The sequence below is a fragment of the Nocardia sp. CDC153 genome, from assembly GCF_035818515.1.
In the GTDB taxonomy this organism is placed as follows: domain Bacteria; phylum Actinomycetota; class Actinomycetes; order Mycobacteriales; family Mycobacteriaceae; genus Nocardia.
On sequence record NZ_JAYKYU010000006.1, the window covers coordinates 169,720 to 225,983 of the forward strand.

Sequence of the window (56,264 nt, forward strand, 5' to 3'; positions counted from 1 at the left end):
CGGTGGAAACGACTGTCTTCCTTCGCATGATGATTCCCCTTCGATCAATTCTGGTGGCGCAAGGCCAGATAGCCGCATCCGGCGGCGAGCAGTAGTTCCCCGACACCGCAGAGCGCGGCCTGCAGGAATGCCGCGCCCGTGGCGGCGGTGGTCAGGTCGAACCAACCGTCGAGCGTGGCGATGGAACCCGTCGCGGCGGCGGCGATCCGCGTCTGCTCGGCGCGCCGGCGGGCCAGCAGCGCGGTGGCGGCGCATCCGAGCGCCAGCAGGAGGTCGAGGCCGATCCAGGCCAGGGCCCAGTTCCGCACCCGCGTCTCATCGGGCAGGGTCCGCGCGAGCAGGACCATCCACGGGATCAGGCCCACGGTGATCGCGCCGAAGGCCCACGAAACCCATTCGGCCAGTGTCCGTTTCGTTCGCATGCCGCCACGCTACAACCGCAAAGAAATCTCTGCAAAGAAAATTTTGCAGAGAACATTCTGCTACCGTGTGGACATGCAGAAACGCGCCGTCGAGCCCGCAACGAGTGCCGAACGCACCGCCCTCTACCGGACCCTCGCCCACCCCCTGCGCGGCCGCATCCTGCAGCACCTGGGCACCACCGCCGAGGCGAACTCCACGACGCTGGCCGAAATCCTTGGCGAGAGCACCGGGACCACCAGCTACCACCTGCGGAAACTCGCCGAATCCGGGCTGATCGCGGAGATCCCGGAAAAATCTCGAGGCCGCGAAAGATGGTGGCGCGCGCTCCCGTTCAGCCACACCATGCCGGACCCGGCCACCATGGCCCCCGACGAACGCGCGGCCGCCGAGCAGTTGGCGACCCTGAAGATCAACGCCGATATCGACCGGTATGTGCGCGCCAACAAGGAGTGGACGGGCCCCGACGGTTGGGCGCAGGTGCAACGCCACAGCGCCTACATGACCCACGTGGAGTTGCAGGCGTTCATGGACGACTACATGGAGCTACTGCGCAAGCACGGGCATCCGCTGCCCGCCGACGCGCCCGCCGACGCGCAGTTGATGTCCATACGATTCTTCGCGGTCCCGGAACAGGACTGACCGCTACCGCGCGATATCCGCCAGCCAGTTGTGCAGCCACGCGGTGGCGGTGGTGCCGTTGGCGTCGACCACATACTGCGGATACGACTGGTGCACACCGGAAGCCAGGAACTGCTGAACCTGACGACTCCACTGCTCGCTGGACGGATCATCCTGCGGCGCGGACAGAATCGACAGCCACCCCGGAACGAGGGCTTCGCTCAGAATGGAGTTCAGCGTCGCGGCGTAATTGGGAATCTGCAGCGGGTCGGGCGCGGACAACTGGGTCGCGAAACCCGCGAACCGCCCCGCGAGATCATCATTGGGCACCGAGCAGTACAAATCCCCCACCGCGCAGATGGTCCGCACCACCGGACTCACCCACCCGAACCCGCCGGGCCGGGCCCCCGCCGCCCCGGCCCCGTCCACCGGCGGCCCGATCAACAGATCGGTGGGGGAGCGCCGAGGATCCGACAGCAACCCCACGGCGACCAGCCTGTCGGGCGGAATCACCCCGATTCCGCTCCCGATCTCCGCAGCCACATCCCCCGCGACATTCGCCCCCTGGCTGTATCCCACCAAAGCGAAACGCGTTGCCCCACACCGCCCCGCCAGATCCGCGATCATCCCCCGAGTGTTATTGACCCCCTCCCGCTCCGACCGCCCATAAACCTCCCCCTCCCAGGGCAACGCCGTAGCCGGATAACTCACATACTCCGTCCGCACCGACGCAGGCAACCCCCGCGTCACCAACGACAACATCCCCTGCCGAGGATCGGTATCCGACGTCTCCCAGGTCCCAGGCACCGCGATCACAGCGAACGCCGGACAATCAGCAGGAGCCGCCACGGCCCGCGGAGCCCCAACACCCCACGCCCCCACCGCAGCAACCTCCGCGACCAGCGCCGCCACCACGCCCGCCACCCGTGCCCACCGCATACCCCGAAGCCCCAAGGGCCCACTCCTAGCTCTCGGATCGAACCATTCGCGACCGGCTCACCACACCGCCCGAAGATCAACCCAAAACTACCAAAGAAACCATCCGGTCCGAATCACCCTTCAGCGCTTCCCCCATCTGCATACAGATACAAAAAAGCCGGTCCGAAGACCGGCTCCATTGTCGGGCTGACAGGATTTGAACCTGCGACCACTTGACCCCCAGGTTCGCATCCGGACTATCTGCGCACGTTACGCACGACGAGCAGGTTTGTCGAGCCCCGATCGACCAGGCGTTGTTCACCACCACGCACGCCGTGTGGCCACCGAATGGCCACCATGATCGGCCGTTGTGGTCGACCGGGTACAGGTGGAGGTGGATCGAGCAGATCTAAGCGCAAAGTGCAGTCAAACAACGATTTTTTTTGAGGTTCACCTTCCTGATGTTTGATGATTCGGCGGAAGCCGGCGATGCCCTAGTCGAGGCTCTGACCAGCAGGCTGGTTTCTTGGGCCTCTTGGAGGATGCTGAAGGCGGCTGGTGGTGCTGTTGCGTACTGGTCAGGTACCGCGTCGAAGGGCGCTAGCTCTGGTGCCCCGGACGTTTGAGCCCGTGCTGGTCATTCGCGACTTACCTGTTTCACCAGGGCTGCTCTGTCGAGTTGGCCCACCGCCTCGTAGGCCTGGGCGAGGCTGTTTCGGGTGGTGAGGGTGGCGGGGTGGTCGGAGCCGAGGATCCGCTTGCGGTCGGCGAGGGTGGCCTCGTAGAGGGTGATGGCGTCGTCGAGTCGTCCCGCTGATGTGTAGGCATAGGCAAGGTTGGTGCGGGAGGCGAGAGTGTCGATGTGGTCGGAGCCGAGGATCCGCTTGCGGTCGGCGAGGGTGGCCTCGTAGAGGGTGATGGCGTCGTCGAGTCGTCCCGCTGATGCGTAGGCGGTGGCGAGGTTGTTGCGGGAGGTGAGGGTATTGCGGTGGTCGGACCCGAGGATCCGCTCGATGTCGGCGAGGGTGGCCTCGTAGAGGATGATTGCGTCGTCGAGTCGTCCCGCTGATGCGTAGGTATAGGCGAGGTTGTTGCGGGTGGTAAGGGTGTCGGGGTGGTCGGAGCCAAGGATCCGCTTGCGGTCGGTGAGGGTGGCCTCGAACAGGGTGATGGCGTCGTCGAATCGTCCCGCTGATTCATAAGCGGTGGCGAGGTTGTTGCGGGTGGTAAGGGTGACAGGGTTGTCGGACCCGAGGATGCGCCCAAAGTCTGCGAGGTTGGCCTCGCAGAGGGTGATGGCGTCGTCGAGTCGTCCCGCCGATCTGTAGGCCTGGGCGAGGTTGTTGCGGGAGGTGAGGGTGGCGGGGTTGTCGGACCCGAGGATCCGCTCGAAGTCGGTGAGGGTGGCCTCGAACAGGGTGATGGCGTCGTCGAATCGTCCCGCTGATTCATAAGCGGTGGCGAGGTTGTTGCGGGTGGTAAGGGTGGCGGGGTGGTCGGACCCGAGGTTCCGCTTGCGGTCGGTGAGGGTGGCCTCGAACAGGGTGATGGCGTCGTCGAATCGTCCCGCTGATGTGTAGGCGCTGGCGAGATTGTTGCGGGAGGTGAGGGTGTTGCGGTGGTCGGACCCGAGGATCCGCCCAAAATCAGCGAGGTTGACCTCGTAGAGGGTGATGGCGTCGTCGAATCGTCCCGCTGATTCATAAGCGGTGGCGAGGTTGTTGCGGGTCGCAAGGGTGTCGATGTGGTTGGGCTCCAAGACCCGCTCAAGGTCGGCGAGGGTGGCCTCAAGCAGGGTGATGGCGTCGCCGAGTCGTCCTGCTGATTCATAGGCGCTGGCGAGGTTGTTGCGGGTGGCAAGGGTGTCGATGTGGTTGGGTCCCAAAACCTGCTTGCGGTCGGCGAGGGTGGCCTCGTAGAGGGGGATCGCGTCGTCGAATCGTCCTGCTGATGCGTAGGCATGGGCGAGGTTGTTGCGGGTGGCAAGGGTGTCGATGTGGTTGGGTCCCAGAACCCGCTCACAGTCGGCGAGAGACTCTGCTCCGGCACTCATGGCTCGCGCGAGATCTGCAGAGAAATCTAGTTGAACGATGCTCCACGAACGCAGTTGCAATACTCGTTTGCGCAGCGCATCACAGCTCTTCTCAGGTAGCCGGGTGTTCCAGATCGCATCGATCTGGTCGACCAAATCGGTACCTTCCTCTCGTTGTGCCCACGCGAGCTCCCGATCGAAAAGTAGTGGTTCGATCACGTCGATAGCGTGCGCGACGAGATCGTTACTCGTGCCTGCAGGATGAATGCGGTTAGGTAGGAGCCGCAGGAGAAAAGGACGTCTCTTGGTCTGCCCTGTGGATTGGGCTCGTTCGCGCAGGACACGGCTTATCAGCCGATGCATGATCACCGCGTCACCGTTGGATGACCATGTCAGCAATGATCCGGTCACACAACGCTCCAGCGCCTGGCTCAGAAGGCCGGTTTCGTCGGGCAGGATTGCTCGGCGCACGCCCGCGGGTGACAGCATTGCCACCACTCCTAGTAGCCACACCACGACTTTGTCGAGGTCACGATTGACGGTGCGCGTCTCGACGGTGTTGATTGAGAGGAGGATCGCTTGCACCACTGATCGCGGATAATCGTGACCGGTTTTGCGCGCCAACGCCTCGGGCAACTCTTGTGAGTTCAGCAGCGTCTGATAGTTCGCGTAGTCGAGGCGGCGTCCGGTTATTGTGGCCGCGGCTGCCGCCAAGGCCAGAGGTAGGTCCCCGATCGAGTCGGCGACCTTCTCGGCGCCGACCTCGTCGTCCAGGCCGGTGGCGGCGTTGAGGTAGGCCACAGACTCTGCGCGGGTGTATCCGCCGAGATCGACCAGTTCACCCAATGCGGCGAAGTCGCGGTTGGTGGTGGTGATCACTACCCGAGTACCGCCTGCCGACGGCAGTAATGGGCGGATTTGTTCGGGATCGGAAGCGTTGTCCAAGATCAGTAGCCCTGGCTCGGCATGGCCGGAGAGATGATCGCGCAACCGATGGGCCGACGCGGCCGAATCACCTTCGGGATCAGCGACTCCCAACCGTTCAGCGATCGCGGCCAGTCCTGCTCGGGTGATGTCGATGGTCTCGGCATCGACCCAGCCAACCAGCCCGGTCCCCGTATCGCAGTCATGGCGGGCTAGCGCGGCGGCAAGTTGGGTTTTGCCGACCCCGCGCATCCCCGTCACGATCACCGCGACCCGCGAGCGTTGCACCGCTGTTCGCAGAGTGTCGAATTCTGTTCGGGCGACGAACAGCGCTGGCTGTTGCGGGATCTGACCTATTACCCGATCCGGGCGAACCGGCGCAGGGGGGAGGTGCTGGATCGTGGTGACCGTGAGATCCCCGCCTGCGGTGACCCCGTAGAGGACGGCGCCATGTGCCGGCGCGACAGTGCCGGGGCCTACTGTCGCGCCGCGTGAGGGTCCTTCGCCTCCTGCGTTCCGGCGCGCACGTCAGTGATGGTCACGTTTTCTTGGAAGGTGCTGTCAGTGACTCGTACTCCAGTGCCGGTGGATTGGATCCGGCTGATCTCTAGCGCGCGGGCCTGGGTTCCAGCCACGTCGACGCCGATAACAGCACCGGTTTCGGGCGCCAGGGTGTGTATGGCGTCGAGGAGTTGTTGTGCAGCGGTTAGCAGTTCAGTGTCGGCGCCTGCACCAGCATCGTCGAGATCCTCCGCTAGAGATGCACGCTTGACCTCGGATGCGGGTTTATTCTCCACCGCGGTGACATCCACGTGGTAGCGGGACGTGATCAGGGTCTTCAGTCCCTTATAGGCGTCGAGGACCGCCTGTTTGGTGGTGTCGGTCAAGCCGGTCGCCGCACCCAACGCAATCGCGGTGGCAACGATCGTCGTCAACGGTTCCATCTTCACTACCTCGATCCTCGCCGCACCCCGGGCAGATACGTAGTATCCCGCAGACGAACGTCTGCGGCTCGTCGTTCCACTCAAGCAAGCATCGAGCGCCACGACAAGAGTCGACAGTCGACTGTCCCTAGCACCAATTGGCCACCGCAATCTTTCCCGAAACATCACGTCGCCTGGTCGGCCGCACTGCCTGTGAGTACCAAATACGAGTCGGCTCAACCGTTTGCACTGACGGCGATGCCTATCAGTTGGACAATCTCCCCAACGGCAGGAACTTCTGCCCGAATCTCGGCTTCAGGGTTCTCATGGGGGAGGGTTGGGATGACGGCCGCCGCAGTCGCCGCCCTGGCGGCCATTTTAGGCATTCTCGTTGGTCGGTTCTGGGACAACCGATCTGAGGCGTCCCGCTGGCGACGGGACTTGAAAACCATGAGCTATCAACGGTTTGCAGAGCAGTATCACCGTGTCTACGAAGGCATCCGAGAGCTCGCCCTAGCCGACAGAGACAAGGTCGAGCTCAATGCGCTGCACCAACGCGTACGCGGTGAGTACTTCGCGGGTTGGGACTCCGCACTGGCGGTGGTGTGGCTGCACGGTTCTGCGGATGTCCTCGCAGCCGCAACCTTGGTCGATCGGGCCAGCGTCGACCTGTACGCGAAGGCGGTGACCGATCAGATTCCAACGTGGCAGCAGTTCGAGAAGGAGCGGGTTTCACTCCGGCAGGCGTTTGAGGAATTCCTGGCTGCGGCCAGACGCGAGTTACACCTGCCCACAGCACAAATGACCTTCTTCTGGGATACGGACCTCCCCGAGCTTGGGGAACGCGATCGGAGTTCCTAGCGCGAACGCAGGACACGGGCTTAGGTGACCACCAACGAGCCACCGGGATCGTTCTCTGGCCCAGCAATATCACCGTTCACGACTCGACGGCGCAGCTGGACGCGGTGGTGTTGCGTCCTTTGTGGTCCGGCAATCGTGAGAACGCGCGTTGCGAACACCACCGTCGTCTAACATGCTCCGCATAGGGACCCGGTCTTCGGGAGGGCGGAAGTGACAGTAGGGACCGCGCAAATCGGCTTCGTTTACGCGCTGAGCAATCGAGGCATGCCCGGGCTGCTCAAGGTAGGGAAGACGGAACGAACCGCGGCCGAACGGGCGTTCGAGCTGTCGGCCTGCACAGGTGTTCCAGCGCCGTTTGAGGTTGTTGTCGAGGTTTCTGTACCGGACATCCACCGTGCTGAGCGGTATCTGCATCGGGAACTCAGTGCCGTGCGATTCACCAAGGGCAGAGAGTTCTTCCGGACTAGCACGTATGAGGTTAGTCAGCTGATGGCTCGGATGACCAAATTTTTCGAGTTGGAAGCCGAAGGGCAAGTCGGCCAGGAAATCTCGCTACACAACGAGAGCGGCATCGTCTGGCTCGACGAGCCGAGTGAGTATCCATATGTGCGGGAGGGCTGGCGTAGTTGTATTGGGATACCCAAGCGTCCCCGGTGGAATGTGGGACGGATAGTGGGCTATGCCACTCAAGGAAATTGGCGGATGCCAGGCCAGAAGGCATTCGATCAACGCGTATTCTTTGTCAAACCCTATGACCGCAGCGAGGACCCGTGCAGCGACTACTACCGGACTGAAAATCCAACGGAGGCCGTGTATCCGCTGTCCATCTCTGCGGGTGTGCGCGGTCAACGACTAGGCTGAGGTTATTTAGCTCATACAACTGCTACCTCGCCTGGCCGAGTGCAGTCCGGTCGGCTGCGATCTCCCGGCCTTGAGCAGTCAGTCGCCCCCAGCTACCGGAGGATGCATTGGCATCCGGGCCTACGAGACCATGGCTCTGAATCCAGGCAATCGCGTCTGACACACGACCGAGCAACGCGTCACGGTCTGGGATCTGCGCGAACGCATGCTTCGCGTGAACTATGAGGTTATAGAGGCTGACCTGATCCGGGTTGGCCTCCAGATCATCTATGAGGGCGACGGCGAGATCGGTCGTCGGCAGATTCCGAATTTGCTCAGCAGAGACGTACCCCGTTTGTGTTGGTCCCGCGGTGAAGTTGGTTATGCAACCACGCTAATTCGAAGGACCGACATACCGACGTCTGGCAACGGGCGTTGGGCTTCGCACGCTGGGCACACGTGAGGTTGCCGAAGGCGAAATCCGTTGCCGCTTCCGATAGTGTCGGGCCTGGTTGACAGACGATTCGGGGGCCATGAGTCCAATCTATGGCCAGTCTGAGGGCCATACCGCGGGTTTAACGTTCGAAGGCTTGAGTGCCCGATCCTCACTCCATTCGAATCTTGACAAGAATCCCCACCTCCGGACTGTCCGGAAGTCCACCGTGCCAGAGCCGAAGTTGGCTTCCGTGAAATCCGCCCCACCTTTGAATGAGGTCATTTCAAAACTAGCGTCAGAGCCGAATTTGACTCGCTCAAAGTTGCAATGTAAATCAAAATTTGCGCTATCGAACCGTGCTGAACCAGAGAATTTCGCATCTAGGAAGTCGGCCCCACCCCAGAAATTCGTGGACCAAAAACTAGAATCACTGAATGATGCTGCGGAGAAATCGGAAATCGAATCAAAATCGACTTCATCGAAGCTCGCCATCCCCTCAAATGTGGTACCCTGAAACCGAACTCCGGAGAATAGAGATCCATTGAATCCGACATCGCCTGAGAATCTGGCTCCGGAAAAGTTTGTCCAGTACGAGAACTTGGTCCGATAGAATCGGGCGTTGCCCACGAAATCCGCGCCTCCGAATCTGGCTTCACCCTTGAATGTTGCACCGGAAAAATCTATGTCTTCAAGGTACGCACCTCGGAAGTCAAAATCTGATTCAGACCACCCATGCTCGCGATTTCGGAGATGGTCAGCGAGCACGCTAAGAATTGTGAGCCTTACTTCTCGATCGTTTTGAAGGTATTCGAAATGGTCTTCTGTCTCGGTTTCGCTCAGATCGGTATTCTTCACCTTCTTGACGTGCTTTGTTTGGTAATTGGATCCACGCTCGGGTGAATACGGTAGCCTCAGATAGCCGCAGAGTACATCGATGCACTGCTGGCGTTGCTGCTCCTTTGATTCATTGGCTACACCCGCCATTGCATAGACGCCTGCTATTCGGACTGCGACTTGACTTGCGCCAAGCTGAGCGGCCGCCGCGCCGAAGCGTTCTACGAACCGGCCTTGCTCTATATCCCGCTGGCGGCGGTACGCCACAACAAGAGCGACGACTGCACCGATTCCACCGGCAATTGTGAGTGCTAGTTTTGTGATATCGATTGGATCTGGCGATTTTGTCGATGGATTTAGCAACTTGTCAAGGCTCCACCACGCTAACCATACTATTCCAGCCCCTCCTGCTGTTGCGAGAATTACCGCAGGCAAAAGCGCCATCCTGCGAAGCAGGTTTCGCATAGACGCGGCAAATCTACGCCGGACAACGATGGCAACAGCTAAGCCGATGAGTATTAGAAATGCGGAGAAGAAATTGGCATTTCGATTAGTGTAATAGGCTAATACGAGTTCGATGAATGCGGCGATAAATAGCAATGCCCCTGCCATTATCAGCCGGATGGCGACGCCTGTGTATAACGGCGTGTCCTCCTTTAGTCGACGGAGTATTTGCCTACGACGACGAGGGGTCTCAAACCACTCCATTGTTCGCGTCAGCAGCGCCAGCATTCGATCATTCTCGTCGCTCACTGTCAGCTACGCTCGGGAACGACCAACGGAACGAGCAGATGTTCGGCCCCAGACCCCTTGCCGTACAAGACCGTCGATCGCGGCCGCAGCCCCCGTCTACATTGCGTCAGCTCGGACTACGGCCTCAGATCTTTCAGCAGGTGTCCGCGCTCTTCGGCGGGAGGCCCCCTTCGTGGCTGACCCTCCAGCTGCCGGGCGTTGGGGTACCGGACTTCGGGGGCGGACAGCGGTCCGCCACACACGGTCCGCCCCTGTTTACCCCGCCGACCAGCAGTTTTCGGGGTGGTGTCTGGCTGGCTGGTGCACGGACACTAAACACCCCCTGCGGGTGCATTTAGTGTCCGTGCACCAGCCAGCCAGACAGTTGGGTGCAGGAGGCAGGTCGGTGGGGCAAACAGGAACGTGAGAAGGGCATGAGGGAACAGCTGAACGGGGGAGAGACTCGATAGGGACGAGCTAGACGAGGAGAACCGGCACGAGGGAACCGACATCGGGTGAGGCCGCGAGTTGGGGCGAGTTGGGACCGTGGCTTCCGGAGGCTGGAGGTATCCGCGGTTGTCGGTGTTGGAAGTTATTGTGCCGGTATGGGTTTAGGTGACCTCACGCGGCATGCGGTGTTGGCGGCGATTCGTGAGTACGACCGGGTCGGGCAGGATGAGTTTCTGGAACGCTACGGCTTCGAGAAGGCCCGTGCCTTTTACCTTCGATACGAAGGGAGTCGGTATGACTCGAAGGCGATTGCGGGTGCTGCTCACGGCTACCTTCCTGATCGTAAGCCGTTGCAGGCAAGCGAATTCAGCGGTGGTGAAGCGACCGTGGCCCGAAAATTGCGCGAGCTCGGGTTCGTCGTGCCGCCACGCCGCTCGCCGGACTGGACTCGTGATGAGGTAATTCTGGCGTGTGATCTGGTGATGCAAAACAATTGGCGACAGCTTGAAGACTCTGATGAGCGCGTGATCGAACTGTCCGGAGTTCTGCAGCTTCTCCCGATCCATCCGCATGATCTTCGAAGTGACACCTTCCGCAATCCGAACGGTGTCGCTCGCAAGACCGCCGACATTGCATCGCAGCATCCGGACTATCGCGGACGCCCGACCAACGGTGGCGTGACCGATCGACTGGTGCTCCAAGATTTCCGCGACTCGCCCGATCATATGCACGCCGTTGCCGCCACGCTTCGAAATGCGGCGCTGTCAGGTCAGTTCAAGCAGTTGCCGGTTCCGCAGACGGACGATGGCGTACAGGAGGAAGCGGACGACGATTACGCCGATGCTGAAGTACGTGAGGGGCGACTCCTCCGACGATGGCACTACGCCCGCGAGCGCGACCGATCGCTCAGGAGGAAGAAGATCGCAGACTTCCTAAAGCGCAATGATCACGTCTTCTGCGAGATCTGCCTGTTCGACTTCGAGAAGGTGTACGGCGAACGAGGAGCGCAATTCACGGAGTGCCACCATGTCACGCCGCTGCACGTATCCGGTGATACGACGACCACGTTGGATGACCTCGTTCTGTTGTGCGCCAACTGCCATCGGATGATCCATCGTGGTTCCTCGTGGCTCACACCCAATGAGTTGCGGTCGCTGATCGAGGCAAACCGCGCCTGAGCCTGAAGCCGCTGGCAGATCGGAGGGAGCCGATCTGTCGGGGCCCTAACGGTGACCGCTCGAGGGATCCTCGTCGTACTCCAGATGGGGAAACCGGGCGATCCATCGGCGTAGAGCTTCAGCATCCAGCAGGAGCCGTGCGGTGTCGACATCCGAGTCGAGCAGTTTGACCTCCGCAACTATCTCGTGGTCTTCCTCGCCGTCGACACTCGGGGAGAACCAGTGCGCGACGTGAACCACGGTTCCCTTCAAACCGACCGGAGCGTCGTCGAAATGGACGGATTCGCCGATCCGCGGCACCGCCAATCCACGAATCGTGAACTGGATGCTGTTGCCGACATCCGCGCCATCGAGGTTGGGGACCGGGATCCATACCTTGTAGCGCACGAGACCTGGCGAAGTAGGGAACTCCTGGCCCTGGCTGTCATCGTGGTTCACGACATCCATCTTTGCTGCCAGGTCTGACGGACCGGACCGTTTTGGGTCGGTGTTGCTGTCGTGGCCTCGTGAGAACCATCAGTGGGTATGCATTTGGGCCACTCGACCAAAGCTCAACGGGCAGAATGAAAATCATGACCGGTTTCGCCCTCTCCTCGGATCGCCGTGACGAGCTGGCCGCGTTGCTCGGCGACGAGAAGCGGTTTCAAACGTCCTACCCGAAGGTCGCCGACTACCTTGCTACCGCTCCTGGGTTACCCGGGACCGGCGATGTCGATGTCGATCAAGGCTTCGACATCAGGCTGTTGCACTACATGACCGGCGGGGAGAGCTCGAACCCCTACTGGGACATCGTTGCTCCGCTCGTCAGTGAAGGACCTGTCGAGCGGAACGGTCGGTTGGAGATCAACGGTGGTCGACCCGGTGGGAGTGCGCGGCTTGCGTATGCGCAGATGGCACTCCAGGCCGCGTACGCATACGCGGTCCCTTCTCCGAGCACGGTGCGCTGGGTCCGGGATATCTGCGACGGTAGGGGACTGTTGGAGATCGGTGCTGGACGCGGGTATTGGGCATACCTTCTCGATCAGATAGGCCTCGATGTGATGGCCTTCGACTCGGAGCCGCCCGATGCAACATCGAACGTCTCGTTTCCAGAGTCGGCTGGCCTGCAATCAGTTTGGTTCCCGGTCGGAGGGCTGGATGAGCTGCAGAAGGCGCGAGGTTCGGGGGAGGAGGCTGATCGGGTTCTCTTCCTGTGCTGGCCGCCGGGTTGGGGGGATCCGATGGCGCTGGACGCGCTGAATCACTTTGCCGACGCGGGTGGCGAGCGATTGATCTATATCGGCGAACTAAGAGGCGGCAAGACGGGAACTGATGAGTTCTTCGATGCGCTTGCCGCGGACTGGACGCTAGACGGGCAGGATGCGTCGTTCGTGTCCTGGTGGAACCTTGGCGATGTTGCTCAAACCTGGATTCGCCGGACGTGACGTTGGTGTCGCGGCGAAGGTGTGAGGGTGCTTGCGTGGATTCAGCGCGGCTGCCGGTACAGTAGTTCGGGTGCGTATACACAGATCCGTGTGATGCACGGTAGCGACCCGCGGAAGGGCCCGACGCAGATGACTGAGCCACGCTATGTCCAGATTGCAAACAAGTACGCCCGTGATATCCGGAGCGGCAAGATTCCAGCTGGTACCTGGCTGCCGAGCTACTCCGAGATTGCCAGTAGTAACTCGGTGTCGGAGATCGTTGTCCGACGGGCTGTGGATCAATTACGGCGTTGGGGACTGGTCCAGACTGTTGAGCGCCGCGGGACGCGGGTCGTGGAGCGCCCAACGCTCACTCGCCTAGCGCCTGAGCGTCAGGTCGAGAGCCCGGAGACCACTTTCGGGAACGAGACCGATGGCGTCGTAAGCGTTGATCGCGAGATCAATCGCATCGCGGCCTCGGGCAAGCTGGCGAGTCAGTTCGGCATCAGTGCGGGGGAGGAGCTTGTGCACGTCGTGACTCGGGCTGCCGAGGACGGGGAGCCCATCTCAGTCTCGGATACCTACCACCTTCCTGATCAAGAGAATCCCGATGCCGCGTATCTGGAAGAGACATTGGCTGAACGGGTGCCGTCGAGGTCGCACCTTGCATGGTTGAAGATCCCTGACGAGGAGCCGGTCATGACCGTCCGTCAGAGGTTTCTTGATGCGAACGACCGTGTGCTGATGATCTCGGATGTGTCGTATCCAAAGCATCGCTATCAGGCCTTTTCGTTCCGGATGACGTTGCCCTCGGCTGACGCATCCGGCGAGTCGGAGGGATAGGCGGGGACTCGGGCAGTCTGTCCATGTAGGGCACCGGTGGGACTTCGGTCCGCCGGTGCCTTTTCGTTGTCACATCCAGCTGTGTATACGCTTGTGCGTATTCACTGTTGCGTATACGCTAAATCTATGAGCGCGATCACAAGCTCATCACCCGAAAGACGTTGAGGGGCACCGCACCAAGTCGTTCCAGCGACGAGGACTACCCCAGATACGAAAACTCCCCAGCAGTTCCAGCTGCCGGGGAGCTAAGCACCAAAGCGGTTCCAGCCGCTTCAGCAGATTCTCTTCTTCCCAGAGACAGGACTCCCTGAGACATGTCCATCGTAGCTGGCCGCATGGCCACGCCGGAATTCCGCACGTCCAAACCGCCCCGTAAGTCGGTACGTACCCGCACCCTGGCGCGCTTCGAGCGCGCGGTCGATCCCGACAACTTGTTGTCGCCCACCGAGCGGGCGTGGCGTGCGCAGCAGCTGCGCGCCATGTCGCTGTTCTTCCGCGCGAACCGTCGGCACGGTCGGGGGATGGCGTGATGCGAGACTTCATGGGCGCGAACGTTTCCCAGGTCGACGAGTTCGGCCACCAGGTCGACGTCGATGACATCTTCGCGACTTCCCACGTCCGCGGATCCTTCAATGTCCGCTACCAACGCAACGTCGATCGGCTCATCGTCACGGTCACCTCCCGATCCTTCGATGAGATGGGGATGCAGCTGACCCTGGAGCAGGCGACGCTGCTGCTGGAACTGCTGGGCGCGGGAATCGCCGATATGTCCACTGACATTCCCTCCGCAGAACCGGTCTTGGAGTTGCCCGCCGGGGGTGCCCAGTGATGCTTCCCTTCCCGATCCTGGCGGCCTTGTTCGTGCTGGCGGTGTTGTTCTTCTTCACTGCGCCAAGCACTTTCCTGGCCGTGGTCTTTCTGATTGTGCTGTGGGCCCTGTGGCGACGCCGCACTCACCGGTGGGGGAGTCGGCGATGAACCATCCCGAGTATCACGGATATACGGTCGGCACCTACCGCCCGTCACCCGCGTATGACGCCGAAAGCGCGCTGTACGGAAAGGAATTCAACGCCTCGGGCCTGGTTCTGCGTACCGGGCTGATCGTTCCGCCGGAATACCGCTTGAAGGTCTTCATCCTGCTGTTGACCTTCGCCACCGGGCTGTATGCCGGAGTACTGCTCTTCGATCGTCCCAGCCACGAGACGGCGACAGTCGTGGTTTGCCCCGGCCCCGGCTCCGCTCCGGTCGCGGTGCTCCCCGCCGAATGCGGGACGCAGGAGGCAGGCCGATGAATCTGCCAAGGAATTGGGGTCCTGCCGAGTGGGCGCGCGCCGCTGCGCCTGCAATCCCGCGAATCAGCACCGACCACGGCGTCATGCGCTCCGACGCCACCATGCACCGGGCGGTGGACGTCGGCGACGGCAAGTGGGTGTTCACCGGCTTGCCCGGTCGCCAGTTCACCCCCGAGCAAGCCAAGGCCGGAATGCGTTTGGCCGTGGCCCCGGATCGTCTGGAGGCCGAGCGCTGGGCAAAGACCTTGGGGCTCACCGTCAACGAAGCGGTTGGCCTCATCCGAGCCACCGCCGCGCCGATCGAGAAGACCACCACCGCGATCGAGCTGGAGCGTGACTGGGGGCTGGATCGATGATCGGCCCAAAAGATATTCGCAGCCGGGACCTACCCGACACGACCGGGCAGCGTTTCGGGGTGCCCACCTTCTACTGGGGCACCGCGCCCGATGGCCTGGCGACCCGCCGCCAGCTACGGACTCAGGGAATGCGACCCAACGGTCAGGAGGTCGCGGCTCAGGTGCTCCGACCGCGCCGCGGCAACCGAGAACCCCTGGCCGCCTACCTATTCCGCATAGACCAGGCCGCACCGAAACGCGACGCCACGCCCGCGCAGCTCGTCGCACTCGCCAAGGCGACTCGCACGCACCAGCTCCGAGCGGCCGAACGCCGCGGGCTCACACCAGCGGAACTCGACCAGGTTGGTGATCCCGGACCTCAATGGGCGGCTGGCATCGGACCGACCGTGGATTCGTCCCACCTGGATCGTGATTGGGGACTGGATCGATGAGCGGAACCAATCCCTACGGCCTTCCCGACGGTTTGACCTCGGTCGGTGAGGGGCAGCGGCAATCCCGAGCTGCCTTCGAAGTCGCCTGCGAAACCCATGAGGCCTGCCGCCGTGCCGGATTTCGATGGACCGCAGCGAGCCTGGACGAACTTCGTGATCGGGTCATTCCAGCGTTCGATCGACACCGCGAACAGATCGCTGCCTTTTCGCGAACGGGACTCGTGGAAGCGCCGAACCATGATCAGCGCACCGGGATCCGAACCGAACCGCGGCGCATGTGGCTCGACGAACTACCTCATACGGCTACTGCGGGCCGACAGGGCTGGCAAGTCTCGTGGCTGCCGAACCGCAATGACCTAAGCCAGCAGCAGGCACACGACGCACTGGTGGTCGCGAAACTCGCGAACAGCTACCGGGTTGCGGAGATGGCACGACGCGATTGGCCCGAGATCCAAAAGCTTGCCCGAAGCATCGGAGTGCCGCCGCGCGAAGCAGTCACGCTGATCCGAGACGCCGAAGCCCGCGCTCGCGATCGCGCTGTGCCGACAACCGCAGCGCAAGTCCCGCATCTCGGTGTTCATGAGGCAGCACACCCGGAACTCTGGGACCGCGAGATTCGCGTCGACGCCCCGACCCCTCCGAGAGTCCACACCCCTGGCCGCGTTCCGGACGAGTGGTTGATCTCCGGTGAGCTTCTCGACCTCGACCGGGGGCCGAACCAATGACCATCCAATCCGCTTCGGAACCCGCGCATTTCGATCAGATTGTCCCGTCGGCCGAAACCGCGCGAGAGCTGACTGACCGCATCAAGACATTGGTCGAAGAGCTATGGGAATTGATCGGGCAGGCGTATGTCAGCCGTATCTGGGTGGCGCTGGACTACCGATCCTGGGACGACTATTGCGCAGCGGAGTTCGATCACGCACGGATCCGAGTCCCCCGCGAAGAGCGCACCGAAGTCGTTGCGTCTCTGCGGGAATTCGGGATGAGCACCCGCGCCATCGCGGCAGCGACCGGACTCGGGAGAGGGACGGTTCAGCGCGAGTTGGATGTCCTGAACGCAGGTGTCCCAAATGGGACACCTGACTCGGTGGTCGGTTTCGACGGCAAGAACTACCAACCAAAGTCCGCCAGCGTGGCCGAGGGAGCGGAGCCCGAGATCGGCGACCGCAGCGAGCCGACGCGTGCACCGAAGCGTCCACCGATCACGAAGTCGTTCGAGAACGCGCGGCGCAAGTTGTGTGCCGACGCCAAGTCACTGGCCCGCCTGATCGAGGACGACCGCTTCGATCGCTATGCCTTGCAGCTGGCCGAGCAGAACCTCGGCGATCTGTGGCGGGCCCGCGAAGCCCTGCAGGCGGTCCTCGACCGCCTACCCAACCCATTCCAAGAGTCCCTGGAGGGATAACCCATGCACCTGATCGACCCCGAAAACTCCGGTACCGCACCGCAGGACGACACTGCGGTGGGTACGCCGCAGATCGTCTACATGGACGCCGCCATGGCGCGGCGCGAGCTGGAACGCAACATCAACAACCGCCCGGTGCGACTGGCACGCGTGCAGCAGTACCTCGACGATATGACCGCTGGCCGTTGGCGTTTCAACGGCGAGGCGATCAAGTTCGCCTACGACGGTCGGCTCCTCGACGGACAGCACCGACTCATGGCCTTGGCCCGCACCAGCGGTTTGGTGATCCCGATGCTCGTGGTCCGCGGCCTGCCCGACGACGCCCAGGTCACCATGGACCAGGGCACCAAACGCAGCCCCGCCGACCAACTCAGCATCGCCGGGCTGGCCAGCCACAACCCCACTATGGTCGCCGCCGCGCTGCGCGTGTTCATGGTGTGGATGGAGGGCAACCTCTTCGGCGATGTCGTGCGCAACCCGACCCCGGTCTCCACGACCAAGGTGATCGAATTCGCCGACGCCTACCCCGATGTCGTCGCCCGCGCCGAACGCTTCGCCACCGTCGCCACCCGCTTGAAGTGCCGCCCCGCGGTAGCCTGCGCCGTCGCGATCCGGTTCTCCGAGATCGACGACACCGCAGCGACAGAGTTCATTCGGCTCTGGGACACCGGCGTCGGCCTCGACCTCGGCTCCCCGATCCTGGCCCTGCGGGAACGCCTCGACTCCATCCGCACCGCCCGCGTGCGCACCAGCGACCGCGACTACATCGGCATAATCGTCGCCGCCTGGAACTACTGGCGGCGCGGCAAGCAGGTCTCGAAACTGCAGCGCCCCAAGGGTGGTTGGACTCCTGAGAACTTCCCGGAGCCCAGATGACCGGTATCTCCTACGACCGCGTCATCGACGCACTGCGCCAGATCACCACCGAGGCCAACACGCAGTCCGGTGAGTGGACCAAATTCAGCTGCCCTGTCCCCAGCCACGGCAAAGGCCGCGGTGACCGCAACCCCTCCCTGGGCGTGAAATACGACCCGCGCCGCGAGAAGACCATCATCACCTGCTTCAGCGGCTGCCAGCAAGACGATGTCCTCAGCGCCGCGAACCTGCGGGTGCGGGACTTGTTCGATCACCTTCCCGACCGCACCCAGAATCCGCAACGGCCCGAACGTCGCCAGCCGCAGCGGCCATCCGTGCCGACCAATAGTGCTCGACGACAAGAACCTTCGTCGCGCACCGATCATCTCGGCGCACCGACCGGGCCGCGCCGCCGAGTGGCGACCTACACCTACACCACGGCCGCGAACGAGCCTGTCGGCCAAGTGATCCGCTACGCCGTCCCCTACGAGCACGGCACCGAGAAGACCTTCAGCCAACGCCGCTGGGATCCCCAGCAGCGGCAATGGGTGCCGGGCGGATTCGCCCCCATGCTTTACCAGGCTCCCATCGTGGCCTGGGCCATCCGGGAGGGCCACCCGATCCTGGCGTGCGAGGGCGAAAAGGACGTCGACCGTGCCATCGCCGCAGGCTACCCCGCAACCTGCAACGCGGGCGGTGCCCAGAAGTTCCGTGCCGAGCACGCCGAGCAGCTGCGCGGCGCGACACGACTGGTGATCGTCGCCGACCGGGACGCTCCCGGATTCCGGCATGCCGCACAGGTTTTCGACCATGCCCGCAGAATCGTTCCCCAGATCGATGTCGTCGCCGCCGCACACGGCAAAGACCTCTCCGACCACCTCGACGCGGGACGAAGCATCAACGATCTATGCGCCGTCAGTCCCGACCAGCTCGACCCATTCCGGTCGACACCACACGACCGCGGACCCGGTCCTGAACGTCCTCGGACAGGAGCAGTGCCGACGCCCCGACGTTCGGGATTGGGTCACCCCGACCTGGATTGGGGGCTGGAGCGATGACCACCTCGAATTCGGTGCCGATGTGCGGGTGTGGCTGCGGCGGCCCTGGCGACTTCAGCCGCGGGATGTGTGCCGTCTCCTACAAGCGGTACCGACGCCGCCAAATCGCCTACGGCCGTTGGCAACCCCGTGTCCCTGCCGATGCGGCCCGCGGCCACGTCGCTGCCCTGATCGCCGTCGGACTGCGCCCCGAACACGTCGCCGGACTGGCCGGAATCAGCCCCGCCACCGTCCATCACATCACCCACGCGACCAGCGACCGCATCTCCGCCGAGATCGAACGGGCCGTCCTCGCGGTCGAGATCCCCGACCGGCCCGGCGACGTCGCCGCCGACAACGCGTTCGTGCCGATCATCGGCGCGCGCCGCCGCATCCAAGCCCTGGTCGCCTACGGCTACCCACAAGCCCATCTGGCACGGGAACTCGGCATGAATCCCGCGCACACGACGATGGCCGCCCTCGTCGGACGCATCAACACCGCCAGCGGTGCCACCGGGCAAACCATCAACGCCAAACGCGAACGGCAGATCAAAGAACTCTTCGATCGGCTGCAGCTGGTCCCGGGACCGTCCGACCGCGCCCGCGCACACGGCCGCCGCCACGGCTGGCCGCTGCCCTTCGAATGGGACGAAGACAGCATCGACCGACCCGACGCCAAACCAACCAGGTCCCGCTGGACCTTCGCCTCCGCCCGCGCCGAACGCCGCGACCAAGTCCAACAAATGAGCCAGCGGGGCCTACCGAACTGGCAAATCGCCCACGAGCTCCGCATCACGAAACGCACCGTCGAACGCATCCGGCACGCCGCACCGACCGGCATTCCTGAACAGCCCCAAACGGATTGGGGGCTGGACCGGTGACCTCCCACGATCCGCAGCCGATCGAGTCGGTGGTGTACCTGCTGCACTTCGACAGGCCCTATCGACACGCTGCCCACTACACCGGCACCACAACAGATTTGGATGCGCGGCTGGCCGATCATGCCGCCGGACGCGGTGCCCGACTCATGGAAGTCGTCATCGGAGCCGGTATCGGCTTCCGCCGTGCCCGCACATGGGCTGGCGGCCGTGCCCGGGAGCGTCAGCTCAAACGCGAGGGTGGAGCCTCTCGTCACTGCCCCGAATGTGGTGTCGCACCACACGGATCGCAGTTCGTCGGTACCTCTCGGGCCGAGATTGCCGCCTGCCGCCGCATCGAGCTCGAAATCGCCAGGGCCGCATTTCGCCGAGAGCTGCCGACCCGGCCGGAACTGGATTGGGGGATGGATCGATGAAGCGTCCCCGCCCCGATCCGCGGCTGCGGTGGACCGACCGTGACGAGCAGCTGACCTGCTTCGCCAGCCAACAATGGTGCCTGGACTTCGCCACGTTCCAGCAGTTGACCCAGACCGAACGCAGCCGCGCCTACGAGTTGCTGGCCCGGCTGCGCGACGGATTCGGAGTGCTGCGCTCGGTGTCGATCTTCCCCGACAACGCCGACCGGGAAGTCACCGTCATCTGGCCCTGGCCCGCGGTCGCCGCCGAACGACTCGGCCACGCCGTGTCGGGCTGGAATCCCAGCCGCACCAACATCGCCCACAAACTCGCCGTTGCTCGCGCCCGCGCCGCACTCTGCGGACTCGAATCGAGTTTGTGGGTGCCGGAGCGAAAGCTGTTGCGCGAAGCGGCCATCGCGTCGGGGCAACGGCCCGGCGGACTGGCCGCCGTCGACCGCAATGGTCTACTCCCGAACCCCCTGGGCCCCTTGGCCCGTGCGCACGTCCACGACGGCCGCTACCTGTGCAACGGGACGTGGCTGTCGGTCGAGGTGGAGCTCACGCTCAAACGACCCTCGCGAAAGCGGTTGATGGACACCGTCTTCAACGCCTACCAGCGGGCCGCCGCGGTCGGGGACGGGTTGCTGTACCTATTCGAGACCGACCTCATCGGCAACGCCGTGCGACGCGCAGTGACCGCGCTCATCGAGACCCAGCGCATCCCGCGACATCCCGACATCCGATTGCGGTCGCTACCCCGCGTGCTCAAAGCCCGCTCCCTCGACCTACCCACCACGCCCCGAGAGGAGCACGCCACATGACCCACTCACCACAGCTCCCCGCCTTCTCCGACAACGACTGCCGCCCCCTCATCACACCATTCGACTGTGGCCCCACCGCGTCTGTCCCGACCCCGCCCGCCGTCGACCCGACACCAGTCGCGGGATGCCATCCCCTGATCACTGCCGCCGACTGCGGACCCACCACCGCGCCAACGTCGCCACAACATCCCCTGTTCGACCTCACCGCCCGCACCCAACAGCCGGAACCGGGCTGGCTGCACTACATGAACACCCACGATCCCAGCACCAGCCTGCCCGGCATCCACGACCTGGCCGCCGTCCTCGCCGACACCGGCGTAGCCGTCGGATTCACCGGTGCCGTATTCGCCGCCGCCGCATACGCTGCGCGGCGAAACGGTTGGGACGCAGCACGATTGCGCAACTGTACGGTCGGATCGCTCGCACTACCCGTCACCACCTCAGCGGCCACAACGTCACTGTGGACACCGCTGGAGCTCTACGCGCACGGCGCGGCACTGACCGCCGATGCCGACTGGCTCGCGGGGATCCTGCAGATGAGCGTCACCGGAATCCCGGTCGCTCTCGCCGCTGCGACCTGGTGGTGGGCGCGCCACGCCTACCGCCTGCACACCGTCGGCACCGGCGATATCCCCGCGACCGAACGCGCACAGCGCCGCGAGATCGACGCCAAGTTCGCCGCCGCCCGCACCCTGGCCACCCGTGCCACCCCGTTGACCATCGTGACCGGCCACGGTCGCGGACGCCGTCAGATCGTTCTCGGCCGCCGCGCCACCCAGATCGGCCAACACCGCAAATCCGTTGCCAAGGAGCTGGTTTCGACCACCGACACCCTGTTGTCGATCCCTTACAGCGCGGCGCGTAAGAACATCGGCGTACTCGGCGGCCCGGGCAGCGGCAAAACCACCGGACTGTGCCGGTTATCGGTGGGTTCCCACATCGCGAGCCACGAGCGCTATCTCGCCGCCGCCGCGACACCGAAGGCCGCCCGGAAAGCATTGGGCATCAAACCCAAACGCGCCCTTGGACTGTTCCTGACCTGCAAGGGCGGGATCGAAGACCTGGTCACGTGGGCCGAGCTGAAAGCCTCGCTTCTCGCCGCGGGCGTGCACCCGTCCCAGATCGCGATGGTGCCCGCCGACAAGCTCAACATCTGGCCCTTGGGCGCGGCGGCGCTGCGCCACGTCATCGAAGACCTCGCACCCACCGCGAAGGCCAGCGACTCCGCGCAGAAGTTCTATGAGGAACTACGGATCTCTCTGGTGCACTTGATCATTGACGCGCCCGACCCCGACGCCGACAAGGGTCCGGGTCAGAACGTCCCGACCAGCTCGTCCGAGTTCATGGACCGCTTCGACGAGCTGTGGCTGTGGCACTCCTGGGGCGGCGCGTTCACCGCCGAAGGGCACATGGTGATGCCCGAAAACCCCAAGTACAAGCCGGAATTGAAGGCCATCGCCGCCGCCTGCCAAGGCAAGCAGCCCGTCCTGCCCGCCGAGGCGGCCCGCTTCGACAACCTGTTCCGCGAGCTCGACGGAGTCTTCGACGGCCCCCACAACCTGCTCGACAAGTCCTACTGGTTCATCACAGTCCCCGGCACCGCACAGAAATCTGTGGCGATATCCCAGGCCAAGGCCGTGATCAAACTCGTCGAGCAGGTCGCCGCCACCGACCACGGTTGCGAAATTACCTTCACCATCGACGAATTCTCCCGCGTCTCCGACGGAGCCAGCCTCACCGACCCCTGTGAAGCCCTGCGCTCCCAGGGCGTGGCCTGCTTCGTCGGCGCGCACTCCTTCGAATCCCTCGCCGGAACCGACCGCGACGCCAAACAACTGATGAAGGCCTGGTCCGGTGGGCTGCTGTGCTTCGGGCTCGAAGGCCCCGACGACATCGTCACCGTCTACGGCACCCGCCGCGCCCTGGAACCCTCACGCCACACCCTCAAAGACCGCCACGGCGACGAAGGCCAGGTCCGCATGCAGGACGCTCTGCTGATCGACCCGAACCTTTTGCGCCGCTTGGAACCCGGCGACTGCGTCTACGTCAACCGCGGCATCGCCACCTGGGGACGCATCACCCCCTTGAACCCCGACCACATCGCCCTGCTGCCCATGGAACCCGCCGCCCGCGCCGCCGAACGCCGCCGCGGTCGCTGGATCCGCGCAGGCGCAGCCCTCATCCAGGGCAAAGGAGCGCCGGCATGAGCGACGCCGAAGGCGACTTCGGCCTACCCGACCCCGACGGCAACGACGCCGACCACCCCTACACCGACCCCGAGGAGGAACCCGACCCCATGACCCAGCCCGAACCCCACAACCAGCCCGAACCCGAACGCGCCATCGAAGGACCCAAACCCGACCGCGCCCGCTTCGATGTCGACACCCCCAGCGTGGGCGAGCTCTACCAGATGTTTCCCGACGCCCTGCCCAAAAACGCGCCCGACCGCCGCAAACGCCACCTCGCCGCCGTCCCCGACCCCCACGATCTCGACACCCTGCCCACCGACCTCGACGAGGACAGCGACGACCCGCTCATCGCCACCGCCCTGCGCTGGCGAGCAGCCCTCGCACTCTGGTGGACTCCGACCGCTACCGCTGCGGTCATCGTCGTTATCGCGATCTGCGCGTTCACCGTCGCCGGAGCCGTCGTCGGAATCGCCTGGTGCACCTACGGAATCGGCTGGATCACCTACAGCATCTGGCACGCCCACGGCCGACCCAGCCTGCGCCACATCCACCACCAGCGCCACGGAGGCAACTGGTGAACGAAAACCCCGACAAGCAACAGGACACGGCACTCACCACGCCGCCTGACTCCGCATTGCTCGACGCGCTCGCGACCATCTATCGGGCCCACGTCGCCCGCGCCGCCGCCGAACACGAAGCCCACCTACTCGGGCTCATGACCCGTGACGAACACGATCACAGCGAGGTTCTGCTGCGCGGCATGTGGCACATGTTCGCCGAGGCCGTCCTGCACGCACCCATCACCACCAAGGAGATGGGGCAGCGACTCCTCGCCGTCGACGACCGCATCCCCGACCGCTACCGGACCCTGCGTATCGACCCCGGCCCCGAGACCCCCGACACCACCGGCTGGAACGACACCGCCATCGAGATCGCCCACGAAATCGCCGACCTCATGCACCTGGTCCGCGTCGTCGACGCCTTCCAACACGCCCGCGCTCACGTCCTCGCCATCGACGAACGCACCCGCAACAACTGGCAGTTCGCCACCCAACTACTCGGATTCGACCCCAGCGACCACCCCACCCGCGACACCCACTAGGAGGCCAACCCCGTGACCGACAAATACTTCGACGAACCCCTCAACCCCACCCACAGCGACGACTCCACCGAAACCGGGCACAGCCGCGGCATCGGCGCGCAGCTCGCCGATTGCCCGGCATGCACCGATCGCAGCGAGCGTGAATTGGACTGGCTGTGGGCGTTGGACCCGGACGCACTGCGGCGGCTGCTCGAAGGCGCAGGGGCGATCGCGATCGCCGCCGTCAACGCAGAGATACCGGCCTACACCGTCGAAATGCGCAGCCTCGCACTGCATCTGATCATCGATGCCCCTACGGGACCGCCGACCTGCACACACGAGTTCATCGCCCGATGCGTGCCCGACACGTTGGCCACCGCGTGGGGGATCACCTGGGACGACGTTCGACCGGTCGATCACCCGAGCACCGTCGAGATCCAGATCGCCGCGGTCACCGAGGAACGCGCACTGATCAACCTGGTCGCCGAATTCTCGAATCTCTTCCGGCACTGGGCCGCCCACCCCGACCACGCCCGCGCCTGCGCCGACAGCGCCGTCCGCACCCTCTACTGACCCGAACAGGAGATCCACGCCTTATGTCCGACAACGCCTCCGAACTCGACCAGATCACCCACGACGCGAGCCACCTGGGCCGCACCGTGCTTCAGCTGATCAGCACCTGGCGGCTGATGAACCCGAACGCCACCAGGGTGCCGCGCAGCGTCCGTCGCGATATCAACCAGCTACTCAAGGCCGACAGGAAAGAACGCGAATTCGCCCACGGCCAGGAACGCGTCCGAGTGGAACGGTCCGTCCGCGAGTTTCAATGGAAGTTGCTGCACGACAGCGCTGTCCGGCCGTGGGACACCCAACAGAGCTGGTTCGACCGCCAGCGCGAACTCGCCATCGCCCACGAACGGCTACGCGGCCAGATTCACCTCACCACCCACCTGTCCGCCACCGAACGCGGACAAGCGGCCCGCGCCCTCACCCACGCCCGCCAAAATCCGCAATCCCCGATCGGGCGCGTCTTCGGCAAGCCCCGCGGATTGGACGCTCTGCGTGCCCGGCTCCACGACGGATTCACCCGGCTCCGTGCCGGACTAGCCAACCCGACCGAACAACAGCAGATTCACCGATGGCAGCAGCAGCGACACGACCGCTCCGCGCCGGGACGACGCGGAATCGAGTCTCTTGATCCGCTGTACAACTTCGACCCCAACCAGCCGATCGACCTCGTACCCACCGAAATGGCCGCTTCGACCGCGCAATCCGCACCCGGCCAGCCTCAGCACCAGCGCACCGGCATCGACCGAGACCCCCGCGGCAGCGCACCCGAGGTGCCCATCGACCCAGGAGAGCCGATGGAGGTGGTCCACGGCCGGGGGAATCCCGAAGCGTATGAGGTCTATGTAATCAGCGAAGCGGATGCCACCGGCACGGATCGAAAGGTCGAGAGTAGGACCGTTTCCAACCCGATTGAGGCGGTGGACTGGGCACAACAGCGTTTAGACGGACACGGCAGTGAAGTCAAAGTGCTCGTCTACCCGGCAGGACCCGGCCATGAGTACCACGCGGGCCGCCCGGTCTACTCCGTGCAGGGCCGCACCGACGTCATCGCCGCTCAGCTCCGCGACGACGTCACCAGCTGGAAGATGACTTCCCCGCAGCCCGGCAACCCCACCGGCCAGAACCCCAATCAGGCTGCACCGCAACAAGACCCCGCACGCGCCAACACCGAACAGAATCCCAGTGCCGGGCATGCCGATGTCGAACACAACCCCGGCTACCGGGTCGCGGTCGGAACGGCCGAGTTCGCGGCGAAACACCCGGACATGGTCGAGCACGCCGACGTGGCGACCCTCACCGCGGGCTACACGTGGGCTCTCGATCAGCTCGGCGACGACCACAAGGGCTGGCCCGCCGACGGCGATGTCGTCGTACGAATCCACGATCGCACCCAGAAACCGCTCCACACCCTGACGGGCCCGCGCGGCATGGCCATCGACGAGGTCATCGGCTGGCAGGAACACCACGAACACAGCCCACTCGCGCATATCGAAGCACTTCAAACCGAACTGCAGGCCGCCCGCGCCGAAGTCGATCAACTCCGAACCGAAAACACCGACCTGGTACGGAAATTCGCCGAACACTCACCCACCGAGAACGGCCCGGCAGCACCGGCCATGCCGACCGGGCCGCGTCTGGCGCAGCCGATCTTCGCGGCACCGGTCCTCAACCAGCCCATCCTGAACGGGCTCGACAGATGAACAGCACCGACCCTCGCAAGCCGGGTGAGCAACCGGTCCCCTCGACAACTGGCCCGGTGCCGGTCCACCGCTCCGAACCGCCGCAGATCGGAGGACCGGATCGGTGACCCCCGACCAGGCCCGCGCCAAGGTCGACAAGCTCCGGGCCCACGCCGCCAGCGTCGACGGCACTCCCGAAGCAGATCTGTTCTACGCCAAAGCCAACGAACTCGCCCGCGAACACGGCCTCCCGCTCACTGCCGACGCAGCCCAACCACCACGCCCAAGACGGGCGCAGCCCGCCAATACCTCGCGCCCCCAACCGGCCACCCCAACGACAAGGAGCACCCCCGTGACCAACACCGCTGCCAAGGCCACTAAGCGCCGTCCGGTCAGCGACGGCACCATGCGCCACGCCTTTACCCCACGCACCCGCGCCGCCTTCGGCCGCAACGACGAACCCGGCACCCAGATCGCCGGATACATCGTCGCCATCGATGAAGAGCCCGACCTCGACTTCCACACCAAAGCCCCCAAACTCAACGCCGACGGTACCGAACGCATGATCCCCGTCTATCTCATCCAAACCGACGGCAGCACAAAGCCTTACGGCGCAGGACTGCGAAAGCTGTGGATGCGCACCGGTGTCGCCGACGCCATCGTCGAAGCCTGCCTAGACGCAGGACACGAACAAGCCGCCCTCGGCGGCTGGCTCCAGATCCGCTACGAGGGACTCGGCGAACCACCTGCCACCAACTTCGCCGCCCCCAAGCTCTACACGGCCACCTACAAGCCGCCCAACATGCAGGAGGCCCGCCGATGACTACGCCCGACCGCATCACGTGCCTGCTCAACCAGGCTGCAGCTGCCGTACTCGCAAACGATGATGCCGCCCTCGACAGACTGATGAGCTCGCTCGACGATCACGACCTTGAAGCCCTGATCGGCTACCTCGCCAAAGGATTCGACATACAGGTCCGATTTCTCACCGCCGACGACCATCGCGAGGAGCCGCAATGAGCAACGGAGCCATCAAATTCCGTCTCGTCGGTGACCGTCCCGACATCACCGCCATGATCGAGGCCCTCGACCCGGTACTCGACATCATTCAGGACTGGCGAATCTACCCCATGCAGAGCGGTAGCGGCGTCCGCGCCTACCTGGAAGCCCGACCCCAGCCGACAGCCGCGACAGCCGATGTCGCCCCCCACCCCGAGGAGCACGAGTGACCGGCAACGACGCCGGTATCGCCGACGGGCGCACCAATGACGTTGCGCCCGTCGACCTCCCGAGCGACCCTCCCATCGACGACACGAGTGATCCCTCCGACAACGGCGACACCGCAGTGTTGCATTCGACACCTGCCCGTCGCTTCGCGCGACAGCGCCAGCGACGCCTTCCGCGGTTTACCGGTGGTAAAGCCGTCGCCTGGCTCGGCTTCGGATTCGGTGCGCTGCTGTCGGTTTTGGCCAATTGGCTATATACCTGGTTGCCTCATGCCAGCCACGCGACAGCCGAAACCCCCAGTGTCGCAGCGCAAATCGGATCCGCCGTCTGGCCGCTGGTGCTCATGCTCTCCGTGGAGGTCCTGCTCCGCGTGCGGTGGCTACCGGGTATCTGGTGGAGGCTGGCCCGCTACTTCGGCATTGGCACCGTGGCCTTCGGGTCCGCGATCATCAGCTATGGCCACGTCTATCACGTCCTCCTGTCCTGGGGATACGACTCGGTCGGCGCGCACGTCGGGCCACTTGCCATCGATGGATTCATTGTTATCTGCGGATTCGCGCTGCTGTCCGAATCGGTCCCGCAGCACCCGCGTGACGTATCGCAGAGGCCTGGAAATGGCAATGGGCACAACATATCCGATCCCAATCCGGAATCGGGTCGTGACGGCGACACGGATCGCGACACACCCGACACCGCATGCAACGCAACCGACACCCCGAAAGACGCAGCGGGCCCGGTCCGCGCCGTGGATGCGACAGCGGGCGACACCACATCGGATCTCGACCGCGACAACCGAATCAGGCAGATGGCCCGTGCCGGTATGTCGACCCGTGAGATCGGTCGCATTGTGAGCTTGCACCACTCCACCGTCGCCCGCATCGTCGCCCATGGCGACACCGAGTCCGACGCCCGCGCACCACTGCGCCTAATAGCCGAACCATGCGACGGCACCCAGCAGAGCGATCTCAATCCGTTGCTCCGGTGACCGATCACATCAACGGAATGAAAGGAGGAATACTGCAATGGACGGAATGAGCCCGGAACAGATCCTTGAAACCGGCTGGTACACAACCGAGGAGGTCGCCGCGGTCCTGAAGGTCGACCCGTCGAGCCTGCGCCGCTGGCGCACGGCACAGCCGCCGCAGGGTCCGCCGTTCGTCCAGATCTCCGGCCGGGTCACCCGGTACCGGGGCGCCGATGTGATCGCGTATCTGATGCGGCGGCGGGTGGATCCGGCGGTGGCATGATGGGCGATTCGGTGAACCTCATTCCACTCGGCGTGCAGATCCGCGGCAGCATCGAAGAGCGGAAGCGCGCCAAGCCCTTTCTGGCGCGCGTTCGCTGGACTGATCCGGTCGCCAAGAAGAGGGACAGCAAGTCCCAGGCCTTCGAAGAGCGTGCCGACGCGGAGGAGTGGATCGAGGGGATCCGGCAGGCCGCGGCGCGCGGTGTGGATCCGAAGACGGCCACTGCCACGTTGAAGGACTACGGCGAGGCCGTGTGGGGTCTCGCGATGCGTGGCGTCGAGCCCAAAACTCTCGACCCATACCTTGCGGGCTGGCGCCGACGCATCGTTCCGACCCTTGGGCATCTGCCGATCACCATGATTTCGGGAGGTGTCGCGGATCGGGCGGTCACCATGTGGATTGCCCAGGGACACGGCAAGTCCACGATCAAGAACACGCTGGCCGCGCTCGGGCGAGTTATGGACCAGGCCGTGCGCGACGAGGTGATCGATCGCAACCGGGTGGAGGTCCCCGGCTGGCAGCGTCAGTACGAGCGGCACGAGGATGAGCTGAACAACCCTCGCGCACTGGCGCTTCCGGACTGGCAATCCCTCACTGAACTCGCTGATGCGTTGGTCGCCAGATCATCGGACCACTACGAGGTCTGGGGTGAGGTCGTGATCTATGAGGCATGCACCGCCGCCCGCATCGGTGAGGTCTCTGGGGTCCGCGTCGAAGACATCGATATCGAGACATGGATGTGGAATCTGCGGCGGCAGACTACTCCTGGCCCGGGAGGGCTGAAAGACAAAGGGACGAAGGGTAAGCGCGCCCGCAAGATCCCCATCATCGTGGAGCTTCGGCCGATAGTGCTGCGAGCGATCGCGCGGGCGCATGCTCGGGTGGATGCCGATCCGGCGATGAAGAATGCGGACGAAGCCACCCGGGCGGAGGCGTATCGGAAGGCCAGACTCTTCGTCGGCCCCCGCGGAGGGCGGATCCAGATCACCGTCCTCCGCCGCGCCACCCATTGGGACGAAGTGGTCGCCGGGCTCGGCTACGAACACCTTCGCCGCCACACTCTCCGGCACACCGGGCTGACCTGGTTCGCCGACGCCGGAGTGCTACTGCATCTGCTGCAGGAGATCGCCGGGCACTCCGACCCGCGGGTCACCAAGCTGTATCTGCATCCGAACACCACGGCACTGCAGAAGGCCGGTGATCTGCTGTCGCTGCACCTTGCAGCGCCGAAACGGCCACCAATTGGCCACCATCTCCGAGTGGTCAAATGAACAGAAAATCCCCTCCGACCAGGTCGGAGGGGATTTTTCTTGGTCGGGCTGACAGGATTTGAACCTGCGACCACTTGACCCCCAGTCAAGTGCGCTACCAAGCTGCGCCACAGCCCGTTGCATTCGCTCTCGCTCGTGCTCGACGAGATTACCCCACTACCCCCCTGTACATCCAAATCGGCTGGTTGGCGGCGTGTGGTGGGGGAATCGACGGTGGTTTGGGGGAGGGCTCAGGGTTGTTCTGGCGCAGGGGAATCCGGGGTGTGGGCGGTGGGGAGGGAGATTGGGGTGAGGTGGTGGTGGGGATGCGCGCGGCGCGTCGTGGGGTGGCTGCGGGGCTGGTGGGGGGATGCGCGGCATGATTCGGGTTATGGCGATGGCGGATGATGATTACCGGCCTTGGGTGATCAAGAAGCTTCGGCTGAATTTTGGGGGGATTTGTTGGGGGTTGGTGTTCTTTGTCAGTGCGTTGTCGCCTTCGTTGTTGCCTCGGGGGTGGAAGTTCGAAGGCGTGGTTTGTGGGGTTTCGTTGATTGTGGGGTATGCGTTCGGGGTGTTGGTCAGTTGGGGAGTGCGGGCGGTTTTTCGGAAGGAGATGCCGGGGCGGGTCAAGCGTGGTGCGTGGTGGGGGCTTGGCATTGTGGGGGCGGCTGTGGTTGTCGCGGCTTTGGCGGCGGGGTCGGCATTTCAGAACCGTGTTCGGGAACTTGTTGGTGAAGCGGATCAGAATCGGTTGTGGTATGTCGCGGTGTTTCTGATTTCCCTGGTTGTGTTCGGGCTGTTGTTGGGAGTTGGGCGGGGGATTCGGTGGTGTTTTCGGCGGATCGCTCGGGTGCTCGAGCGGTGGGTTCCGGCGCGGTTGGCAGGGGTGCTTGCGCTGGTTGTGCTGGTGGTGGCGGGGTTTGTCATTCAGTTGGTGGCGCGGGACGGGCTGGTGGGGTTCGCGGACAAGACGTATCACGCGCTCAATGGCGGGACGAAGCCCAATACCGTGCAGCCGGTGAGTTCCTTTGTCTCCGGTGGGCCGGGATCTTCGCAGAGTTGGGGCTCGCTGGGGCGAGAAGGTCGGCAGTTTGTTGCCAGCGGGCCGAGTGTGGAGCAGATCGGGAAGATTTCCGGACAGCCCGCGGCCGATCCCATTCGGGTGTACGTGGGCATCGAATCCGGAAAGACCACCGAGGAACAGGCGGATATCGCGGTAGCGGAATTGGAGCGGACGGGTGCGTTCCATCGCGCGGTGCTGTGTGTGATGACGACGACCGGCAGCGGCTGGATCAATGAGCGGGCGGCGGATTCGCTCGAATATCTCTACGGCGGAAATACCGCCGAGGTCGCGATTCAGTATTCCTATTTTCCGAGCTGGATTTCCTTCGTGACCGACCGCAGCCGCGCCACCAGGGCCGGGCGGGTGCTGTTCGATCGCGTCTACGACCACTGGTCCGCGCTGCCTGCGGAGGCGCGGCCGAAGCTGCTGGTGTTCGGGGAAAGCCTGGGGTCGATGGGTGGCGAGGCCGCCTTCGCGGATCTGGACAATCTTCGGAAACGAACCGACGGGGTCATGTGGGTGGGCCCGACGCACAGCAACCGGCTGGCCCGCGAATTCATCGAGCATCGAGATCCGGGCACCCCGGAGGTCGCTCCGGTCTACGAGGGCGGTCGCACGGTTCGATTCGCCTCCAGCCCACAGGATCTGGCTAATCCGCCGGTCGAATGGACCTCACCCCGGGTGCTGTATCTGATGCACGCCAATGATCCGATCGCCTGGTGGAGCCCGCGTCTGCTGTTCGAGCAGCCCGACTGGCTAGAGGAGCCACGCGGCCGCGGCGTCGCCCCGGAGATGTTCTGGGCACCGTTCGTCACCTTCTGGCAGGTCACCTTCGACACCTTCGTCGGCATCGGCGTGCCCGAGGGGCAGGGGCATCGCTACGAGGATGCGATGCTGCCCGGGTGGGTCGATATCGCCGCACCGCCCGGTTGGACCGCCGACCGTATGGCGGCCCTGACCGGAGCACTCGAAGCGCACTGAGCCGCCTCTGATGCCTCTGGGCCCTATCCGTCCTGTGCGGTGCGTGTGAAGTCTCGACATCGAGATGGCTTCCCGCCGTATAGTTTTCACGGTTCGGGGATTCGCATCGTGGAAGAGGTCGCCATGCGTGGAACGATTGCCGCGGCAGCCTGTGCAGTCGCCGCGCTTGTCGCCGGGACTAGTGGGGCGGGGCAGGCGCAGGCCGAGAGCGGAATGGTTGTCAGTCACCCGGATTCGCCTCCGTTCGATTATCCGCCGGGAGAAGTGTGTGGGTTCGGTACACATGTTGAGTTTCCGGTTAGCGATCTGACCATGAGCGTGTGGCACGATGCGGGCGGGCGGCCTGTCTTTGGGACGGAGACAGGGGCTTTGGTGATGCGGGCCACCAATACCTCCACCGGTGCGACGATCGAACGCGATATCTCCGGTTCGGGCAGCCTGCTGTATCCGACGCTGGACCCGGCCGATTTCGTGCTCAGCGGCAACGATTGGTCGGCCGGCATACACGGCGGCGATCAGCCGGATTCGGCGCAGCATCATTGGTATCTCTCGCACGGGTTCATGTCGGTGCGCGTCACCTCCGCCAATGGGCACACGACTCGACAGTTACTGGCACTGGTCGGGCCGTACGAGGATCTGTGCGTGACGCTGAGCGGATGACGGCACCCAGGCTGATCCGCGGCGGCCAGGGCTCACAGCTGACACATAGGTTCGGTACAGCCAGGCCCCAGTGAGGTCCCCGAACCTAGACCAATGTCTGTGGTGACCTCGGGAAATGCGCCCATCGAGCGGGTGGCCATGCGGCGGGCCGACGGGGGGTCGCCCGCGGTGCTGGTCGTGGACGACGAGCCCGCGCTGGCCGAGTTGGTGGCGCTGGCGTTGCGATATGAGGGGTGGTCGGTGGAGACGGCGGGGGATGGGCGGGCCGCGCTGGCCAAGGCCCGGGAGGTGCGGCCCGATGTGGTGGTGCTCGATCTGATGCTGCCGGATATGACCGGGCTCGAGGTGCTCGAGCGGATGCGACGGGTGTGGCCGGAGCTGCCGGTGCTGCTGTTGACGGCCAGGGACGCGGTGGAGGATCGGATCGCGGGGCTGACGGCGGGCGGGGACGACTATGTCACCAAACCGTTCAGCATCGAGGAAGTGGTGCTGCGGCTGCGGGCATTGCTGCGGCGGTCGGGGGTGGCCGCCGAGGAGACCGGCTCGCGGTTCGTGGTCGGGGATCTCACACTCGACGAGGACAGTCACGAGGTGACCCGCGGTGGCGTCGAAATCGTCTTGACCTCAACGGAATTCGAGCTGCTGCGGCTGTTCGTGCACAATCCGCGACGGGTATTGAGCAAGGGGCAGATTCTCGACCGGGTGTGGGGCTACGACTTCGGGGGACGATCCAACATCGTCGAACTGTACGTCTCGTATCTACGTAAGAAGATCGACAGCGGCCGCAAGCCGATGATTCACACACTGCGAGGTGCGGGCTATGCCCTCAAACCCGCTGACTGAGATGAAGCCGAGCGAGTCGACGCCGGCAGCCGACCCGACTGTCGCATCGAACCCGCCCGAGAGGGAGTCCGTCGAGTCGACGCCCGCCCGCCGACGCTGGTCGCTGCGGGCCCGATTGCTGGTCGGCCAGGTCGTGCTGTTGGTGGTCGTGGTGGTCGGCATCGGCATCACGACCGAGCTTGCGCTGCAACAGTTCCTGGTGCACCAGGTGGACGTCACCCTGGCCGAGACGGCCAAGCGCGCCCTCATCGACTCCGGTGGCGGGCCGAGTCTGGGTCCGCGGCCAATGGATCAGCATAGCCAGCCCGGCCCGCCGCCACCGTCCGAACCGGACTACGGCCCCGGACCGGATTTTCTGAATCGCCGCAATATTCAACCGGATACGGTCGGCGCGCTGGTCGGCACCGACAAGTCGGTGAGCGCCGCCCGGGTGCGCGCCGACGGCACGCAGTCGCTGCTGTCGGCGGCCGCCCGCGAGCGGCTCGCCGCCATCGCCACGGGTAAGCCGGTGTCCCTGGATATTCCGGGCGAGGGCCACTATCGCGTGCAGGCCGCGACCACCTGGTCGGGGCAGACCGTCATCACCGGACTGCCACTCGCGTCGGTCGACGCCATTCTGATGCGGGTCCTCCTGATCCTGCTCGTCGTCACCGCCAGCGTCCTGGCGGTCGCGATCACCGTCGGCATCTGGCTGATCCGTAGCGCGCTCGCACCGCTGGGCCGCGTCGCCGCCACCGCCGCCCGGGTCGCCGACCTGCGACTGGATCGCGGCGAAGTGACTCTGCCCGTGCGGGTTCCGGCCACCGACGCCGACCAGCGCACCGAGGTCGGTCAGCTCGGCGCGGCCATCAACCGCATGCTCGATCACATCGCGGGCGCGCTCTCGGCCCGCCACGAGAGCGAGACCCGCGTGCGGCGCTTCCTGGCCGACGCCAGTCACGAACTGCGCACTCCGCTGTCGGCCATTCGCGGCTACGCGGAACTGGCTCAGCGTGAACGAGATACGTCACCCGAGGTGGTCGCGCACGCGCTGAGCCGGATCGATTCGGAATCCCGGCGCATGACCACGCTGGTGGAGGACATGCTGCTGCTGGCGCGCCTGGATGCCGGACGCGGACTCGAACGATCCCCGGTGGATCTGACCCAGCTCACCGTGGACGCGGTCGCCGACGCTCACGTCGCGGGCCCCGACCTGACCTGGAAGCTGGAGCTGCCGCCCGAACCGATCGTGGTCACCGGCGATTCGGCCCGCCTGCACCAGGTCCTGGCCAACCTGCTCGCCAACGCCCGCACCCACACCGGCCCCGGCACCACCGTCACCACCGCCCTGACCGACGACGGCCGCGGCGGCGCACGCTGGCAGGTCACCGACAACGGCCCCGGCATCCCGGCCGACCTCCAACCGGAGGTCTTCGAACGTTTCGCCCGCGGCGACTCCTCGCGCTCCCGCCGCGCGGGCAGCACCGGCTTGGGCCTGGCCATTGTCGCCGCCGTGGTCAAGGCCCACGGCGGCGACATCACCGTCGAAAGCGCCCCCGGCCGAACCGAATTCGCGGTCCACCTCCCCGCCACCCACTGACGGGCGCACCGGCCCGGTCACCAGGCCCCGGGTGACCGGGCCGAGTGCGCCGGACCATTCGACCTAGGCGGAGCCGGTCGGCGGCAGCTGGGGCAGCTGCGGCAACTGGGGCTGGTCCGGGCCTTGGTCACGGTCGCCCGGCTGGTCGCGATGGTCGCCGGGCCGGTCGCGGTGGTCACGGTCGCGGTCGTGATCGCCGTCGTGGTCGTGGTTCCAATCCGGATCGGCGATCTGGCTGACCACCGGAACGCCGCTGTCGGCCGTCGCGGCGGATGCGGGGATGGCCAGGGCGGCGAGGGGGACGGCGGCCAGGGCACCGGCCACGGCGACTCGGGCGGTCAGACGACGCAGACGCGACGGGGTCGTAGACGAGGAATTCAACGCGCGAAACCTTTCTCGGAGGGAAGGACGACCGATCGGCCGCCCCGGTCACCCATCAAAGAGGCGCAGGATCGGAACGACGTGGGTCCCGCCTATGTCCCAGCTGGGAATCGGAAAGCCTCCGGTTGCCCGCAGTAGGCTGGGCCGGGTGGGAGAAGAAGCCGAACACCCAACAGCTTTCGCCGCCCAGAGTGGCGAGCCCATGCAGTTCGTTGCCGACCTGCGCGATGTCGCCACACCCGACCCGGGGGCGCGGCGGGTGGTTGATGTGGGCTCGCTCGCCCCGCTGATCATCGAGGAGACCCGGGATCGGCTGCGGGCGGTGTTCGCGGCGATGCCGGGCGATCCGTTGCTGATGCTGTCCGGCGGCGTGGATTCGATCTTCGTGGGCGCGGTGGCCGTCGAGATGGGGTATCGACCGCGGGCGGTCACCGTGGTGACCGCCGACGGCACCGATCGTGTGAACGCGGCGGCCGCGGCGACAGCGCTCGGCCTCACCCACGAGATCATCGAACTCGACGGCCCAGCTGTGGTCGAGTTGGCCGAGGAATCCGTGCGTCGCCTGGAAGTCGCTGAGCTGTGGGAGGTTTCGTATGCCGTCCCCATGCTCGCGATGCTGCCCCTGCTCGAGCGCCTCGACACCGTGGGCCCGATCCTGACCGGACGCGGAGCGGATGCGCTCTTCGCGGGCGGCAAAACCCTTGCCAGCCCGATCGATTCACCTGCCGCCGCGGCCGAACTCGACCACGCCGTGCGCAAGGAATCCGCACTCGAATTGACCCGCACCCGCCTCGTCCCAGATTTCTATCCCCGCATTCTCGGCGACCACGCCGACCGCATAATCCACGTATTCCAAACCGTCCGCTTCTGGGAATTGTCCGAAACCTTCGCACCCCCAGCACTATTCGGCACCCACGACGGTCATTCGGTGGACAAGCTCTGCCTCCGAATCGCCTGCGAAGAGCTATTGCCCACGTCCGCGCGCCCCCTGGCCTGGGCCAAGAAGTCCGCGATCCAACACTCGGCGGGCATCATGGGCGCGCTCTCCGCCGCCGCCCGCACCGCCGCCGCCAACCTGCCCGGCGCGCAAACCTATACCGACCCCTTGACCGAACCCTTCGAGGCCGTGGCCACCCGCCTGTTCCTCGACCGCCTCGCCGACAACGCCAAAACTCCTACCCCCTGATCTCGGAAGGGTGCTTCAGGGCTGGATGAGTTCGATTGCGGCGGGCGGAGTTCCGGCGGCAGGGGAGCCCATGAGCATGTCGCGGTGGGTGTCCACCTGAGCGCGGAGGGCTTCGACGATGGCGGCCACCTCGGGGCGGCGGAGGGTTTCGGCGCGGGCCACCAGCCAATAGGTCAGGCGGACTGAGATTTCCGGGAGGACACGGACCAGGTCGGCGTGTTGGTCGGCCATGAAGCAGGGGAGTAGGCCCAGGCCCGCGGCCGCTCGCGTGGCTTCCACGTGGACGAAAACATTGGTGGAGGAGATGGATTCGCGCATCATCGGGGCGAAGGTGGGTGCCAGGTCGAGGTCGTCGACCTGGAGCATGGAGTCGATGAAGTAGACTAACGGATGGTGGGACAGGTCGTCGACCGAGCTCGGGGCGGGATGGTCGGCGAGGTACCCGTGGGAGGCGTACAGGGCGAGGGTGTAGTCGCCCAGCGGGATGGCGCGGGCGCGGCGCAGTTGCGGTTTGCCCACCACCACTTCGATATCGAAGCCGGAGCGTTGCAGGGAGGCCAGGCGGGTGGCGGTGACGATCTCGACGGCGAGTTTGGGGTGGCGGCGCTGGACGTCGGCGATGGCGGGGGCCGCGACATAGGCGCTGAACCCGTCGGTGGCCGACATGCGCACCACCCCTTCGAGTGTCGGGGTGTCCGAGGTCAGCGAGCGCACCGCGGATTCGATGGCCTCGGCGGCGGTCAGCGCCTCCCGGCCGAGGTCGGTGAGCTCCCAGCCGCCCGCGCCGCGAATCAGCACCCGCCCGCCGAGCGCCTGCTCCAGCGCCGCGATCCGCCGCGAGATCGTCGTGTGGTTGATCCCCAACTCCTCCGCCGCCGAGACGTAGCGCCCGGTTCGCCCCACCGACAGCAGCACCAGCAGGTCATCGGGGCTCGGACGGCTTGTGGCAGAGGTCACGCTCATTTCTGCATTCTTGCAGATTGTGGCTGCGGAACTGGTCATTGCTGCGTCACCCGATGTGCACGAATACTCCTTGGCATCGAAGTTTGTGGGCCGCATCACAGATGAGGGTGAGGCGGCCCGAGCGTGAAGGAGTTGCGCGATGAGCGTCCGGGAAAACGCACCGGAAGCGGGCGGCGGCCTGGCCGGATTACGGCGCGTGGTCGCCGCGTCCATGGCCGGGACCGTGGTCGAGTGGTACGAGTTCTTCCTCTACGGCACCGCCGCCACGCTGGTGTTCAGCAAGGTCTTCTTCGCCCAGGGCGGCAATGATCTGGACGCCATCCTGGCGGCGTTCATCACCTACGCGGTCGGCTTCGCGGCACGCCCGTTGGGCGGCATCGTCTTCGGCCACTACGGCGACAAGCATGGCCGCAAGAAGCTGCTGCAGCTGAGCCTGGTCCTGGTCGGCGCGGCCACCTTCCTGATGGGCTGCCTGCCCACCTACCACCAGGTCGGCTACCTGGCCCCCGTATTGCTGGTGGTGCTGCGCTTCATTCAGGGCTTCGCCATCGGCGGCGAATGGGGTGGCGCGGTTCTGCTGGTGGCAGAACACAGTCCGAGTCGCAGCCGCGCCTTCTGGGCGTCCTGGCCGCAGGCGGCGGTCCCGATCGGCAATATGCTCGCGACGGTCGTGCTGCTCGCGCTGACCTCCTGGCTGTCGAACTCGGCGTTCCTGTCGTGGGGTTGGCGAGTCGCCTTCTGGCTCTCGGCCGTCGTCGTGCTCATCGGCTATTACGTGCGCACCAAGATCGCCGACGCCCCGATTTTCGTTGCCGCGCAACAGCTCGCGGAAAAGGAGAAGGCGGCCTCGATCAGCGCCCTCGAGGTGCTCAAGCGCTACCCGCGCGGCGTCTTCACCGCCATGGGCCTGCGTTTCGGCGAGAACATCATGTACTACCTGGTGGTCACCTTCTCGATCACCTATCTCAAGGTGCACGTCGGCGCGAACACCAAGGTGATCCTGTGGTGGCTGCTGGTCGCGCACGCGGTGCACTTCCTGGTGATCCCGCAGGTCGGTCGGCTCTCGGATCGCTTCGGGCGCAAGCCGGTCTACCTGGTGGGCGCGGTGCTGGCGGGCACCTGGGGTTTCTTCGCCTTCCCCATGATGGACAGCAAGAACAATATGGTGATCCTGTCGGCCATCGTGATCGGCCTGGTCTTCCACGGCCTCATGTACTCCGCGCAGCCCGCGATCATGGCGGAGATGTTCCCCACCCGCATGCGGTATTCCGGTGTGTCCCTCGGCTATCAGGTGACCTCGCTGGTGGCGGGTTCGCTCGCGCCGATCATCGCGGTGCGGCTGTTGGAGGACTACAAGTCCTCGGTGCCGATCGCCTGGTATCTGGCGGGTGCGGCGGCCATTACCGCGATCGCGGTCCTGTTCGCCCGGGAGACCAAGGGTGTCGACCTCGAGGCGATCGACCGTGCCGATGCTGAAAGCCTGGCGACACAGCAGGATTCGAAGAACCACTCCACGCAGGACGATTCGAAGGTGACGGTGGCATGACGGGGACGACCGGACCCCTGCTCGGCGAGCTGGCCGGGCGGACGGCGCTGGTGACGGGCGGCGCGAGCGGTATCGGGGCGGCGTGCGCCCGCGAGCTGGCCGCCCGCGGGGCGGAGGTGACCGTCGCCGATATCGACGGTGAGGGCGCGGAGAAGGTGGCCGCCGAATTCGGCGGCCGGACCTGGCAGGTGGATCTGTCGGAGGTGACGGCGCTGGAGGACCTCCGGCTCGAGACCGACATTCTGGTGAACAACGCCGGGGTGCAGACAGTCAGCCCGATCACCGAGTTCGCGCCCGAACGGTTCCGCTTCATGCTGGCGCTCATGGTGGAGGCACCGTTCCTGCTCACCCGCGCCGCCCTGCCGCACATGTACAAGCAGGGGTTCGGCCGGATCATCAATCTCTCGTCGGTGCACGGACTTCGGGCCTCGGCCTTCAAGGCGGCGTATGTCACCGCCAAGCACGCGTTGGAGGGGCTGTCCAAGGTGACGGCGCTCGAGGGCGGGCCGTTCGGGGTGACCAGCAACTGCGTGAACCCGGGCTATGTGCGAACTCCGCTGGTGGACAAGCAGATCGCCGATCAGGCCTTCGCGCACGGCATTCCGGAGCAAGAGGTGGTGGAGCGAATCATGCTGACCGACAACGCGATCAAACGACTCGTGGAGCCCGACGAGGTGGCCTCGCTGGTGGCGTGGCTGGCCTCGGACGCGGCGCGCATGGTGACGGGTGCCTCGTACACCATGGACGGCGGATGGAGTGCCCGATGATCGAGCTGGCCGAGGTGGCGGGAGCACCGCAATGGGTGCCCGGCGAGGCCGACATCGAGGCGGCCCGGATCACCGATTTCGCGCGATTCGTGGAGCGGCGCTTCGGGATTCGCACCGGTGATTACTGGCAGCTGTGGCAGTGGTCGATCGACGATATCGACCGCTTCTGGTGGGCGGTGTGGGAGTACTTCGACCTGGGGGACACCCCCGCCGAGGTGCTCGCCTCCAGTGCGATGCCGGGCGCGCGCTGGTTCCCCGGGACCCGCGTCAACTACGTCGACCAGGTGTTCCGGCACACCCGCACCGACCGTCCCGCCATTATCGGGTTGAGTGAAGACACGCCGCGGCGGGATATCTCTTGGCTGGAAATGCACTCCCGCACAGCTGTTCTGGCCCGATCGCTGCGTGAGCTGGGCGTCGGCCCCGGCGACCGGGTGGTCGGCTACCTGCCGAACATCCCCGAGGCCGTGATCGCCTTCCTCGCCACCGCGAGCATCGGCGCGCTCTGGAGCGCGTGCGGCCAGGACTACACCGCCTCCGCCGCACTCGACCGCCTCGGCCAGCTCGAGCCGACGGTGCTGGTGACCGCCGACGGCTACCGCTACGGCGGCAAGTCCTACGACAAGATCGACGAAATCGCCGCCCTCCGAGCCGGTTTGCCGTCCCTGCGGGCCACCGTGCTGGTCTCGCGGCTGGGCCGCACCTTGCCCGATGTCCTCGACTGGAACGATGCCACCGAGGACCTCTTTGCCGAGGAGCCACCCCTCCTCGCCCCGGTGCCGGTCGAGTTCGACCACCCGCTGTGGGTGCTCTACTCGTCCGGCACCACGGGCAAACCGAAGGGCATCGTCCACGGCCACGGCGGCGTGCTGCTCGAACACCTCAAAGCGATTGCCCTGCAGTCGGATATCGGTCCCGAGGACACCTTCTTCTGGTACACCAGCCCCAGCTGGATGATGTGGAACTATCAGGTCTCCGGCCTGCTCGCGGGCGCGACCATCGTCTGCTACGACGGCAGCCCGGCTCATGCCACCCCGGATGCGCTGTGGGCCTTGGCCGCCCGCACCGGCACCACGGTCCTCGGCACCAGCCCCGGCTACGTGCTGGCCTGTGAGAAGGCGGGCGCGCACCCGGCGCTCGCCCACGATCTGTCGCGCCTGCGTCAGGTGGGCATCACCGGTTCGGCGTTCCCGGCGAGCTCGTCGATCTGGTTGCGCGACAATGTCGGTGACATTCCCGTCTCCTCCATCAGCGGTGGCACCGACGTCGTGTCGGCCTTCATGGGCGGCGTCCGCACCGTCGCCGTCCGGCCGGGCGAACTCTCCGCCCCGTATCTCGGTGTGGCACTGGAGGCCTGGGATTCCTCCGGCCACCCTGTGCAGGACACCGTCGGCGAACTGGTGATCACCAAGCCGATGCCCTCCATGCCGGTGGCCTTCTGGAACGATCCGGACGGCTCCCGCTACCGCGACGCCTACTTCGACATGTACCCCGGCGTCTGGCGCCACGGCGACTGGATCACCCGCACGCCCCACGGCGGCATCACCATCCACGGCCGCTCCGATTCCACCCTGAACCGCAATGGAATCCGCATGGGCAGCGCGGACATCTACCAAACCGTGGAGGCTCTGCCGGAGATCGCCGAAGCCCTGGTCCTAGGCATCGAACAACCCAACGCCGAATACTGGATGCCCCTGTTCGTAGTCCTCGCCCCCGGCCTGACCCTCACCGACGAACTGCGGCACCGAATCTGCACCGCGATCCGAACCGACCTGTCCCCCCGCCACGTCCCCGACGTCATCCTCGAGGCCCCCGGCATCCCCCACACCCGCACCGGCAAGAAACTCGAGGTCCCCGTCAAACGCCTACTCCAGGGCGCAGACCCCATGCAAGTGGTCGACCCCACCGCAATAGACGACCCCTCCCTCCTGCCCTGGTATCTGAACCAGCGTGATTTCCACGGTTAACGACCGACGGGCATGGTGCGACATGAGAACTGCGATCCCTTCCGGATCGCGGTCGGGGTATCGATTCCTTTCCGAGGGGGATTCCCATGCGCACCACCACGCTCGATCACACTCGACGCACCGCCTCGCCCAGATCACGGCGACTCACGGTGGCTCTCGCGGCCGTCGCCACCTCCGTCGCCGCGCTCAGCGGCTGCTCGTCGAATTCTTCGTCGACCGTACAGTCGACCACCGCCTCCACACCGGTAACCCCGACGTCACCCACCCTCATCACCCCCACCGCACCGGAAACCGTTGCGCCGCAGCCAACAATCCTCCCGACACAGGCACCGGGCACGACGGTCTCCCCACCGTCCGTCGCCCTACCGCCGGTCACCCCGACCCCCACCACTCCCGCCCCGAACCCGCCCTCCGGCTCCACCTTCGACGGCGAGGGCATCACCGGCCAGCAGGCCGCCGACCTCCAACAGGCGGTCGACACCGGCCACCAACCCTGGCGACTGGACCGCGTAGCCGTGGCAAAAGCCTTCGTCCAAGCCCGATTCGGCTGGACGAACGTGCAAACCAGTACCGGCGCACCCACGGTCGTCTTCGTCACCAACGCCGACGGCACCAAGGTATCCCTCCACCTGGCCCAACCCGCCACCAAGGGAGACACCGGCATCTGGGTCGTTGCCAGCGGCGTTTGGAGCTGACGGACTCGCCGCTCAACTGGTGGGGGTGGTGGAGGTGAGCTGGCCGACGGTGACGATGACGATGGAGTCGAGGGCGGAGGTGGTGCCCGCGGCCGGGGTTTGTTCGACGACCTTGCCTACTTTGGCCGGGTCGGTGACCTTGGCGTAGAGCTGCTGCAGGGTCCCGTGCCAGCCGAGGCCCTGCAGGGTCGAGGTCACGGTTGCGTAGGAGAGGCCGACGAGATTCGGGACGGTGATGGTGGTGGGGGCCGGGCCGTTCGAGACGTAGACCGTGATGGTCGAACCGACCGCGTGTTGGGTTCCGGCGGCCGGATCGGTTTCTATCACCGTGCCTTTCGTGCGTTTGTCGTCGCGCTGGACCTGCTTCACGGTGAAGCCGTCCTTCTCCAGTTGGGCTTTCGCGGTGGCGATCGGACTGCCGACCACATCGGGCACCGCAACCGTTTTCGGCGGCTGCTCTGTGGTCTTGGACATCGTGTAGGCAGTCGTGGTGGTCGGTGGTTCGGATGTGGTCGACGGCGGTGTCGTCGTAGTGGTCACCGGCACTGTCGTCGTGGTGATCGGAACGACACTCGTGGTCAGCGCGGAGGTATTGGGGTGACCGTCGTCGGCTCGGGCCAGGAGGTACGCGACCAACGCCAGGGACACGACCAAAGCCAGGCCGATGACGAACCGGATCGTCCTGCCGCCCTTGCCGGAAACGGCCGGGGCAGTGCCGAGGTCGCTGTCGCGATGCCCGATGCCGATGTCGCGATGCGCGGTCGGCTCGGGCCGCACGGTCGGCGCGAGCAGGGTCGGTGCTCGTCTCGGTTCCGGAGTCGGCGGCGGGGCGCTGACGGTCGGGGGCTGCGGCTGGGTGGTCCGCCGCGCGGTGGTCGTCGTGTTCCGCCGGGCGGTGGTCGCGGTGCGCTGCAGCGCTTCCGCCGCGGTCCACGCCAGCTGCGCGCAGTTGTCGAACCGCCGCTCGGGCTCCTTGGCCATGGCGCGCGCGATGACATTGTCGAAACCCCTTGGCAGCATGGGATTCCGGTGCGAGGGCAGCGGCACCGGCTCGTACGCGTGCCCGTGGATGATCCGGCTGACATTCTGCCCCGGATACGGCGGCTCGCCGGTCAGCATGTGAAACAGCGTGCAGCCCAGCGAGTACACGTCGGCGCGCCGATCCACCTCTCCCGGCCGCGTCACTCGCTCGGGCGCGGCGTATTGGAAGCTGGCCAGAATCTCTCCGCACCGCGTCAACTGCTGACTCTCGTCCATCGCCTTGGCGATCCCGAAGTCGGTGAGCAGCGCCCGCTCCGGCCGCCCCTCGGCGAGCAGGATATTCGCCGGTTTCACATCCCGATGCAGGATCCCCGTCTCGTGCGCGTGATCCAGTGCCGCCGCCGTCTCGGAAATGATCCGCACCGCCCGCACCGGATGCATCGCTCCCTCGCGTAGCGCCCGCGCGACATCACTGCCGTCGACGAAGGTCATGGCGATCCACAGTCGATCGTCGTCCTCGCCGCGTGCGTACACGGTCACGATGTTCGGGTGCTGCAGCCGCGCAACGGTATCGGCCTCCCGCCTGAAACGCACCCGATGATCGAGGTCCCCGCCGTCGGGCATGCTCAGGAGCTTCAATGCCACGAATCGCGGCAGATCACGGTCCCGTGCCTGATACACGGCACCCATCCCGCCGGCCCCCAGCTTCCGCAGAATCTGGTATCCGGCGAAGTATTCCCCCGGCCTGAGCATCGCGCCCACCGCCACCTCCCCTCGATGCGTTCGGAGTGAATATCGCGGCGCAAGCCAACTCCGAAACGACACGACGATCGGCCGACCGTTGGATCCATCGAGCAAGTCCCCAGATCGCCAGGGCGCACGTCGAATACAGTGCGCCGATCACGCACGACGCCCACCAACCTCGGGTGCTGTACGCCCAGGCGGTGGTGAGTGCGCCCAGGGCCGAACCCAATGAATAGAAGGACATGTACGCGCCGATGACGGTGCTGGCATGGTCCGGATGCGCGGTCGTCAACAGGTGCTGGCTGCTGACATGGACGGCCTGCACGGCGAAGTCGAGCAGGACGATTCCCGCGATGAGGAACCAAAGGGTCGGTTCGGACTGGGCGATGAGTAGCCAGGACACCGCCAGTAACGCCAGGGACCAACCCGAGATCGCTTGGGCGCGACCGGAATCGGCCCACCGTCCGGCGCGGGACGCGCCGAGGGCTCCGGCGAGGCCAGCGAAGCCGAACAATCCGATGGCCGTGCTGCCGAAGTGCCAGGGGGCCGCGCCTAGCGGAAGGGCCAGACCGCTCCAGAGGGTTCCGAAGGCGGCGAAGAGGAAGAACGCGATCAGGCCCCGGCTCAGGAACAGGCGATCGGTGCGGACCAGCCGGGCCATCGATCCGAGCGCTCGAAAGAACTGCACGCCAGCGCTTCTCGGATCCGGCTCCAAGATGATGCGGGCGGTCAGGGCGAGCAGTAGGCACAGCAGTGCGAGCACCGCGTAGACCGCGCGCCAGCCGATCGTGTCGCCGAGGACGCCCGCGAGAATCCGAACGCCGAGAATGCCGAGCACCACGCCGGAGGTAACGGCCCCGATGGTGCGCCCGCGCTCCTCGGGCGCGGAGACGGCGGCCGCGTAGGCGACGGTCACCTGCACCACCACCGCGAACACGCCCGCGATCGCCAGGCCGATCAACGCGACCACGGTGGTGGGCGCGAGCGCCACCGCCAAGGCTCCGACCCCGGTGAGCATGAGCTGCGCACCGATGAGCCGACGCCGGTTCAACACATCGCCGAGCGGGACCAGCAATACCAGCCCGGCGAAGTACCCGATCTGCCCCGCCGCGACCAGCCACCCCAGTGACCCCGCGGCCAATCCCAGGTCCCCACCGGCCTTTTCGAGCACCGGCTGAATCGCGTAGATGGTCGAGACGGCCACCGCGCACACCAGTGCCAGGGTGATTCGCTGTGATCTCGAGATTCCCGTCGTCACCACACCTCCCAGATTGGTAGCAAAACGAAACCATTGCGAGCTTAGGTAGTATCAGTTTCGAATTGCAACCGATTGGGAGGAGTGGTGATGACCGCGACCCTCGGCGCGGGCCGAACCTGGACCGATCCGACCTGCCCGGTCGCCCGCGCGGTCGACCTGGTCGGTGATCGCTGGAGTCTGCTGATCGTGCGCGACGCCATGGACGGCGCGGCCACCTTCACCGAGTTCCAGCAGCGCCTCGGTATCGCGCGCAATATCCTGGCCGACCGCCTGCGCAAACTGGTCGAGCACGGCATTCTCGCCACCAGCACCGCACCCGGCGGCAAGCGGCACAGCTACGAATTGACCGCGGCCGGTGCGGATCTGTTCACCGCCATCGTGGCGCTGCGGCAGTGGGGTGAGCGACATGCCTTCGCCGACAATGAATCCCGATCCACGCTCGTGGATCTCGAGGATCGGCCGATCGCGGAACTGCGACCCGCGAGCCGCCGGGGCAAGCCGCTCAGCGCTGCTACGACGAGGGTTCGAAAGGTCGACTGACGCAGCGGAATACCGCTAGGAGATGTAGGCGATCAGTTCATCGATGTAGGCCCGGAACAGCGTCGCCATATCCACGTGCTCCGGATCGACGAGCCATTGCAGCTGCAGCCCGTCCATCATCGCCCACACCTGACGGGCCACGATCGCGGGCTCGATATCCGCGCGCACACTGCCGTCGGCCATGCCCGCCCGCAGCGCCGCCGTCAGATAGATCTCGAGATTGCGGTAGCGCTTCAGCGCCCACCCGTGCGCGGGATGATCGGCGGTCACGGCCTCGCTGGTCAGCACCGTGAAAAGCCGGACCAGCCCGGGGACGTGCATATTGTGATCGACCAGCTGCGCCAACCGCAGCAGCGCGTCCTTGCCGCGTAACTCCTGGTCGAAGCCCAATCGGTCGTAATCGAGCCGATCGCGATAGTCGAGCACCGCCGACAGCAGCGCGGCCTTGTTCGGGAAGTAGTGCAGCAGTCCGGGCTGTGAGAGCCCGCAGCGTTCGGCGACCTCGGCGATGGAGGTGCTGCGATAGCCATTGTCGGCGAAGGCTTTCAGCGCCTCGTCGATGATCTGCTCGCGGCGGTCGTCACCCCGCTGGCGGCGTCGAGGGTGCGGCGTCATGTGATGGGACCATAGTCAAGGCGGTTGATCAGGCAAAATCCAGCACGGATAACGAATAGATAACAGTACCTAATGACCACTCGGTAAACTGGAGTTCCGCTGGCACACTCGTGCCAGCCGTACAGGGCAGTACGAGGAAAGGGATTGCCGATGAGTCAGGCCCCGATCGCGCCGATCACGCTGCGCGGAGCCGCCGGTCAACTGGCCGGATGGCAGATCGAACCGGCGGACGCACCGCCGCGCGGCACCGTGCTGCTGGTGCCCGGCTTCACCGGCTCCAAGGAGGACTTCGAGGGCGTGCTGCCATTGCTGGCCGACGCCGGCTACCGCGCGTTCGCCTACGATCAGCGCGGGCAGTGGCAGTCCGAGGGACCCGACGACGTGTCGGGCTACACCATGGCCGATTTCGTCGGCGATCTGCAGGGCGTGGTGGATCAGATCTCCCCGGACGAGCCGATTCACCTGGTCGGGCATTCCTTCGGCGGCTATGTCTCGCGCGTCGCGGTCATCGAGCGCCCCAAGCGTTTCCGCTCCTTCACCCTGCTCGCCTCGGGCCCGTCCTCGGTCGAGGACATCAACTTCCCGCCGCCGCAGTTGGTCGCGCAGCTGGTGGAAGCCGGTGGGCAGGAACTCATCTGGCAGCAGATGAGCGCGGCGCTGTTCGAGGCGGGCCAGACGCCCGCACCCGAGCGCATGGAATTCCTGCACGAGCGCATTCTCCGGACCAAGAAGGCCAATATCCTCGGCATCCTGAACTGCATGACCGAGCCGCCGCTCAAAGATCCGGCGGCGCTGCGGGATTCGGGTGTGCCGCTGCTGGTCGCCTACGGCGACACCAATGACCTGTGGGCTCCCGAGGTGCACGAGCGGTTCGCCGAACAGCTCAACGCCAAGACCGTCGTATTCCCCGGTTCCGGCCACGTCCCGAACGAGGATGTCCCCGAACAGGTTTCCGCCGCACTCGTGAACTTCTGGAAGGAACTGCCGTGACCGACATCGACGATCTGCTCGCCAAGCTCGACCTCCCGGCCAAGATCCGCCTCATCTCCGGTGCGAACTTCTTCCGCTTCGCGGGCGAGGACAGCATCGGCTTGGCCGAAATGCCGGTCTCCGACGGCCCGTCCGGCGTGCGCGGCGAACAGTGGGACGAGCGCGACCCGTCGGTCAGCCTGCCCTCGGGCACCGCCCTGGCCGCCACCTGGGACCGCGACCTGCTCACCGAGATCGGCGCGCTCATCGCGGCCGAGGCCCGCCGCAAGGACGTGTACGCGGTGCTCGGCCCCACCATCAACCTGCATCGATCCCCGCTGGGCGGACGGCATTTCGAATGCTTCTCCGAGGACCCGCTGCTGACCGCCGAGATCGCCGACGCCTATGTCCGCTCGGTGCAGGCGCACGGCGTGAGCGCCTGCCCCAAGCACTACGTGGCCAATGATCAAGAGACCGAGCGCTTCACCGCCGATGTCCGCGCCGACGAGCGCACCCTGCGCGAGCTGTACCTGTACCCGTTCGAGCGGTCGGTCGAAGCGGGCGCGTGGATGATCATGGCGGCCTACAACTCGGTCAATGGCGTCACCATGACCGAGAACGATCTGCTCGACGAGCCGTTGAAGGGCGAGTGGGGCTTCGACGGCGTCGTCGTCTCCGACTGGACCGCCGTGCGCTCCACCCTGGGCGCGGCCAAGGGCAATGACCTGGCCATGCCCGGCCCATGGGAGCTGTGGGGCGCGCCCCTGGAAGAAGCTGTCCGCCAGGGTGCGGTGCCCGAGTCGGCCATCGACGAAAAGGTCCGGCGCATCCTGCGATTCGCGATCCGCGTCGGCGCGCTCGACGGCACACCCCGGCCGGTGCCCGCCTTCACCGACGAGGCCGCGCAGCGCGTGGTTCGCGCGGCGGCCGCCAAGGCCATGGTGCTGGCGTCCAATGACGGCGTGCTGCCGCTGGACCGGCCCGCGCGGGTGGCCCTGCTCGGATCCGCCGCGGCCGAACCGCGTTTCATGGGCGGCGGCAGCGCGACGGTGATTCCGGCGCACACGACCTCGCCGCTGCAGGGCCTGTCCGAGGTGTTGCCGGTGGTCTACACCCCGGGCGTGCACCTGAGCGACGCCTTGATTCCCGTTCCGCTGGAGCTGGTGACCGATCCGGAAACCGGCACACAGGGCCTGTCGCTGCGCTATCTCGACGGCGACACCGTCCTCGACACCGAGCATCGCACTGCGGGCAGCCTCATGCTGTTCGGCAATCCGAATGCCATGCGGGCCAACGCCATCGAGCTGCGCGGCCGACTGCGCGCCGATGCGGCGGGGGAGTGGCGCATCGGCTTCGCCGGTGTCGGCACCCTCACCCTGACCATCGACGGTGAGCAGGTGCTCGAAGAGACCGTGCTGCCCGAGGGCACCGACCCGGTCGAGATGCTGCTGAATCCCCCGCAGCGCTTCGTGACCCGCACCCTGGCGGAGGGCGACGAGGTCGATGTCCTCGTCCGCATGGTGCCCGGCGGCGGATTCCCGGCCATGGGCATCACCTACGCCATCGGCCGTCCGCGCCGCTCCGCCGGCGAAGAGTTCGCCGCCGCGGTCGAATTGGCGCGCGAGTCCGAGGTGGCGATCGTGGTGGTCGGCACCACCGAGCAGATCGAATCCGAGGGCTTCGACCGCACCACCCTCGCCCTGCCCGGACGCCAGGACGAACTGGTGGCCGCGGTGGCCGCGGTGAATCCGCGCACCATCGTGGTGGTGAATTCCGGTTCGCCCGTGGAGATGCCGTGGCGCGACGACGTCGCCGCGGTACTGCTCACCTGGTTCCCCGGCCAGGAGTTCGGCTCGGCGCTGGCGGACGTCCTCACCGGCGTGACCGAACCCGGCGGCCGACTGCCCACCACCTGGCCCAAGACCATGGCCGACGTCCCGGTGCTGAACACCAAGCCCGGAGCCGACAATGCGCTGCCCTACCCCGAGGGCATTCACATCGGCTACCGCGCCTGGCTGAAATCCGGTGTCGCCCCGGCCTACCCGTTCGGCCACGGCCTCGGCTACACCACCTGGGAACTCGCGGACCTGAAGGTCTCCGGCCGCACCGCCACCGTCACCGTCCGCAATACCGGCGACCGCCCTGGCCGCCAGGTGGTCCAGGCCTACCTCTCGCGCGCGAACAGCACGGTCGATCGCCCGGTGCGCTGGCTGTCCGGCTTCGCCGTGGTCGAGACGGGCGCGGGTGAATCCGTCACCGCCACCATCGAATTGCCGAAGCGCTCCTTCCAGCACTGGACCGACGCGGGCTGGGCCATCGAACCCGGCTCCTTCACCCTGCACGTCGGCACCTCGGTGACCGCCCTTCCCCTCACCGCCGACATCGGCTGATTCACCTCGACAGCAACGGATTCCGGTCGACCACGGCCGGAATCCGTTGCTATTCACACGCTCTGGATTCCCGTGGCTCATTTCGAAGCCGACGCCGTCGGCCAGCTCCCCTCGCCCGTCGCACCCTCCGCCCGCCGTCTGCTGCCGCTGCTGTTCGCCGGAAACGCCGCCATGTACGCGCTGTACGTCGGTGTCGGCAGTGTCCTGCTGCCCTTGCAGATCGAGCACATCGACGCGGCGTCCAAGGTCGCCAATCTCGGTGTGGTGGGCGGTGTCGCCGCCCTTTTCGCGACCGTGTTCAATCCGGTGGCCGGTGCGCTGTCGGATCGGTCGGGGCGGCGCAATCCGTGGATTCTCGGCGGCGGGCTGGCCGCGGTCGCCGCCATGGCGTTGCTGGGCAGCGTGGACACCGTGCTGCTGGTGGCCATCGCGTGGTGCCTGGGGCAGGCCGTCATGAACATCTATCAGGCGGCCTTGACCTCCGTTGTGCCCGACCGGATTCCGAGACAGCGGCGCGGCGTGGCCTCGGCGGCGGTGGGTCTCGGACTGCCCGTGGGTTCGACCATCGGGGTGCTGCTCGCCTCGGCGTTCTCGCATCACTATCGCACCGGCTATCTGGTGCTCGGCCTGTTGGTCGCCGCCGCTGCCGCCCTTTTCGCCTCGGCGGCCCGGGAAGAGCGCATGCCCGCCAAACAGTCGATCCCCCTGCGCGCTCAGCTCGCCACATTCCTGAATGTGCTGCGCGAGCACGACTTCCGCTGGGCGTTCATCGGCCGCGCGCTCCTGGTCCTCGGCTATTTCGCCGTCACGAGCTATCAGCTGTATATCTTGCAGGATCACATCGCGCTGCCGTCGGGACTGGAGCCGTCGAAAGCGGTGGCGATCCTGACGCCCATTTCGGCTGTGACCATGATGGTTTCGACGGTCGTGGGCGGTGTGCTTTCCGATCGGCTGGATCGCCGCAAGCTGTTCGTCGGCCTGTCCGCCGCGCTCGCCGCGCTCGCGCAGCTGATCCCGCTGCTTTGCCCGACCTGGCCCGGCATGCTGGCGTTCGCCGCCGTGAACGGGCTGGCCTTCGGTTGTTTCATGGCCGTGGACACCGCCTTGGTCACCATGGTGCTGCCCAAGGCCGAAGACGCCGCCCGGGATATGGGTGTGCTCAATATCGCCAATGCCGGTCCGCAAATCATCGGGCCGTTCGTGGCGTCGGCGGTGGTGAGCCTCGGCGGGTATCCGCCGCTATTCCTGGTGGGCGGGCTGCTTTCGCTCCTGGGCGCGGCCGCAGTGCTGCCGATTCGCGCCGTGCGCTGACATTCAGTGCCGGAGTTTGTTTTTCGGCTGGGGATACCGGTGCATACATGCCAAGATCATGTAATATCTGGCGGCACTGAAAGGGGCTGGCCAGCAACCTTTTTGCACTCTTGATCGACGGTTCGGCGGTAGGGGGTATTCGGGGGGCTTTGCTCGAGGACTTCACCGATCGTGCACGCGATGGATGACGCCGCCGTTGCCGTCCTCCGCGACGTGGTGACCACAGGATTCCGCAGCCTCGGCTGCCGTTCGCACAAAAGGAATCTAGAGTGTCCGAAAATTTCCCGGATCATCCCGCCGCTCTTTCCTCCACGCCCACGGACCTTTCCCTGCTGCTGCGTCCGTCGCCGCCCGGCGCGCCGACCGATGTGGTGCGCATGCATCCGCGCAATGGGTTCCTGCTGTGGGCCGATCTGCCGCCGGTGCTGGTGCTCGGCAGCTCCGGCGGTTCGGGCGCGACCACCACCGCCCTCGGTATCGCCGGTGCGGCCGCCTACGACTACGGCGAGCATTCGCCGATCGTCGTGGACGCCACCACCACCGGCGGTGACCTGGCCGCCCGCGGCTGCGACACCATCGACGCCGCGGGCACGGTGCAGTCGTGGCTCAATATGACCCACCGCAGCCTGCCGTCCACCGTGATCGACAGCTGCGGCGAAAACAGTTCCGGCGTAGGCGTTCTCCCGCGCGGACCCGAGGCCCTGCCGCGGCGCGAAACCTACTCCTCCGTGCACCGGGACCTGGTCGAAGCCGGATGCCTACCCGTCTACGACGGCGGCGCGCCGGTCACCAACCGCATGGTCGCCCCGCTGCTGTGCGACTCCCGCATCTCGCTGGTCATCACCCTCGCCGCGCGCCCCGACGCGGTCAATCGGCTCAAGCCCGCCCTGATCTGGCTCGACGACAACTACAGCCAGTACCACCTGGCCGAGGCGATCATCGTGGTCACCCGCCAGCACCCGAAGGACGGCCCCCTCGTCACCGACCACGTCCGCAAATACCTCGGCGACGTGGTCCGCGCCGTAGCCGAAATCCCCTACGACGCCCACCTCGGCGCGGGCGGCCCGATCAGCTGGCGCCGCCTGGCCCCACCCACCAGATCCGCCTACCGCCAACTGGTCAACCTCATGCGCTGACCCGTGTCAGTGGGGTGGGCGCAGGAGTTTCATGGCGGCGTTCTTGACCGGGGTGGGGACGCGGTCCTTCATGGACAGGGCGGTGGCGGCGGCGCGGGTGCGGAGTTCGGTGCCGCGGCCGAACATTCTGTTCAGGGGGCCGCCGGAGGGGGTGAGTTCGACGTGCAGGGGTGGCTTCGTGGTGGATGCGCCGAGTGCGCCCGCGATGACCATGCGTTGGATTTCGCTGGTGCCTTCGAAGATGGTGTACAGCTTGGCGTCTCGATACCACTTCTCGACGGGGTGGTCGGTGATGTAGCCCCAGCCGCCCAGGGTCTGGATGGCGCGCTCGGTGGCCTGCACCGCGACCTCGCTGGCGGCCAGCTTCGCCATGGAACCCTCGCCGCGTTCCAGGCGCACGCCATTGGCGGCCATCCAGGAGGCGCGCCAGGTCAGCAGGCGCGCGGCGTCGAGGCGGGTGGCGAGATCGGCGAGGGGGAAGGCGATGCCCTGATGGTCGATGATCGGCGCACCGAAGGCCTCGCGGTGGGTGGCGTACTCGGTCATGTATTCCAGTGCGGCCCTGGCGATTCCGAGCGCCTGCGCGGCCACGAAGGGGCGGGTCTGCTCGAAGGTGCCGAGCGTGGCCGACGCGGCGCGGCCATTGCCGCGGGCCCGCGCGTGCGCCTCGGCCAGGTCGTGCTCGAGCTTGTCCACACCACCGAGCAGATGATCGCCCGGCACCCGGACCCGATCGAAGGTCAGCTCGGCGGTGTGCGAGGCCCGGCAGCCGAGTTTGTCCAGCTTGCGCACCATCTCCAGGCCCGGCGTCCCACCGGGAACGATGAACAGCGCCTGACCCCGGTGCCCGAGCTCCTCGTCCACCACCGCGTTCACCACGTGCACATTCGCGATGCCGCCATTGCCGATCCACATCTTGTGACCGTCGATGATCCAATCGTCGCCATCGCGAATCGCGCGCGTGCGCAGATTCCGCACGTCGCTGCCGCCCTCGGGTTCGGAAATGGCGAGCGCCGCGAGCTTCAAATCACCGGGCGTGCCGAAACATTCGGGTGCCCACTGCAACATCTGCTCGGGAGTCGCGGCCTGCCCGATCGCCGAGAGCGCCAACGCGGGCATGACGATCGCCAATCCGATTCCCGCGCACCCCCAGAACATCTCCTCGAGAAACATCGGCAGCGACAACCCGGTGCGATCACCGATGAGGTCGCGATAGAACAGCGGACTGTAGAAGCCGCGCTCGGCGGCTTCCTCCAGTACCGGCCACGGAAACTCCTGGTTGCGGTCGTACTGCGCGGCAACGGGCCGGATGCGGTCTCGAGCGAATTCGTGCACCCGCTCGACCAAGTCGTGCTGCGCCGCCGTGGGCGTCAAGTCGAAGGTCACGACTGTCCGATACCCGCCCGGAGCCGATCGACACCTACAGCGACATCTTGCCGTTGTCGACGGTGTAGATCGCGCCGTGCACGGCGGCGGCCTCCTCGGAGCAGAGGAAGGTGATGACATTGGCGACCTGGGCCGGATCCATGAGTCCGCGCGCGGCGGCGATCTTCATGATGAGGCTGTAGTCGGGATCTTCGGGGAAGGTGAAGTTCTGCACCATCGGGGTGGTCATGCCGCCCGGGCAGACGGCATTGATACGGATTCCGGTGCTGTCGAATTCGAGTGCCATGGCACGGGTCAAACCGATGAGGCCGTGTTTGGCGGCGCAGTAGGCCGCCGAGTAGGCCTGGCCCTCGACACCCGCGATGGACGAGACGTTCACGATGGACCCACGCCGATCGAGAAGATGGGGGAGGGCGGCCCGGGAAAGGAAGAAGGGCGCACTGAGATTGACGGCCAGATCATGCTGCCAGTCGGCGTCGGTGACCTTGGCGGTGTGCTGCATCGTATGCGCGCCCGCGGCATTGACCAGGATGTCGAGCCCGCCGAATCGCTCGACGCAGGTCGCCACCACCTCGCCGCAGGCGGCGGGATCGGTGAGATCGGCCGCCAGCCAGGCGTTTTCGGAGCCGTCGAGCGCCGCGGCGAGCCGCTCCTTGTCCCGGCCCACCCCGAAAACCCGCGCCCCGCCCGCGCTCAGTGACCGCGCCACCGCCTGCCCCAGACCCGAGGACGCCCCGGTAACCACCGCGACCTTCCCCTCGAACCGCCCGCTGCCAGCCATATCCGACTCCAATCGATCTGTGGCTGGCCACAATACCGCCCCAAACTAGAACGGGTTGCAATTTCGTAGGCGTCGTGACACCCGCCTCGGGTCAGCCGCCGTTCTTTTCGAGCAGCAGGCTCAGCACGTTCGGATACTGATCCGGAAAGTCCATGGGAACGATGCCGTAGTGATTGGCCTGCCCGCAATGCGCGGTGAGGTAGGCCTCGACCTTGGGCATGATCGCGCCCGCATTGTCCTTGGGCCAGGCGCTGTCGGCGAAGCTGGTGAAGTTGATGTATTGCAAGGCATTCGCCGGATCGGCCGCGGCCTTGTCGAAGCAGTCCTTGACGTAGCCGAACTTGTCGCCGCCCGAGGAGCCGAAATTCGAGGAGCCGGAATCGAGTCCGGCCAGGCCGTGATCCTTGTAGCGATCCTGGAGATAGAAATGATCATTGGTGAAGACGCCATTGTCGCCGCTCGGCCATTGCAGACAACCCAGGGAGTTGGCGAATTGGGCGATGAGGACGACGCGGCCGCGCACCTCGCCGAGTGCGGGAATGCGATTCTCCATCCAGAACAGCGACCGGTAGCCCTTGGCGTCGAGATAGCCGTCGAAGATTCGCTCGAAATTCGCGCCCACGTCGTTATTGGTGCCGTCCTCCTTCTTGACCCGCATGATGAGCACCTCGCCGGGGTTGTGGGACAGGAAGGTTCGGCACTGGTCGAGCACGGCATCGAAGGTGATGCCCTGATAGAAGCCGCTGTGGTAGATGCCGAAGGAATCGGCGGTGTGATCCTGGAGGCCATTGCAGCGGATATCCAGGAATCGGATGCCGTGCGCGAATTGATCGGGCAGCGACCAGTTCTGGGTGTGCGCCCATTCGGTGCCATTGGCCGGATCGGTGCAGCAGGAGTCGTGGGTCCCGGGAATCGTCATGCGCAGCAGCGAGGTGGCGTCGGGCAGCGCCGACATCCACGCCTGGGGCGGCGCGGCGACGGTGCGCGCGTGCGGCAGCGCCCGTGCGGTCACGCTGGTCAGGGCGGTGGCCGCGGCGGCGGCCAGGGTGGTGCGGGCGAAGTCTCTCCGGGACAAGCTCATAGAGCGGGGAGCCTAACCTGGACGAGAGACCAAGATCGCCCGATTCGCCCGATTCGGCGATCGCCGGGACGCCGTGGACCCTCGGGCTCGACGATCACTCGGGCTCGACGATCACTCGGACTCGATGGTCACCGTGATCGTGGTCCACCCGCCCACGTGAATCCGGTCGCCGGGCAGCAGCCGGACCGGCGTCTTGGGCGCGATAGGTTCCGGGCTGTCATTGAGGCAGGTGCCATTGGTCGACCCCAGATCGGTGACGGTCACGCCCTCGGCATCCAGATGCAGGATGGCATGCGACCGCGAC

General features: G+C 65.6%; 59 protein-coding genes, 1 tRNA gene and 1 pseudogene (2 of these 61 only partly in view). 44 read left to right on the plus strand and 17 right to left on the minus strand.

The window, feature by feature from the left end:
* Window positions 1-28: the 5' end (the start) of a class I SAM-dependent methyltransferase gene (locus VMT65_RS31075; RefSeq protein WP_326312080.1), read on the minus strand. Its footprint begins 602 nt before the window's first position; 28 of the gene's 630 nt are visible here — the first part of the coding sequence; its start codon is at window positions 26-28; the stop codon falls past the left edge of the window.
* Window positions 29-44: 16 nt separating this feature from the next.
* Window positions 45-422 carry a hypothetical protein gene (locus VMT65_RS31080; RefSeq protein ID WP_326312081.1) on the minus strand — a complete coding sequence of 126 codons (378 nt, stop codon included), beginning with the start codon at window positions 420-422 and terminating at the stop codon, window positions 45-47.
* 73 nt (window positions 423-495) lie between these two features.
* Between VMT65_RS31080 and VMT65_RS31085 the strand changes: the two genes are divergently transcribed.
* A complete protein-coding gene (locus VMT65_RS31085) occupies window positions 496-1,062 on the plus strand; it encodes an ArsR/SmtB family transcription factor (protein ID WP_326312082.1) in 567 nt (188 codons plus the stop codon).
* 3 nt (window positions 1,063-1,065) lie between these two features.
* On the opposite strand, the gene VMT65_RS31090 is transcribed toward VMT65_RS31085, so the two are convergent.
* The 3 genes from VMT65_RS31090 to VMT65_RS31100 all read right to left on the minus strand — a co-directional run bounded on the left by VMT65_RS31090 (window position 1,066) and on the right by VMT65_RS31100 (window position 5,865).
* Window positions 1,066-1,980 (minus strand): cutinase family protein, encoded by a 915-nt coding sequence (locus VMT65_RS31090; protein WP_326312619.1) that lies wholly within the window; start codon window positions 1,978-1,980, stop codon window positions 1,066-1,068.
* A 616-nt stretch (window positions 1,981-2,596) separates the two neighbouring features.
* A complete protein-coding gene (locus VMT65_RS31095) occupies window positions 2,597-5,203 on the minus strand; it encodes a tetratricopeptide repeat protein (RefSeq protein ID WP_326312083.1) in 2,607 nt (868 codons plus the stop codon).
* Window positions 5,204-5,391: 188 nt separating this feature from the next.
* A complete protein-coding gene (locus VMT65_RS31100; protein ID WP_326312084.1) occupies window positions 5,392-5,865 on the minus strand; it encodes a hypothetical protein in 474 nt (157 codons plus the stop codon).
* A 315-nt stretch (window positions 5,866-6,180) separates the two neighbouring features.
* Here VMT65_RS31100 and VMT65_RS31105 point away from each other — a divergent pair, with 315 nt between their 5' ends.
* Entirely contained in the window at window positions 6,181-6,699 is a 519-nt protein-coding gene (locus VMT65_RS31105; RefSeq protein ID WP_326312085.1) for a hypothetical protein, read from the plus strand.
* 210 nt (window positions 6,700-6,909) lie between these two features.
* Window positions 6,910-7,560: a DUF6009 family protein gene (locus VMT65_RS31110; protein WP_326312086.1), complete on the plus strand. Its 651-nt coding sequence runs from the start codon at window positions 6,910-6,912 to the stop codon at window positions 7,558-7,560.
* Window positions 7,561-8,083: 523 nt separating this feature from the next.
* Here the strand turns inward: VMT65_RS31110 and VMT65_RS31115 are convergent.
* Entirely contained in the window at window positions 8,084-9,562 is a 1,479-nt protein-coding gene (locus VMT65_RS31115) for a pentapeptide repeat-containing protein (RefSeq protein WP_326312087.1), read from the minus strand.
* 584 nt (window positions 9,563-10,146) lie between these two features.
* Between VMT65_RS31115 and VMT65_RS31120 the strand changes: the two genes are divergently transcribed.
* Window positions 10,147-11,169 (plus strand): HNH endonuclease, encoded by a 1,023-nt coding sequence (locus VMT65_RS31120; protein ID WP_326312088.1) that lies wholly within the window; start codon window positions 10,147-10,149, stop codon window positions 11,167-11,169.
* A 45-nt stretch (window positions 11,170-11,214) separates the two neighbouring features.
* On the opposite strand, the gene VMT65_RS31125 is transcribed toward VMT65_RS31120, so the two are convergent.
* A complete protein-coding gene (locus VMT65_RS31125) occupies window positions 11,215-11,616 on the minus strand; it encodes a hypothetical protein (RefSeq protein ID WP_326312089.1) in 402 nt (133 codons plus the stop codon).
* A gap of 125 nt (window positions 11,617-11,741) precedes the next feature.
* Between VMT65_RS31125 and VMT65_RS31130 the strand changes: the two genes are divergently transcribed.
* From VMT65_RS31130 to VMT65_RS31250, 26 genes and pseudogenes are all read left to right on the plus strand, one after another.
* Complete coding sequence (locus VMT65_RS31130) at window positions 11,742-12,593, plus strand: hypothetical protein (RefSeq protein ID WP_326312090.1); 852 nt, start codon at window positions 11,742-11,744, stop codon at window positions 12,591-12,593.
* Between the two features lie 129 nt (window positions 12,594-12,722).
* Entirely contained in the window at window positions 12,723-13,415 is a 693-nt protein-coding gene (locus VMT65_RS31135; protein ID WP_326312091.1) for a GntR family transcriptional regulator, read from the plus strand.
* 314 nt (window positions 13,416-13,729) lie between these two features.
* Complete coding sequence (locus VMT65_RS31140; RefSeq protein WP_326312092.1) at window positions 13,730-13,945, plus strand: hypothetical protein; 216 nt, start codon at window positions 13,730-13,732, stop codon at window positions 13,943-13,945.
* On the plus strand, window positions 13,945-14,244 hold the full coding sequence (locus VMT65_RS31145) for a hypothetical protein (RefSeq protein WP_326312093.1): 300 nt from the start codon (window positions 13,945-13,947) through the stop codon (window positions 14,242-14,244). The genes VMT65_RS31140 and VMT65_RS31145 overlap by 1 nt, the downstream gene beginning before the upstream one ends.
* A 145-nt stretch (window positions 14,245-14,389) precedes the next feature.
* A complete protein-coding gene (locus VMT65_RS31150; protein ID WP_326312094.1) occupies window positions 14,390-14,707 on the plus strand; it encodes a hypothetical protein in 318 nt (105 codons plus the stop codon).
* Complete coding sequence (locus VMT65_RS31155; protein WP_326312095.1) at window positions 14,704-15,063, plus strand: hypothetical protein; 360 nt, start codon at window positions 14,704-14,706, stop codon at window positions 15,061-15,063. The genes VMT65_RS31150 and VMT65_RS31155 overlap by 4 nt, the downstream gene beginning before the upstream one ends.
* Entirely contained in the window at window positions 15,060-15,494 is a 435-nt protein-coding gene (locus tag VMT65_RS31160) for an RRQRL motif-containing zinc-binding protein (RefSeq protein ID WP_326312096.1), read from the plus strand. The genes VMT65_RS31155 and VMT65_RS31160 overlap by 4 nt, the downstream gene beginning before the upstream one ends.
* A complete protein-coding gene (locus VMT65_RS31165) occupies window positions 15,491-16,219 on the plus strand; it encodes a hypothetical protein (protein WP_326312097.1) in 729 nt (242 codons plus the stop codon). Before VMT65_RS31160 ends, VMT65_RS31165 begins: the two co-directional genes overlap by 4 nt.
* On the plus strand, window positions 16,216-16,902 hold the full coding sequence (locus tag VMT65_RS31170; protein ID WP_326312098.1) for a hypothetical protein: 687 nt from the start codon (window positions 16,216-16,218) through the stop codon (window positions 16,900-16,902). The genes VMT65_RS31165 and VMT65_RS31170 overlap by 4 nt, the downstream gene beginning before the upstream one ends.
* 3 nt (window positions 16,903-16,905) lie before the next feature.
* On the plus strand, window positions 16,906-17,778 hold the full coding sequence (locus VMT65_RS31175; RefSeq protein WP_326312099.1) for a hypothetical protein: 873 nt from the start codon (window positions 16,906-16,908) through the stop codon (window positions 17,776-17,778).
* A complete protein-coding gene (locus VMT65_RS31180; protein WP_326312100.1) occupies window positions 17,775-18,815 on the plus strand; it encodes a hypothetical protein in 1,041 nt (346 codons plus the stop codon). Before VMT65_RS31175 ends, VMT65_RS31180 begins: the two co-directional genes overlap by 4 nt.
* Window positions 18,812-19,675, plus strand: coding sequence for a helix-turn-helix domain-containing protein (locus VMT65_RS31185; protein ID WP_326312101.1), 864 nt, complete (start codon window positions 18,812-18,814; stop codon window positions 19,673-19,675). Before VMT65_RS31180 ends, VMT65_RS31185 begins: the two co-directional genes overlap by 4 nt.
* A gap of 29 nt (window positions 19,676-19,704) precedes the next feature.
* Window positions 19,705-20,088 carry a hypothetical protein gene (locus VMT65_RS31190; RefSeq protein WP_326312102.1) on the plus strand — a complete coding sequence of 128 codons (384 nt, stop codon included), beginning with the start codon at window positions 19,705-19,707 and terminating at the stop codon, window positions 20,086-20,088.
* Window positions 20,085-20,891: a hypothetical protein gene (locus VMT65_RS31195; RefSeq protein WP_326312103.1), complete on the plus strand. Its 807-nt coding sequence runs from the start codon at window positions 20,085-20,087 to the stop codon at window positions 20,889-20,891. The genes VMT65_RS31190 and VMT65_RS31195 overlap by 4 nt, the downstream gene beginning before the upstream one ends.
* A complete protein-coding gene (locus VMT65_RS31200; RefSeq protein WP_326312104.1) occupies window positions 20,888-23,098 on the plus strand; it encodes a hypothetical protein in 2,211 nt (736 codons plus the stop codon). Before VMT65_RS31195 ends, VMT65_RS31200 begins: the two co-directional genes overlap by 4 nt.
* Window positions 23,095-23,658: a hypothetical protein gene (locus tag VMT65_RS31205; RefSeq protein WP_326312105.1), complete on the plus strand. Its 564-nt coding sequence runs from the start codon at window positions 23,095-23,097 to the stop codon at window positions 23,656-23,658. The genes VMT65_RS31200 and VMT65_RS31205 overlap by 4 nt, the downstream gene beginning before the upstream one ends.
* The gene (locus tag VMT65_RS31210) at window positions 23,655-24,182 is read left to right on the plus strand and encodes a hypothetical protein (RefSeq protein WP_326312106.1); all 528 of its coding nucleotides are present in this window, start codon (window positions 23,655-23,657) and stop codon (window positions 24,180-24,182) included. Before VMT65_RS31205 ends, VMT65_RS31210 begins: the two co-directional genes overlap by 4 nt.
* A gap of 12 nt (window positions 24,183-24,194) precedes the next feature.
* Window positions 24,195-24,734, plus strand: coding sequence for a hypothetical protein (locus VMT65_RS31215; RefSeq protein WP_326312107.1), 540 nt, complete (start codon window positions 24,195-24,197; stop codon window positions 24,732-24,734).
* A gap of 23 nt (window positions 24,735-24,757) precedes the next feature.
* A complete protein-coding gene (locus tag VMT65_RS31220) occupies window positions 24,758-26,431 on the plus strand; it encodes a hypothetical protein (RefSeq protein ID WP_326312108.1) in 1,674 nt (557 codons plus the stop codon).
* A 103-nt stretch (window positions 26,432-26,534) separates the two neighbouring features.
* Window positions 26,535-26,648: pseudogene (locus VMT65_RS38500) on the plus strand (DUF2786 domain-containing protein); the annotation flags it as partial.
* A gap of 114 nt (window positions 26,649-26,762) precedes the next feature.
* Window positions 26,763-27,233 carry a hypothetical protein gene (locus VMT65_RS31225; protein WP_326312109.1) on the plus strand — a complete coding sequence of 157 codons (471 nt, stop codon included), beginning with the start codon at window positions 26,763-26,765 and terminating at the stop codon, window positions 27,231-27,233.
* Window positions 27,230-27,430, plus strand: a complete 201-nt coding sequence (locus tag VMT65_RS31230) for a hypothetical protein (RefSeq protein WP_326312110.1) — start codon at window positions 27,230-27,232, stop codon at window positions 27,428-27,430. The genes VMT65_RS31225 and VMT65_RS31230 overlap by 4 nt, the downstream gene beginning before the upstream one ends.
* A complete protein-coding gene (locus VMT65_RS31235) occupies window positions 27,427-27,639 on the plus strand; it encodes a hypothetical protein (protein ID WP_326312111.1) in 213 nt (70 codons plus the stop codon). Before VMT65_RS31230 ends, VMT65_RS31235 begins: the two co-directional genes overlap by 4 nt.
* On the plus strand, window positions 27,636-28,622 hold the full coding sequence (locus tag VMT65_RS31240; RefSeq protein ID WP_326312112.1) for a helix-turn-helix domain-containing protein: 987 nt from the start codon (window positions 27,636-27,638) through the stop codon (window positions 28,620-28,622). The genes VMT65_RS31235 and VMT65_RS31240 overlap by 4 nt, the downstream gene beginning before the upstream one ends.
* A 37-nt stretch (window positions 28,623-28,659) precedes the next feature.
* On the plus strand, window positions 28,660-28,884 hold the full coding sequence (locus tag VMT65_RS31245) for a helix-turn-helix domain-containing protein (RefSeq protein ID WP_326312113.1): 225 nt from the start codon (window positions 28,660-28,662) through the stop codon (window positions 28,882-28,884).
* Window positions 28,884-30,155, plus strand: a complete 1,272-nt coding sequence (locus VMT65_RS31250; RefSeq protein WP_326312114.1) for a tyrosine-type recombinase/integrase — start codon at window positions 28,884-28,886, stop codon at window positions 30,153-30,155. Before VMT65_RS31245 ends, VMT65_RS31250 begins: the two co-directional genes overlap by 1 nt.
* A gap of 40 nt (window positions 30,156-30,195) precedes the next feature.
* Here the strand turns inward: VMT65_RS31250 and VMT65_RS31255 are convergent.
* A tRNA-Pro gene (locus VMT65_RS31255) sits at window positions 30,196-30,272 on the minus strand.
* Between the two features lie 253 nt (window positions 30,273-30,525).
* On the opposite strand from VMT65_RS31255, the gene VMT65_RS31260 reads away from it, so the two are divergent.
* From VMT65_RS31260 to VMT65_RS31275, 4 genes are all read left to right on the plus strand, one after another.
* Window positions 30,526-32,181 (plus strand): alpha/beta hydrolase, encoded by a 1,656-nt coding sequence (locus tag VMT65_RS31260; protein ID WP_326312115.1) that lies wholly within the window; start codon window positions 30,526-30,528, stop codon window positions 32,179-32,181.
* Between the two features lie 108 nt (window positions 32,182-32,289).
* Window positions 32,290-32,841: a hypothetical protein gene (locus VMT65_RS31265; RefSeq protein ID WP_326312116.1), complete on the plus strand. Its 552-nt coding sequence runs from the start codon at window positions 32,290-32,292 to the stop codon at window positions 32,839-32,841.
* A 93-nt stretch (window positions 32,842-32,934) separates the two neighbouring features.
* The gene (locus VMT65_RS31270) at window positions 32,935-33,684 is read left to right on the plus strand and encodes a response regulator transcription factor (protein ID WP_442790342.1); all 750 of its coding nucleotides are present in this window, start codon (window positions 32,935-32,937) and stop codon (window positions 33,682-33,684) included.
* Entirely contained in the window at window positions 33,662-35,263 is a 1,602-nt protein-coding gene (locus tag VMT65_RS31275) for a sensor histidine kinase (protein ID WP_326312117.1), read from the plus strand. The genes VMT65_RS31270 and VMT65_RS31275 overlap by 23 nt, the downstream gene beginning before the upstream one ends.
* Before the next feature lie 63 nt (window positions 35,264-35,326).
* Here VMT65_RS31275 and VMT65_RS31280 read toward each other — a convergent pair whose 3' ends face one another.
* The gene (locus VMT65_RS31280; RefSeq protein WP_326312118.1) at window positions 35,327-35,644 is read right to left on the minus strand and encodes a hypothetical protein; all 318 of its coding nucleotides are present in this window, start codon (window positions 35,642-35,644) and stop codon (window positions 35,327-35,329) included.
* Between the two features lie 202 nt (window positions 35,645-35,846).
* Between VMT65_RS31280 and VMT65_RS31285 the strand changes: the two genes are divergently transcribed.
* The gene (locus tag VMT65_RS31285) at window positions 35,847-36,830 is read left to right on the plus strand and encodes an asparagine synthase-related protein (protein ID WP_326312119.1); all 984 of its coding nucleotides are present in this window, start codon (window positions 35,847-35,849) and stop codon (window positions 36,828-36,830) included.
* A gap of 15 nt (window positions 36,831-36,845) precedes the next feature.
* Here the strand turns inward: VMT65_RS31285 and VMT65_RS31290 are convergent, their stop codons facing one another.
* Window positions 36,846-37,793 carry a LysR family transcriptional regulator gene (locus VMT65_RS31290; RefSeq protein WP_326312120.1) on the minus strand — a complete coding sequence of 316 codons (948 nt, stop codon included), beginning with the start codon at window positions 37,791-37,793 and terminating at the stop codon, window positions 36,846-36,848.
* A 139-nt stretch (window positions 37,794-37,932) separates the two neighbouring features.
* Between VMT65_RS31290 and VMT65_RS31295 the strand changes: the two genes are divergently transcribed.
* From VMT65_RS31295 to VMT65_RS31310, 4 genes are all read left to right on the plus strand, one after another.
* On the plus strand, window positions 37,933-39,339 hold the full coding sequence (locus VMT65_RS31295; protein WP_326312121.1) for an MFS transporter: 1,407 nt from the start codon (window positions 37,933-37,935) through the stop codon (window positions 39,337-39,339).
* On the plus strand, window positions 39,336-40,106 hold the full coding sequence (locus tag VMT65_RS31300) for a 3-hydroxybutyrate dehydrogenase (RefSeq protein ID WP_326312122.1): 771 nt from the start codon (window positions 39,336-39,338) through the stop codon (window positions 40,104-40,106). Before VMT65_RS31295 ends, VMT65_RS31300 begins: the two co-directional genes overlap by 4 nt.
* On the plus strand, window positions 40,103-42,073 hold the full coding sequence (locus VMT65_RS31305) for an acetoacetate--CoA ligase (RefSeq protein ID WP_326312123.1): 1,971 nt from the start codon (window positions 40,103-40,105) through the stop codon (window positions 42,071-42,073). The genes VMT65_RS31300 and VMT65_RS31305 overlap by 4 nt, the downstream gene beginning before the upstream one ends.
* Before the next feature lie 86 nt (window positions 42,074-42,159).
* Window positions 42,160-42,768 carry a hypothetical protein gene (locus VMT65_RS31310; protein ID WP_326312124.1) on the plus strand — a complete coding sequence of 203 codons (609 nt, stop codon included), beginning with the start codon at window positions 42,160-42,162 and terminating at the stop codon, window positions 42,766-42,768.
* A gap of 12 nt (window positions 42,769-42,780) precedes the next feature.
* Here the strand turns inward: VMT65_RS31310 and VMT65_RS31315 are convergent, their stop codons facing one another.
* Window positions 42,781-44,502, minus strand: coding sequence for a protein kinase domain-containing protein (locus VMT65_RS31315; protein WP_326312125.1), 1,722 nt, complete (start codon window positions 44,500-44,502; stop codon window positions 42,781-42,783).
* Entirely contained in the window at window positions 44,408-45,751 is a 1,344-nt protein-coding gene (locus VMT65_RS31320; RefSeq protein WP_326312126.1) for an MFS transporter, read from the minus strand. Before VMT65_RS31320 ends, VMT65_RS31315 begins: the two co-directional genes overlap by 95 nt.
* 87 nt (window positions 45,752-45,838) lie before the next feature.
* On the opposite strand from VMT65_RS31320, the gene VMT65_RS31325 reads away from it, so the two are divergent.
* Complete coding sequence (locus VMT65_RS31325) at window positions 45,839-46,291, plus strand: winged helix-turn-helix transcriptional regulator (RefSeq protein ID WP_326312127.1); 453 nt, start codon at window positions 45,839-45,841, stop codon at window positions 46,289-46,291.
* A 15-nt stretch (window positions 46,292-46,306) separates the two neighbouring features.
* Here VMT65_RS31325 and VMT65_RS31330 read toward each other — a convergent pair whose 3' ends face one another.
* A complete protein-coding gene (locus tag VMT65_RS31330) occupies window positions 46,307-46,906 on the minus strand; it encodes a TetR/AcrR family transcriptional regulator (protein ID WP_326312128.1) in 600 nt (199 codons plus the stop codon).
* 150 nt (window positions 46,907-47,056) lie between these two features.
* Between VMT65_RS31330 and VMT65_RS31335 the strand changes: the two genes are divergently transcribed.
* The 4 genes from VMT65_RS31335 (at window position 47,057) to VMT65_RS31350 (ending at window position 52,712) form a co-directional block, all read left to right on the plus strand.
* On the plus strand, window positions 47,057-47,896 hold the full coding sequence (locus VMT65_RS31335; protein WP_326312129.1) for an alpha/beta fold hydrolase: 840 nt from the start codon (window positions 47,057-47,059) through the stop codon (window positions 47,894-47,896).
* Window positions 47,893-50,265 carry a beta-glucosidase family protein gene (locus VMT65_RS31340; protein ID WP_326312130.1) on the plus strand — a complete coding sequence of 791 codons (2,373 nt, stop codon included), beginning with the start codon at window positions 47,893-47,895 and terminating at the stop codon, window positions 50,263-50,265. Before VMT65_RS31335 ends, VMT65_RS31340 begins: the two co-directional genes overlap by 4 nt.
* 72 nt (window positions 50,266-50,337) lie before the next feature.
* The gene (locus VMT65_RS31345) at window positions 50,338-51,576 is read left to right on the plus strand and encodes an MFS transporter (protein ID WP_326312131.1); all 1,239 of its coding nucleotides are present in this window, start codon (window positions 50,338-50,340) and stop codon (window positions 51,574-51,576) included.
* Between the two features lie 269 nt (window positions 51,577-51,845).
* Window positions 51,846-52,712, plus strand: a complete 867-nt coding sequence (locus VMT65_RS31350; RefSeq protein WP_326312132.1) for a MinD/ParA family ATP-binding protein — start codon at window positions 51,846-51,848, stop codon at window positions 52,710-52,712.
* 6 nt (window positions 52,713-52,718) lie between these two features.
* On the opposite strand, the gene VMT65_RS31355 is transcribed toward VMT65_RS31350, so the two are convergent.
* From VMT65_RS31355 to VMT65_RS31370, 4 genes are all read right to left on the minus strand, one after another.
* On the minus strand, window positions 52,719-54,098 hold the full coding sequence (locus VMT65_RS31355) for an acyl-CoA dehydrogenase family protein (protein WP_326312133.1): 1,380 nt from the start codon (window positions 54,096-54,098) through the stop codon (window positions 52,719-52,721).
* A 34-nt stretch (window positions 54,099-54,132) separates the two neighbouring features.
* A complete protein-coding gene (locus VMT65_RS31360; protein WP_326312134.1) occupies window positions 54,133-54,879 on the minus strand; it encodes an SDR family NAD(P)-dependent oxidoreductase in 747 nt (248 codons plus the stop codon).
* Window positions 54,880-54,970: 91 nt separating this feature from the next.
* Entirely contained in the window at window positions 54,971-55,960 is a 990-nt protein-coding gene (locus VMT65_RS31365) for a phosphatidylinositol-specific phospholipase C (RefSeq protein WP_326312135.1), read from the minus strand.
* Between the two features lie 111 nt (window positions 55,961-56,071).
* On the minus strand, window positions 56,072-56,264 hold the final stretch of the coding sequence (locus VMT65_RS31370) for an FHA domain-containing protein (protein WP_326312136.1). It continues 566 nt past the right edge of the window; the window shows 193 of its 759 coding nt (coding positions 567-759); its start codon lies off the right edge, out of view — the gene reads right to left on this strand; the stop codon is at window positions 56,072-56,074.

What these genes read in the sequence shown, in the direction of transcription:
- VMT65_RS31080 (WP_326312081.1), bottom strand. Translation starts at nt 422, where the DNA reads ATGCGAACGAAACGGACACTGGCCGAATGGGTTTCGTGGGCCTTCGGC.
- VMT65_RS31085 (WP_326312082.1), top strand. Translation starts at nt 496, where the DNA reads ATGCAGAAACGCGCCGTCGAGCCCGCAACGAGTGCCGAACGCACCGCC.
- VMT65_RS31090 (WP_326312619.1), bottom strand. Translation starts at nt 1,980, where the DNA reads ATGCGGTGGGCACGGGTGGCGGGCGTGGTGGCGGCGCTGGTCGCGGAG.
- VMT65_RS31105 (WP_326312085.1), top strand. Translation starts at nt 6,181, where the DNA reads ATGACGGCCGCCGCAGTCGCCGCCCTGGCGGCCATTTTAGGCATTCTC.
- VMT65_RS31120 (WP_326312088.1), top strand. Translation starts at nt 10,147, where the DNA reads ATGGGTTTAGGTGACCTCACGCGGCATGCGGTGTTGGCGGCGATTCGT.
- VMT65_RS31125 (WP_326312089.1), bottom strand. Translation starts at nt 11,616, where the DNA reads ATGGATGTCGTGAACCACGATGACAGCCAGGGCCAGGAGTTCCCTACT.
- VMT65_RS31130 (WP_326312090.1), top strand. Translation starts at nt 11,742, where the DNA reads ATGACCGGTTTCGCCCTCTCCTCGGATCGCCGTGACGAGCTGGCCGCG.
- VMT65_RS31135 (WP_326312091.1), top strand. Translation starts at nt 12,723, where the DNA reads ATGACTGAGCCACGCTATGTCCAGATTGCAAACAAGTACGCCCGTGAT.
- VMT65_RS31140 (WP_326312092.1), top strand. Translation starts at nt 13,730, where the DNA reads ATGTCCATCGTAGCTGGCCGCATGGCCACGCCGGAATTCCGCACGTCC.
- VMT65_RS31145 (WP_326312093.1), top strand. Translation starts at nt 13,945, where the DNA reads ATGCGAGACTTCATGGGCGCGAACGTTTCCCAGGTCGACGAGTTCGGC.
- VMT65_RS31150 (WP_326312094.1), top strand. Translation starts at nt 14,390, where the DNA reads ATGAACCATCCCGAGTATCACGGATATACGGTCGGCACCTACCGCCCG.
- VMT65_RS31155 (WP_326312095.1), top strand. Translation starts at nt 14,704, where the DNA reads ATGAATCTGCCAAGGAATTGGGGTCCTGCCGAGTGGGCGCGCGCCGCT.
- VMT65_RS31160 (WP_326312096.1), top strand. Translation starts at nt 15,060, where the DNA reads ATGATCGGCCCAAAAGATATTCGCAGCCGGGACCTACCCGACACGACC.
- VMT65_RS31165 (WP_326312097.1), top strand. Translation starts at nt 15,491, where the DNA reads ATGAGCGGAACCAATCCCTACGGCCTTCCCGACGGTTTGACCTCGGTC.
- VMT65_RS31170 (WP_326312098.1), top strand. Translation starts at nt 16,216, where the DNA reads ATGACCATCCAATCCGCTTCGGAACCCGCGCATTTCGATCAGATTGTC.
- VMT65_RS31175 (WP_326312099.1), top strand. Translation starts at nt 16,906, where the DNA reads ATGCACCTGATCGACCCCGAAAACTCCGGTACCGCACCGCAGGACGAC.
- VMT65_RS31180 (WP_326312100.1), top strand. Translation starts at nt 17,775, where the DNA reads ATGACCGGTATCTCCTACGACCGCGTCATCGACGCACTGCGCCAGATC.
- VMT65_RS31185 (WP_326312101.1), top strand. Translation starts at nt 18,812, where the DNA reads ATGACCACCTCGAATTCGGTGCCGATGTGCGGGTGTGGCTGCGGCGGC.
- VMT65_RS31195 (WP_326312103.1), top strand. Translation starts at nt 20,085, where the DNA reads ATGAAGCGTCCCCGCCCCGATCCGCGGCTGCGGTGGACCGACCGTGAC.
- VMT65_RS31200 (WP_326312104.1), top strand. Translation starts at nt 20,888, where the DNA reads ATGACCCACTCACCACAGCTCCCCGCCTTCTCCGACAACGACTGCCGC.
- VMT65_RS31205 (WP_326312105.1), top strand. Translation starts at nt 23,095, where the DNA reads ATGAGCGACGCCGAAGGCGACTTCGGCCTACCCGACCCCGACGGCAAC.
- VMT65_RS31220 (WP_326312108.1), top strand. Translation starts at nt 24,758, where the DNA reads ATGTCCGACAACGCCTCCGAACTCGACCAGATCACCCACGACGCGAGC.
- VMT65_RS31230 (WP_326312110.1), top strand. Translation starts at nt 27,230, where the DNA reads ATGACTACGCCCGACCGCATCACGTGCCTGCTCAACCAGGCTGCAGCT.
- VMT65_RS31235 (WP_326312111.1), top strand. Translation starts at nt 27,427, where the DNA reads ATGAGCAACGGAGCCATCAAATTCCGTCTCGTCGGTGACCGTCCCGAC.
- VMT65_RS31245 (WP_326312113.1), top strand. Translation starts at nt 28,660, where the DNA reads ATGGACGGAATGAGCCCGGAACAGATCCTTGAAACCGGCTGGTACACA.
- VMT65_RS31250 (WP_326312114.1), top strand. Translation starts at nt 28,884, where the DNA reads ATGGGCGATTCGGTGAACCTCATTCCACTCGGCGTGCAGATCCGCGGC.
- VMT65_RS31260 (WP_326312115.1), top strand. Translation starts at nt 30,526, where the DNA reads ATGGCGATGGCGGATGATGATTACCGGCCTTGGGTGATCAAGAAGCTT.
- VMT65_RS31270 (WP_442790342.1), top strand. Translation starts at nt 32,935, where the DNA reads ATGTCTGTGGTGACCTCGGGAAATGCGCCCATCGAGCGGGTGGCCATG.
- VMT65_RS31275 (WP_326312117.1), top strand. Translation starts at nt 33,662, where the DNA reads ATGCCCTCAAACCCGCTGACTGAGATGAAGCCGAGCGAGTCGACGCCG.
- VMT65_RS31285 (WP_326312119.1), top strand. Translation starts at nt 35,847, where the DNA reads ATGCAGTTCGTTGCCGACCTGCGCGATGTCGCCACACCCGACCCGGGG.
- VMT65_RS31290 (WP_326312120.1), bottom strand. Translation starts at nt 37,793, where the DNA reads ATGAGCGTGACCTCTGCCACAAGCCGTCCGAGCCCCGATGACCTGCTG.
- VMT65_RS31295 (WP_326312121.1), top strand. Translation starts at nt 37,933, where the DNA reads ATGAGCGTCCGGGAAAACGCACCGGAAGCGGGCGGCGGCCTGGCCGGA.
- VMT65_RS31300 (WP_326312122.1), top strand. Translation starts at nt 39,336, where the DNA reads ATGACGGGGACGACCGGACCCCTGCTCGGCGAGCTGGCCGGGCGGACG.
- VMT65_RS31305 (WP_326312123.1), top strand. Translation starts at nt 40,103, where the DNA reads ATGATCGAGCTGGCCGAGGTGGCGGGAGCACCGCAATGGGTGCCCGGC.
- VMT65_RS31310 (WP_326312124.1), top strand. Translation starts at nt 42,160, where the DNA reads ATGCGCACCACCACGCTCGATCACACTCGACGCACCGCCTCGCCCAGA.
- VMT65_RS31315 (WP_326312125.1), bottom strand. Translation starts at nt 44,502, where the DNA reads ATGCTCAGGCCGGGGGAATACTTCGCCGGATACCAGATTCTGCGGAAG.
- VMT65_RS31325 (WP_326312127.1), top strand. Translation starts at nt 45,839, where the DNA reads ATGACCGCGACCCTCGGCGCGGGCCGAACCTGGACCGATCCGACCTGC.
- VMT65_RS31330 (WP_326312128.1), bottom strand. Translation starts at nt 46,906, where the DNA reads ATGACGCCGCACCCTCGACGCCGCCAGCGGGGTGACGACCGCCGCGAG.
- VMT65_RS31335 (WP_326312129.1), top strand. Translation starts at nt 47,057, where the DNA reads ATGAGTCAGGCCCCGATCGCGCCGATCACGCTGCGCGGAGCCGCCGGT.
- VMT65_RS31360 (WP_326312134.1), bottom strand. Translation starts at nt 54,879, where the DNA reads ATGGCTGGCAGCGGGCGGTTCGAGGGGAAGGTCGCGGTGGTTACCGGG.
- VMT65_RS31365 (WP_326312135.1), bottom strand. Translation starts at nt 55,960, where the DNA reads ATGAGCTTGTCCCGGAGAGACTTCGCCCGCACCACCCTGGCCGCCGCC.